Origin of the sequence: Actinoplanes sp. KI2 (assembly GCF_025630775.1) — a bacterium.
In the GTDB taxonomy this organism is placed as follows: Bacteria; Actinomycetota; Actinomycetes; order Mycobacteriales; family Micromonosporaceae; genus Actinoplanes.
In genome coordinates this window covers 57,672-114,344 of record NZ_JAOSZE010000034.1, presented here as the reverse complement: position 1 = coordinate 114,344, position 56,673 = coordinate 57,672, and the positions used below count along the sequence as shown (strand labels likewise).

The following is a 56,673-nucleotide window of genomic DNA, read 5'->3' as shown; positions in this document are numbered from 1 at the left end:
CCGGCGGACGCCGAGTCCCGCGAGCGCCTCGACCTGCTGCGTGTGCTGGGCACCCAAGAGTTCACTGTGGGCTGACCGGCAGCGTTGCCACCGCACCGTTTGACCCGGGCAGCACCGACGCAGAGCATCCATGGGCGTTACGCGTTGCCCGACCAATCATTGTGACGCTGTGATCGATGGCTCGCCGAAAGCTGACTTCGCGGTGATCCTGTGGGTGCCGAAATCCTCATCCGCTCTGGTCACGTCATACTGGGCCGCCGACTCGGGGTGCCGCGGCCCGGAGCGGAATCCGGTGGCCAGCCGTCGATGGTGATCAGCGCCGGGTGCTGCGCGAGGATGACTTTGCTGTTGCTTCGGCTGGCCTACTTCGGCGTGACCAATGCGCTCGCTCTGCTGCGGCTGTTGCCGATGAGCGACCGCGACAAGGCCGCCGAGATCCTCGCCTTACGCCACCACGTCACGGTCCTGCAACGTCAGCTGCACGGCGATCGGGTCCGTTTCGCCTCTGCCGGCCGGGCCTGGCTGGCCGCCCTGCGGCACCCTCTGGGTGCCGAACGTCGACTACGGCTCTGACCTGGCACCTGCGTTACGGGCTCTCGTGCCGCGATGTCGAAGAGCTGCTCGCCGAACGCGGGATCGAGGTCGACCATGTCACGGTCTACCGATGGGTGCAGCGGTTCACCCCGCTGCTGGCCGATGCTGCCCGGCTCGGCCGCCACTCACCCGGTGACCGATGGTTCGGAGAGGGGGGCTTGGCTGCTCAAGCGCCCGGGCATCGAGACCAGGACCGGGCTAGGCTGCATGAGTGGGCGAGCTACCGCCGGGTGGTATGGAGGTCGCCGTTGAGATCGGGCAGATTGCCGCTGGGGCGGGCCGGATCGAACAGCGGGCGGAGTCGCTGCTGGAAACGCTTCGCCGGCTGGTTCCGTTCCGCGCTGCCGGAATCTTCCTGCTCGGTGGGGAACAGGGTCGGCTCACGCCGGTCGCCGATCAGGGCTACGACGACGCGGTGCGCGCGTTCATCACCAGCCGAGCCAACAGCGATGAGATCGAAATGCTGGGTTTCAACCGGGCAAGCGTGCCGCTGCGGGTGCAGGACCTTCCGATCGCCCGCGAACGGGTACGAGGCTGGGCGGAGTACCTGTCGCCGGCCGGGTTCCGGGAAGGCCTTGGCGTCGGCCTGTTAACCCCCCGACGGCCGGCATCTGGGGTTGCTGGGCCTGAACACTGACACCGAGCGCCATCCCACAGCGGCGGCACGCGATTGGATCGGCAGGCTGGCCCCGCTGATCGCGCAGGCCCTCGACCCGATGCGGTCGGCCGTCACCTTCCTCTGCCCGTTCGCCGCCGACGGTCCCCACAGCGTGCGGCGGATCACCGTGCTGGGCTGCGGCGGACACCCGCCGGGCCACCTGCGCGGGATCGTCGTGGTGTCCCCGCCCGGCGACACGCAAGGGCTCGACCAACGCGAACTGGAGATCCTCGGCCTTCTCATCGACGACTGGTCCGACCAGCGCATCGCCGCAGCCCTGGACCTGCCGACCCGCACCGTCGCCGAGAGCGTCGAGCGCATCCTGGCGAAGCTCAATGCCCCCACCCGGATCGTGGCCACGCTGCGGGCACTCCGCCGAGGGCTGTACACGCCGCGGGCACTCATCCCTGACCGCGCATGAAGAACGGCTTCGGGAATGACGTGGATCTCGCCGAACAGTCGGCGGACTTCGTTAACGGTGATCGCGATCAGGTCGTCCGAGGTGGTGATGCTGACGGCTGTCGCGGCGGCGAGGAACACGTCAGCGGCGATGACCGGGATGGTCCAACGGTCCCAGGCACCACCTGGTCGCCTTGAACTGGCGGCCAAGCTGCTGCCCGCCCCACCCGCCACACCCACCCGGCGCCGCAGCAGAAGTCGGCGCGCATCCGAACCCGACGCGGCCGGCCGAGGCCCGGCCCAAAGGCATTCCGGCGGCATTGTGCTATCCCGCTCGGACAGCGACGTCCCGCCCGGTCCGGGCCTGGACAATCGATCGCGGCGAGCCGCACCGCCAGCAGCGCGGTCTCGGCCATGCCGGTCGACCTCCCTGTTCAGCCGCCGGCGAAGCCGACCGCTGCGGTTGTCGGGTAGGTCCGGATCAGCTTCCGGTTGACGAGTTCCCGGATTCCGAGGTCGGACAGTTCACGGCCGTATCCGGAGCGTTTGATGCCGCCGAAGGGAAGTTCGGGACGGCTGGAAGTGGGATGGTTGATCCACACCATGCCGACGTCGAGCCGTTCGGCGAGCCGGCCGGCCCGGTCGAGGTCCCGGCAAAAGATCGCCGCGCCCAGGCCGTACGGGTTGTCGTTGGCCAATTCGACCGCCTCGTCCTCGTTGGCCACCCGATACACCACGGCCACCGGGCCGAACAGTTCCTCGTAGTAGGCGCGCATGCCGGGCCGTACGTCGGTGAGCACGGTGGCCTGGACGAACGCGCCCGGTCGGTCGAGGCGGCCGCCGCCCGAGACGAGCCGGGCGCCCTGCGCCACGGTGTCCCGAACCTGGCTGACGAGGGTCTCGACAGCTTGCTCCGAGGAGAGCGGCGAGAGCGTCGTGGCCGGGTCCATCGGGTCTCCGGGGATGAGCGCGGCGAATCGCTGCCGAACCCCTTCGACGAACCGGTCGAAGAACCCGGTCAGGACGATGAACCGCTTCGGGCTCACGCAGCTTTGGCCCATGTTCGACAGCCGGGCGGTGACCGCGGCGTCAATGGTGCGGTCGAGGTCTTCGGCGTCGAGCACGATGAACGGATCGCTCCCGCCCAGTTCGAGCACGGTCTTGACGATGTTGCGCCCGGCCCGCTCGGCCACGCTGGCGCCGGCGCGGTCGCTGCCTGTGAGCGAGACGCCGCGCACCAACGGGTTTTCGATGATCCGCCGGACGTTCCCGCCTGAGACGTACATGTTGATGTATCCGTCGGGCGGCACGCCCGCGTCGCGGAACAGCCGTTCCAGCGCGAGCGCCGACTGGGGGCAGTTGCTGGCGTGTTTGAGCAGGATGGTGTTGCCGGCCGCCAGGTTCGGCGCGGCGAAGCGGGCCACCTGATAGCACGGGTAGTTCCACGGCATGATCCCGAGGAGCGCGCCGAGCGGCCGACTGGCCACCACCGCCCGCCCCTCGTCCGCGGGCAGCGGCCGGTCGGCCAGGAAGCCGGGGCCCCGCTCGCCGTAGTACCGCATGATCTCGGCGGCGAGCCGCACCTCGTCCCGGCTCTCCGTGATGCGTTTGCCCATCTCCAGCGTCACGAGTCGGGCGAACTCGTCGAGGCGTTGCAGCATCAGCTCACCCGCCCGCCCCACGATCGCGGCGCGATCGGCGGGCGTCATCCGGCGCCAGCCGAGGAACGCCGCATGCGCCGCCTCGACGGCGAAGTCGATAGCCTCGTCCGACATCGCCGCGAACTCGCCCAGCACCTGGTTGTTGTAAGGGTTGACGCTGGCGACCGACGATCGGGTTGCGGTCATCGCGCGGCTCCGTCCCACTGCGAACCGTCGGCCCGCTGCCTTCGGCGAACCGTTGACCAATTGGCCGGAGCGAACCATTTGCACCGTTGATCCGACCACGCATGGCGCGTCGCGGTCTATTGGCAGTACTACCGATCCGGGCGGGGGTCGCGCTCCTCCTTTCACCGACAACGGCGGCGTCTGCCGCACCAGTCACGTCTGCGGTCTCGGCGGCAGCGGGAAACGCAGCAGCGCACCCGCCACGTGCGTGCGCAGTTCGGTGTCGGTGGCCACGTGCTCCACCGAGCCGCTCTCGTCGATCACGGCCTCCACCAGGTCGTTGATGATGTCGCCGCTGGGCCGGGTCGGTTCGCCGCAGAGCGGGCAGGTCTCGCCGGACAACGCCAGCCAACCGGACCGGTCGCAGACCACGCCGGGCATCGATACCCCCTCCTGCACCGCGAGCCGGTCGATCGCCGCCAGGGTGCCGGCCCACAGGCAGTCGTCCAGGCCGAGCGCGGCCCGGCGCCGCTCGGCCGCCGCCTCGACGATCTCCGCCACCAGACGGCGTTCCTCATCGCGTTCGTAGTGGTCCACGATGGACTGCGCCTCGCGGCGCACGTCGGCGGGTGTGGCGGTGCGGGCGTCGATGCTGAAGGTGCCGGCCAGCCGCTCCCGTAGGGGTCGCGGGAGGACCGCGGTGAACGCACTCACCTCGTACGGGTGGCCGCCCACCGCCAGCAGCTCGAAGCCTTCCGCCCGGTATAGATCGTTCAGCACCGTCGCCACCCGTCGGTAGTGCCGCTTGGCGAGCTCCTCGGCCTTGTGGTGGACCTTGTGCTCCTGCTTGCCGTACGCGAAATTGGGCTTGCGCAGTGCCGGGTCGCGCAGCCGCCGCACCTGCCGGATCTCGTTGAGGTACAGCTCCCACACTTCGGCCGACGACTCGTCGACCATTGCTACAAACATGCGGTGGTATTCGTCGAGAATCGCCAGCATTGGGCGTACCCACGGGGTGGTGTCCACGACGACCCGATCCCGGAGGGCGCGTGGCAGCGAGACCTCCTCGAAGAAGCCCCGGCCGCTGCAGGAGAAGACCGCCGTCATCCCCTGCTTCCACCGCTCCTCGGTGGACGCCTCGATGATGCGCTTCAGGTCGCCGCGGATTGACAGCCGCGCGTCGTGTTCCAACGTGTGGTCCTGATCCTTGGCCAACGGCCTGATCTCGTCGAGCAGGCTCTTCACCCGGGTGTGCACCGAGCCGTCAGGAAGGACGGCCACATAGAGTGACACCACCGGCATTCCGTCAGGTTCGAACCGGAGGATCTGGTCGATCGTTTCCTGCGCCGTCATCGTCGGTCCTCTCCGTGTCGCGGCCGGCCGGACGCGACATGGCGACACGGCCCGGACAGCGGCCCCTGGCCGTGCGGCGGTGCTACCGGAGGCGGTGCTGCGGGGTGGCCCTTTTCTTCCCGAGGGCCTTTCCGGGCGGTGACGCCGCACTGACTCCTGGATCGCCACCATCGTCGTGTCGGCCGGGGTGGGCCCGCCTCACCCAAAAAGGGGGACCCGGCGCTCATACGGCGCCGCACAGCGGGCCCAGTACGCGTTCGACTGTCTCTTCCAGGGCCCGCGGCGCGGTGCCCGCGGCTTGCGGACGCCCGCCGCGCCCGCGCGGTCGCGCACGCCGTCAACGTCGGCAGTGACCACGTACGCGCCGAACGTGCACGCCCGGCGCCGCCACTGGTCGTCCGGGTCGTCGCGGTCCGAGCCGAGCATGATGCCGCCGCCCTCCGGCCGGCTCAGCTGGGCATGGTCGACGCGATCCTCAACAGGGAATCAGGGCAGGATGATCGGCTTGGCGAGGGCTCCGAACTCGTCCGGCAATTGGGCCATCACGTCGTCGAACTCGCCGAAGCTGACGGCCTCCTCCACCGTCTGGAACACCGCGCTCACGCCGCTGCGGGCGTCGCCCGGTGCAACCTGGGCGCGCTCGGCGACCCGGCGAATGAACTCGTCGAGGTCGAACTGTTCGGCTTCCTCCGGGGCCGACGCCAGGCCGTCCTGCAGCTCGTGAGGCAGCTGCGCGGCGAGGTCACGCGCCTCGCCGCCGGTGATCCGCTCGCCGAGGGTCCGCAGCGTCGCCCGGGTGATGGCGTCGGCCTCGTCCCGGGGCAGCGCGGTGCGTTCGGCCACCTTCGAGATGAACTCCGGAAACTTCATGGTCATCGCCCCTTACGCGAGAGCTTCCGATACCGGATTCTGGGGCCTACCCACGGAATGGCCGCTCTAACGAGCCGGCCATGCCAGATGCCAATCCGACGCCTTCACGGCCCTGTCCACGGGGCTCTACGGCTGGCCGAGGCGATCCTTCAGCGCGTCACGCCTGGCCTTCAGCGTGGCGAGGATCGCCTCCTGCTCCTCCGCCTCGGTCAGGAGCAGCGACACCTCGGCCGGGTCGGTCGGGTATTCCGCACGTTCGCCCATCCGGCGGCGCAGCTCTGCGGTGCCCCGTTCCAGCTCGGCGATCTCCTCCTCCAGGAGGTCCAGCTCCGCAGCAGGCGTCTCCGGCCCGTCTGCCACCATTGGTTCACGTCCTTCCTCGGTGTCTACCCCTTTTGAAGCGGTTCACGGCATACCCGCTTCCACGTCTCCCTAACGGACGGGAACCTCCGGCGGCGAGCGGGCGCGGGCGGCCGCGGCATCCGAGACATTCGATCGTCTCCGCCGCGACCGCGGGCCGCCCGCCGTCCTTCGTGCAGGGGTCTGTGCGGCATGCCAGGTCACGATGCCAGCGCAGCACCGTGTCCGGCCGTACCAGCAGCCGCAAGCACCGCAGGCGCGGTTGCGGCAGCCGGTGCAGCAGCAGCGCCAGCCACGCCCGGTCAGCCGGGCCGAACCGTACCCGCTGCCCTTCGAGCAGACGCTGCAACACCGCGAGCTGATGACGCAGGGCGGAGGAGCTCAGCGTCCTTGTCGCGGTCGCTTCCCGGCAGGAGCCGCAACAACGCAAACGCGTTCGTGATCCCAGGTACGCCAGTCGCAGCAACACGACCCGGCATCATCGCGTAGTCCCCACCAGCGATGGACAGGCAGGACACGGCGAACCACGCAAGATCATCCTTCGAGGTGGGAGACGGCCTCTGAGTCGGAGAGGGCCTCTGAACAGCACGGACGTGTTTGTCGGCAGGTACAGCGTCGGCAAGGCCACCGACGACGAGCGGTTGGAGGCCGAGGGCAAGGTGGACCAGAAGAGTTCGAAGCTCAAGCGGGCCGGCGAGAACATCAAGGACGTCTTCAAGTCCTGAACCATCCGCGATCCCGGCCGCGCGGTACGGCCGCGGCCGGGATCGACGGTGCGGTCCCCGATGCCGACGAGGGCCCGGCGGTCGTGAACGGCCACGGCGTAGCCAGTGATCGCGGTCAAGGGGCGCGAGTGCGGCTGCTGGTGGGCGGAGCCCGCATGATCTATGCCCTGGCGCGGAAGAGTCGTAAGCTGCGCTGACGCTCCTGCGGGCTACGAGCGTCCGGCGGCGCGCAACATCGCCAGCAGGACGAGGACGCCCACGCCCGCCTCGGCCAGCCACATGATGTACGGCTGGGGCAGAGTGCCGTCGCGGACGGTCCACAGGAGAAATTCCAGGATGGCCGGCGCTGTCAGGGCGATCGCGGCAACCCGGCTACGGCGTAGCCGCCAGGCCCGGCCGGCGTAGCCGTAGAGGGCACCGGCGACGGTGGCGAGCAGGACCCATTTGGCGATCGAGACCAGCACGCCGTCCTGGATCACCTGCCAGTAGAAGCCACTGATGGAGGCTATGCAGGTGAGGGCTCCGGCGGCGGGCGCCAGGACGCGCCGCGGTACCGCGTAACCGGCGAGGAAGGGAAGAACGATCCATGGCGCGGCCAGGTTGCTGACCCAGAACTCGAACCGGTGCTGGGGTGTCGGTATGTGGGCCATGGCCTTGCCGAAGAGGAAGCCTGCCAGGACGAGAAGAACGGTCAGCACGACCGCGTTGACGACGCTCGCCGACCTGGTCGTTGTGGTCTCTGACATGCCGCCCCGATCTGGTGAATGGTGCCCGGCAACCACAACAAACGACGACAGAACAGTACCGGACCGGGTCGAAGCCGACATGAGGTCCGCTCAGGCGCGCAGGACATGGGCGACATCCACTGCATGCGGGCAGCCTGCGCTACGACGGGTGACGCGAGCATCCGGTGTCCTTGCGGCGGAAGGCGCCTTCGCCTACCAGCACGGGTTCGGGTCGAGGCAGCACGGCCGGTTGAAGGGTGGTGGCGGCCCGGTCCGGGGCCGGATCGATCCCGGCTAAGCGAAGGATCTCCCAAACGCTCGGCAGCAGCCGTAGCAGCGCGAACGCGTTGGTGACGCCCAGATACGCCAGTCGCAGGAGCATGAGAGGGCATCCTCGCGTAGTCACCGGCGGCGATGGAAATCAGAACACCGGACCCAGCGTACCGAGATCATCTTCGTGCGGCGGAATGCCCCCTGACCAGCACGGACGTATTTGTCGGCAGGTACAACGTTGTCATGCCGGTATGACGCATGAGCCCCGGAGGGGACTCGTCGGTGACGACTCGCTGCAGGGTGATCATTGCCACCACCCGGAAGTTTCCGGCCAGCTTCAGCGCTGGCTCCCGGCATGACGACGCTTCCTCTGGGACCTGACAGCGCGCTTCTGCAACCGGTGACGGCCGGTGCGCTGCAGGCTCCGAACCGAATCTGGATGGCTCCGCTCACCCGCAACCGGGCGAACCCGGACGGCACCCCGAACGAGCTGCAGGCCGAGTACTACAGCCAGCGTGCCGGCGCCGGCGTGATCATCACCGAGGGCAGCCAGCCCGCCGCCGTCGGTCAGGGCTACCCGAACACCCCGGGCGTGCACACCGACGCACAGCAGGACGGCTGGAAGCGCGTCGCCGATTCCGTGCACGCCGCCGGCGGCCGGATCGTGGTGCAGCTCATGCATGCCGGCCGGATCTCGCACAGCAGCACCATCGGCGGGCAGACGCCGGTCGCGCCGTCGGCAGTACGGGCTGCGGGCGAGGTCTACACAGCGGAGGGTCTGCAGCCGTTCTCCGAGCCGCGCGCCTTGGCGACCGACGAGCTGCCCGCGGTGATCGCCGAGTTCGCCGACGCCGCCCGCCGGGCGGTGGCCGCGGGCCTGGACGGTGTCGAGCTGCACGCCGCGAACGGGTACCTGCTGCACCAGTTCCTCGCCGACGGCGTGAACCAGCGCACGGACACCTTCGGCGGCTCGCCGCAGAACCGCGCCCGTTTCGTCGTCGAGGTCGCGAAGGCGGTCAGCGCCGCGATCGGCGCCGACCGGGTCGGGATCCGGATCTCCCCGGCGCACCCGTTCAACGACATCACCGAGGACGACATCTCCGTCTACGAGGTGTTAACCAGCCAGCTCGCCGAGCTGGGCCTGGCCTATCTGCACGTGCTGGCCGCCCCGGACGACCCGATCGTCGGCAAGCTGCGCGCGACATGGCCGGCGACGTTCGTCCTGAACACCGGTTTCGGCGTGGAGTCGGACCGCGACCAGCTCGAACGGCTCGTCGCCGACGGGGTCGCCGACGCGATCACCGTGGGCCGGCCGTTCCTGGCCAACCCCGACCTGGTCCAGCGCTGGACCCGCGGCACCGAGCTGAATGAGCCCGACCAGGCCACCTTCTACGCCGGCGGCGCGAAAGGCTACACGGACTACGCCCCGCTGTCCTGACGCCAGGTGCTCTCGGCCTCGGCCTCGAACAGGAAGCCGGGGCCGAAGCCCATCGCGGTGAAGTGCCCGGCCAGTTCCAGCGGCGCCACGCTGTGCAGCCAGGTCCACATCGTCAGGCCCGCTGCGGGACCTGCGGTGAGGCGGGACGACCGGGCGCTCACTCACGCTGCCCGTGATGTGCTCGTCGAACGTGCCTATCGCGTTGTTCGCACCGACCCATTCGCCGGCCTGGCGGCGCCGAACTACGCCGTCAGGCCGGCTCGGCCACGATGAGGCCGGAGGGCGGCGGCAGTTCGCGCAGGCCGGCGAACCGCCAACCCGTCGCGCCGAGCCAGTCGGCGACCTCGTCCACCTGGTACAGGTCGCCGCCGCTGATCATCAAGAACTCGCCGGCGCCGAACCGCGCCGACGGGTGCGGTGCCACGTCGGTGCGCCACCAGTCGACCAGCAGCAGGCGCCCGCCGGGGGCGATCGCGGTGCGCGCCCGGCGGAACAGCTCGGCGATCTGCTCGGGCGGAAACAGATGCACCACGTTCGCGACGAGCACGGCGTCGTGCCCGCCGGGCAGCGGCTCGGCGAAGATGTCCTGCCCGACGGCGGTGAGGCGGCCGGCGAGCGGCCCGTCCGCCGCCGCGGCGACCGCCGACGCCACCTCCGGCAGGTCGACCAGGGTCGCGGTGAGATCGGGGTACGCGGTGAGGATCGGCTTGACGAACGTGCCGTAGCCGCCGCCCACGTCGAGCAGCCGCCGGTGCGGGCCGAAGTCGTAGCCGCGGGCCAGGTCGGCGGCGGTCTCGGCGGTGACCAGCGCGACGGCCGACTCGTACGCCTCGGTCTGCCTCTTGTCGAGCTGCGGCCGCAGGCCGCGCCGGGTACGGTACGCCTCGGTGGCGTGCTGCCAGGTCGGGTAGCTCACCAGATCCCAGTAGCGGGCCAGTGGCCGCAGGTCGAACGGGCCCCGCCCGGCGAGGAACGCCTCGGCGTCGGGCGCGTTGCGAAATCGGCCGCCGTCACGCACCAGCAGGCCCGCGTCGGCCAGCAGGTCGGCCATCGCGCGGGCGCTCCGCTCGGGAATAGAGCATCGCTCGGCCAGCTCGGCCGGGGTGTGGCCGTCGGGCACGGCGGCCGCGAACAGTCCCACCTCGATGGCCGCGAACAGGGTCTTCGATACCATGAAGCCGGCGGCCAGGTCGATGATGCGGGCGGGCGCCGGCGGGCCGGCCGCGGCGCCATCGGTCTGCTCGGTCGGCGTGAACATGCGCTGCGGCTCGTCGGACATGGCGTGGTCCCCCTGTCACCCGTCGTTGAGCCCCATCCTAGGGCCGGTCCTTTGTGGTCACGTGACCCAGCGAATCGGCCCGGAGGCGCTCGGCCATGGCCCGGGTCTCGTACCCCTACCTGGCGAGGCACACACTGGTAGATCAAGAACGAATCGAACGCCCGCTGATAGGCATCCAGATCATTGGCCTCCGGCGCGGCCCCGACGGCTGCACAACCGCAGAGCCTGCGCCGCGTACCAGCAGCCCGAAGCCGGCGTCAGCACGAGTCCCGGCCTCGCCGAGGGTCACCCGAGTTGGTAGAGGATCGTGCCGTCGATCTCCTCACGGGAGATGCCGAGGCCGTCGATCGGGCGACCGGGCACGCCCTCCCACGGGGTTCCGCTCAGCCACGTCGGCAGGACGACGACCGACCTGATGCCCGCCGCTCGCAACGCGGCGATGCTCGCCGGGTCCGGGAATGTCATGCTGACCGAGCGGATCCTCTCCTGGCCGGTCGGGACGAAGGTCACCAGGCCGTTCGGGACGCGCGGGAACCCGTTCGTGGACCACAGCATGATGGACATCTCAAGGCTGCCGCCGCTGGGCAGCACCAGGGTCGGCTCCTGCGCGGCTTTCATCGCGGCCGGATACCGCAGCAGCTCGGGGTGCGGGGTGCGGTTGATCCCTTCGACGACGACCAGCACGAGCGGGATCAGCAGGGCGAGCTGCAGCGCAACGAACTTTCCGCGGGCCACGAGCCCCGACCGCCCGGCGCCGGCCGCGGGCCGCGGCGCCGTGGCCCGCGCACCGGCGACGAACTCAGTGACCGCGCCGGCCGCCAGAATGGCCAGCAACAACGTGGTCCACACCGTCATCCGCCCGGGTGTGCGCAGTGCCGCCCAGCCTGGCAAGTGTTTGGAGAGTGTCAGATAGCCCGGGTCGCCGTGCCAGGGCAGGGTCGCACCGAGCGTTAGCAGCACGGCCCCGAGGGTGCCGAGGGCCAGCAGGATACGGTGGCGGACTCGGAAGATCGAAAAGAACATCCCGATCACGGCCAGGACGATCAAGGCGATGCCGGGCAGCAGCGTCATCTCCGGCGGCCAGGGCAGATGTGAACGTGCCGCGGCGTGCCGGGCACCCCACAGCCAGGAAGTCCCAGGCGCGATGACCAGGCCTCGCCAGGCCGGTGAATACATCTCGGTCCAACCCAGCCCTCGGTCGGCCTGCGGGTAGAGCTGCAGGACGCGGGCGAAGGCGAGCCCCATGAAGGCCGTGGCGGCTGCGAAGCACAACCCGCCGGCCAGATCGGCGGCAAGCAGCCGCCGGCCGAAGTGCGGCCGGCCGCGCCGCCACCAGGACCAGCCGAAACAGGCAGCGGTTACGAGGCAGAGAGCCATCATCACGTACGCGAAAACGAGTCCGATGGCAAGCCCGAGGGTGACCTGCCAAGCACCGACCAGCCAGCCGGCCAGCGCCCACCACGGCCTGTGCCGTTCCGGGCGGTGGCCGGTGCGCAACGACCAGCCGTGGCCTCGAGCGATCATGGCGAGGCTCAGCGCGATGCCGCCGGTGGACAGGACATTCAGGTGGCCGTCATGCGCGAGCCGCCACGGAGCGTACGCCCAGGCAACGCCGGCCACCGTCGCACCGAGCGGATGGGCGCCCAACTGGCGGGTCAGGGCGTACGCCCCGATGAAGGCGAGCGCGTGCAGAAGGACGTACAAAATGTTGTATCGCAGGACGGCCGCGTCCATGCCGGACCCGATCGCGCCGAACGGCGCATAGCCGACCACGGCATCGGTGAAGGCCAGCGAATGCGGATCGGGGTAGAACGTGTTCGAATCCCACAGGTGCAGGGGATGGTGCAACAGCGCGTGTCCGCCCCAGGCGATCTGCCAGGCAAACAATGCCGGATCGCCGATGTCCCCGGGCACGGTGTGCCGCGGGTCGCGCAGCGTCGGCCAGGTCAGCACCACGGCGAGCACCAGCCCACCCAGGACGATCAAAATCCACTCACGTCGAGACCACAGCCACCTGAGCACACCCCGCGCTGCCACCGACCCCGCCGTGGTCCCGCCCGCTGGGTGCTCGCCGCGTGACACGGTGGCAAGCTCCGGGGACTGACCTTCGATCTCGATCATCCAAGCCCCCGGTTTTCCTGATTTGATGGCAAGCGCCCCGACGCGGGAAATTGTCACACGTCGATGCGATAACCCGGAACTGGGCGCGAAGCGCGAACCTACCGGACGGATGGGGAAGCGGCCCGGTGCCGGCGGCGCCGGCCGGCACCACGCAGGGCGGAACCAGTTCGATGCGGTCAAAGTGGGCGGCGAACTCGGGCCTCAGCTGGCGCCCGGCAGGCCGAGGAACAGGCCGGCGCGTACGGCGCCTCGCCGACCATTACGGCGTCACCACGATCTTGCCCGCCGGCATTCCCTTCGCCAGGTACCGGTGCGCCTCGATGATGTCGTCCAACGTGAACACCCGATCCACCGCCGGCTGCAGCACGCCGGTGCGGACACCGGCGGCCAGGAACGCGGCGACGCGCCGGGTGGTCACCGGGTCGACCATGTCCGCGAAAGCCATGTAGCGAAAGATGGTCAGCGACGGATTCGCCGGGAACGACGCCGGCCGCGGGTCCAGCCAGCCCACCGTGGCCAAGGTTCCACCGAGCTTCGCGGCCAGCGACAGCTCGGCCAGGCCCGGACCCATGACGGCGTCCAGGATGATGTCGGCGCCCACCCCACCGGTGTGCCGCCGGGTAGCCTCTCCGATGTCCTCTCGGTCGGTGGCGATCACCGCGGCGGCTCCGGCGACCAGCAGGCTCTCCACCTTGGCGCTCTGCCGGGTGACCGCGATCGGCACAGCGCCGATCTGGTTGGCGATCTGGATCGCGGCACGCCCGACACTGCCCGACGCCGCGGTGATCAGGACCTGGTCCCCAGGCCGCATCCCGGCCCGCTCAACCAGCGCGCCGTAGGCGGTGAAGTACGACACCCATAGCGCCGCCGCGTTGACGGGCTCCAGCCCGGCGGGCCGTGGCACCACCCGGTCGGCCGGCAGCGTCGTGTACTCGGCGTACGCGCCCCTGGTCTCGAAGTCGGGTATCGCACCGAGGATGACCGGGTCGCCGACGGCCAGCCCGGTCACCCCGGATCCGAGCGCGTCGATGACACCGGTCCCCTCGACGCCGAGCCGCGCGTGCGGCAACTGCACGGGTCGCGGGGACTGTCCGGCCCGGACCATCTGGTCGAGCGGGTTGACGGCGAAGGCCTCGATCCGTACGCGTAGCTCGCCGGCTACGGGCTCGACGACCGGCTCATCGACGACGCGCAGAACTTCCGGACCGCCGGTTTCGTCGAACACGACTACTCGTGGCATGGATGGCTCCTTGTGCTCCTGGTGGGCTTCACCGTGCGACGCTACGGAGCCGATAGGAACCCGCTGGTACCTTTTGACATTGTGCACAACGCCCCGGGCCAGGCCTTCCTCGCTGACTGTCCCACCCGCCTCGCCGTGGAGATCATCGCCGAGAAGTGGGCGGTAATCGTGCTGTTCGCGCTCAGCCTGCAACCCCGGCGCCCCGGCGACCTCGCCCAACTTATCGGCGGCATCTCCCACAAGGTCCTCACCCAGACCCTGCGCCGCCTGCAGGCATACGGCCTGGTCGAACGTCACGCCTTCGCCGAGGCACCCCCGCGCGTCGAGTACAGCCTCACCCAGCTCGGGCAGACCCTGGTCGAGCCGATCAAGGTCCTGACCGACTGGGCTCGAGACAACGGCGAAGCCGTCGTCGACTTCCAGGAACAGAACGAGCTCTGAACTGACCAGCCCCATCGAAGAGGTAGAGGCGACGCTGCCAGTATCAGTGTCGGCCTGTACGCCGGCTAGGCCCGGTCCGCGCAATGTATCTGCGTAGTGGTCATGGTCCTGCGCGGCGTCTCTTCCGGGGCGAAGGGGGATCGGCGATCCGTGGCTGGCCCGGTCACCCGGCCGGTAGGAAGGAGGCAGAACCGAGACAGGGAGCGGGCATGACGATCGATCGGGCCGGCCTGGCCGAGTTCCTCCGGCGACGCCGGGAGTCGCTGCAGCCGGAGGATGTCGGCCTGCCCCGCGGACCACGCCGCCGGACCAGCGGCCTGCGGCGGGAGGACCACTGCTTCCTGTCCCGGATGTTCACCTCGGGCGCCCGCGAGATCGCGACACTGCGCGGCCGCGGCTCCCGAGCGGCTCAGCTCGCCGAGCTGCTCCTGGAGCGCAGTGAGGAGTTCCGCACGCTGTGGGAGCAGCACGAGGTCGGCCTGCGCCCGGACGACGGCAAGAACCTGGTGCATCCCGAGCTCGGCCGGCTGGAGCTGAACTGTCAGACGCTCGTCGACTCGGGCCAGTCCCACTACCTGCACATCTTCACCGCGATCCCGGGCAGCGAGAGCTATCAGAAGCTGCAGTTGCTGGCCGCGGTCGGTGACGAGGCTTAGCGGGGGATCGCCGATCCGTGGCTCCGCAGGCCCTGAATCGGCCGGCGGCGGTGACCGAAGATCGGGGCACACGCCGACACGAGGAGACCGACCATGGCCCGCCACATCGACATCGCCATCCCCGACCTGTCCGGAAAGCTCGCCGTCGTCACCGGCGCAAGCGACGGGATCGGCTTCGTCATCGCCGGCCGCCTCGCCCGGGCCGGCGCAGAGGTGATCATGCCGGTCCGCAACCTGGCGAAGGGCGAGCAGGCCGCCGACCGCATTCGCAGCCTCGCCCCCGGCGCCACGGTCGGCACACGCTCGCTCGACCTTTCCTCGCTGGACTCGATCGCCGCTCTGACCAGCCGGCTCGTCGGCGAGGACCGCCCGGTCGACATCCTGATCAACAACGCCGGCGTAATGAACCCGCCCAGCCGCCAGCTCACCAGGGACGGCTTCGAGTTGCAGTTCGGCACCAACCACCTCGGCCACTTCGCGTTCACCCTGGGCCTGCTGCCGCTGCTGAGGCAGGGCCGGGCCCGGGTCACCCACCAAACGAGCATTGCCGCTCGCAGCGGGGTGATCAACTGGGACGACCTCAACGGGGAGCGCGGCTACGAAACAATGAAGGCGTACGCCCAGTCCAAGATCGCCGTCGGCCTGTTCGCCCGAGAGCTGCAGAACCGCAGCGCGGCGGCCGGATGGGGCATCACCAGCAACCTCTCCCATCCGGGGGTGTCGCCGACGAACCTGCTCGCCGCGCAACCCGGCATGGGCCGCGCGAAGGACACCACCTCCGTCCGCCTGATCCGTCTGATGTCCCGCCTAGGCGTCGTCGGCACAGTGTCCTCGGCCGCGCTGCCGGCCCTGCTTGCCGCGACCGGTCCCGACTCCCACGGCGGACAGTTCTTCGGCCCCAAGGGTTTCGGTGACGTCGGCGGCGCGCCCGCACAGCGCGAGCTGTGGGCTCCGCTGCGTCGGGACGACGACGCCCGCCGGCTCTGGGAGGTCTCCGAGCGGCTCGTCGGCGCGCGATTCCCCGCCTGACAGAGAGCCGAAAGCGGATCGCCGGCGACGTGCCTTTCGCCCGATGTGGGTTTGGAATCTTTCCGACCCGGGCGGGACGGTTGCCGACTCCTTGGATTGCGGTACGAGGGGTGCACAGGATCGTCATCTCGGTGTCCAGGGCGCGGCCCATGGACTTGAGGGTGGCCAGGCGTGTCACGGTCCGTGCGGCGGTCAACGGGCGTGCTAGGCAAACGCTTTCCTGCACAGTCCGCGTGCGCGCCGGCGTAAATAATCTTTAAAGTGTCTATCTGTTAGACAACTTCACGATTAAGCTCATCGATCGATCGCATCCCGCGGTGGCATCCCCGGCCATCGCGTCCGCGTCGACGGAGGGACCCACAGTGAAGTACCGCAAAGCACTCATCGGCGGTCTGGTGACCGCCGTCGCCGCCGGTGGCGTCTGGGCCGGCATGGCGGTCAGCGAGGCGGCCACCACCGGCCTCGCCGTCCGCGGCGGCGCGCCGTACATCTACACCAGCGTGAGCGGGTCGAAGGACCCGGTGAAGGTCATGCAGTCCACCGGCGTCCGCGCGTTCACCCTGGCGTTCATCCTGAACAAGGGCACCTGCTCGCCGGTCTGGGACTCGGGCACGCTGAACGACTCCGGCAAGCAGAAGATGATCACCGCGATCCGCGGGGCCGGCGGCGACGTGGTCGTGTCGTTCGGCGGCTACTCCGGCAACAAGCTCGCCAACTCGTGTTCGAAAGAGACGAAGCTGGCCGCGGCGTACCAGAAGGTCATCGATCTTTATGATCTCAAGGCGATCGACATCGACCTGGAGGCGGGCGAGGTCAGCCAGTCGAACAAGGTCCTGAAGGCGCTGAAGATCGTCAAGCAGAAGAACGCCGGCATCTCGACCATCCTCACGCTCGGCACCGGCAAGAACGGGCTCGAAGGCGACGAGAAGGGCATCCCGGCGCAGGCAGCCGCGATCGGCTCGCCGGTCGACAACTGGACGATCATGCCGTTCGACTTCTCCGACAACGACTCCGGCCTCGACCACGGCAAGGCCACCGTCTCGGCCAGCGAGGGCCTGCACAAGCAGCTCAAGTCGGCGCTCGGCGGCTCCGACGCGAGCATCTACGCCAAGCAGGGCATCTCGTCGATGAACGGCAAGACCGACTCGAACGGCAACGTCACCGTTGCCAACTTCAACACCATGCTTTCGTACGTGCAGCAGCACGGCCTGACCCGCTTCACCTACTGGGAACTCAGTCGCGACACCAGCAACCTCGACTACACCAAAGTGATCGGCAAGTTCAAGGGCTAGGCGGCCGCCGCGTCGACCACGACGTCTCGCTGAGGACGGATACCTGATGGACAACCTCACCGGATTGGTGAGGCTGTCCGCCTGGGTACGTGGCTGGTCGGCCGGGTTGCAGAGGTGGTGGCGCTCGACGAACTGCCCGCCGCCCCCGAGCGTGGCTCGGGCGCGAGGGGGGGCGCCCGCCTCCTGGCCCTGGTTGCGCCTGCTCGACTCCGATGTGGACGGACCGGCGCCGTCGGGCACTGTTGCATTGAGCCTTCGGCATCCGCAAGTCTCGACGACGCCGTCGCACGCTACGAGGCAGCAATGTTCCCGCGATCCGCGGAACTCGCCGTGAGCTCCAACATCGCGTTCACGCGGTTCTTCGCCCCGACGTCCCCGGACGCGCCCCACCTTCCCCCGGACCATGCGCGCGAACACCAGAATTGCCGGACCAGGGCGGCGGAATACCGACGCCGTCAAGCCCAAGAAGAGCCGTAGAAGACATACGCTGCATGCCACCGCCATGCCCCGGCGAGGAACCCGGGTTCGGCCGCATGCCACGGACCAACCAACGAACCGCTCGCCGACCAGGTCGGGGTCGACTCCACGATGCGCGTTGTCGTCCACATCGTCGCCTCGAGCTGAACGCCGGCTAGCCCGTACCTGACCGAGACGTTCCCGCCAGCAGGCTGGCCAGCTCAGTGCGTCCGGAGTCGTCAGCGTGTTGCGTGGCCCCGTTTTCTCGTCGGACCAGCCAATGCGGTCCGCGCCAGATCGCGTAACCAGACGTGTGCGGGGTCGGTGTCGTAGCGCTGATGCCATGACAGGTATACCGGTGCCGGCGGCAGTTCGAGCGGCAGGGGCAGCAGGGTCAGATCGAGATCCGCGGCCGCTGAGCGGGTGGTGGATTCAGGGGCCGTGATGATGAGGTCAGAGCTGCGCACAAACTCGAACGCGGCCGCTTCGGTAGGCGCAGTCGCCACCACGCGCCGGGTGAGGCCGAGCTGTGCGAGAGCGTCGTCGAGGGCATTGCCGAGATTGCCGCGCCGCGAGACGGTGATGTGCTCGGCCATTGCGTACCGCGCGGTGGTGACGGTCTTGACACGGGTGAGCGGGTGTCCCCGCCGCACGACGATGACGTGGTGGGTCTCGGTGACCCGCTCGGCGCGAATATCCGGTGCGGTCGGGTGGTTCGCGTTCGCCTCGAGGTCGACCTGGCCGCGACGCAGCTCGGGGGTGTCGATGCTCGACTCCGCGGTGAAGCGCAGTCGCACGCCCGGCGCCTGCTCGCGCACGGCCGCGAGAAGCGCTGGGCCGCTGAGGGCGACGAGTGAATCGTGCCAGCGGAGTGTGAAGGTGCGCTCGAGCGTGCCGAGGTCGAGTTCGCGGCTCGGCGCCAGCACGCTGTGGACCTGCTGGAGCAGTTGGTGCACCTGTTCGCGAACGGCTACCGCGTACGGCGTCGCAGTCATCGTGCGTCCCGTGCGCACCAGAATCTGATCCCCCGTCGTGCGCCGGATCCGGCCGAGGCTTCGACTCATCGCGGGGGCGGTGACGTGCAGGCGCTCGGCCGCTGCGGCCACGCTGCCTTCCTCGAGGAGCGCATCGAGCGCGGCGAGCAGGTTCAAGTCCAATTGCATGAGAGTCATGCTAGCCGTGCTTTACATGCACTTGTGGTTAATGAATGGTGCGCATAGCTTCGAAATGCGGGCGCAAGAGACGCAGCTTCCTCGCCCGATCGACCGCATCCACCCCCTGCACCGATGGGAGTACCGCCGTGCCCGAGACGGTTCAGAACACTGATGCCGCGGCCGCCGGGACCGCGTCCGACGCCGACCTGCTCGCGCAGACCGCGATCGCCGTGTGTGCGGCGGGTTCGGCGCTGCGCGAGCGCTTCGGCGACATGGTCCGCTACCAGACCCGCGAAGAGTTGATGCGCGCGCTCGCCGCCAACGACGACGTGGCCCTCGACATCCTGCGCCCCCGCCTTGGGCTGCTGCGCCCGGACGCCCGCTGGGTGCAGGACGAGCTCGCGGGCGGGGCCCTGCCTCCCGGCGAATGGTGGGTCGTCGACCCGGCCGAAGGCAACGTCAACCACCTGCACGTTCTGCCGGAATGGGCGGTGACCGCCACCCTCGTGCGCGAGAACCAGCCGGTGCTCACCGCGGTCCACTTGCCGTTGACCGGCCAGACCTATACCGCGCTCGCGGGCGCCGGTGCTCACCTTGACGGCCGGCCGCTGCGCGTGTCCGAAACCACCAGCCTCGGTCTGAGCATCGTGGCCACGAGCCAGGCCAGACCGGACGAGGACGAGGCGATCGTGCGGCGCATCGGCTCCTCGATCACCGCGATGCTCCTCGACGCGCTCGTGGTGCGGACATCTGTGCCCGCGACTCTGCACCTGCTGAACGTGGCCGCCGGCCGGATCGACGCCTTCTGGCAATTCGCCGGGGCCCGCGCGGACCTGCTTCCCGGGGCGCTGCTCGCCGCCGAGGCCGGCGCACGGATCTCTGACGCTGAGGGGCGCCCCTGGACCCCGCAGAGCGAAAGCTTCCTGGCCACCGCGCCCGGCGTGCACGCCCAAGCCGTGGCGACCCTCTCCCGCCGACCCCGGGATCACAAGCAGAGGATCACGAGCACCGGAAGGACCAGATGAGCATGACCACGATCGCCGTTCTCGGAAACGGCCGCGTCGGCGGCAACCTTGCCGCGGCCCTCAATCGGGCCGGACACCAGGTGGCCACGGCGGACCGCTCGCCAGGCTCCGCCGCCGACGCCGCCCGGACAGCGCAGATCATCATCAACGCCACGCCGGGCGCCGGCGCGCTGGAGCGGCTCGTCGGGCTGCGCGAGCAGATCCACGGCAAGATCCTGGTGGACGTCTCCAACGCCACCGTCGACGGACCGGACGGGCTGCCCGCCGGACTGCTCTACCCCGGCTCAAGCCTCGCGGAGCAACTCCAAGAAGCGCTCCCCGGCACGCGCGTCGTCAAAACGCTCAACACGATGCTCTACACGGTGATGACCGCGCCCGGCGCGCTCACCCAGCCGCCAACCGCCTTCCTCTCCGGCCAGGACCCGCAGGCCAAGCAGATCGTCCGCGGACTGCTCGCGGACCTCGGCTGGCACCAGGAGTGGATCACGGACCTCGGTGGAATCGAGACCGCGCAGGCTGCAGAGGCCGCAGTCCTGTTCGTACCGCACGTGATCCGATCCAACGGATTCGCGCCCTTCGCCATCTCGATCGCTCGCTGACAAGCCGAACGCTCTTCATGACGCACGACCGTAAGACGTGTTCCGGTTCGACGCTGCCGTTGCGATGCAGCGTGATGTTCTCCGGCGTCTGTCCGGCGACCAGGTCGAAGTGTGCCGTGATGGTGGGCTTGGTGATTGGCGCCAAGGCCGCCCGGCGGGGTCCGACGATCAGGACGCCGGCCGCGGCGGCGACGGCTACGGCGGTGCGCCGCGAAAGGAAATGGACATGAGGGTCCTCACTTCAGGAAGCGGGGGTCTCGGCGGTGGCGACGATGGTGGCGCGGCCGAGGGTGTGGCTGGCAATGGTGAAGTTCAGGTAGGCCGGAGTGCCATCGGCGGCCAGATCGAGGTCGGCGATGTCGAGGGCGTGCACGGTGATGAAGTAGCGGTGCTCGCCGTGCCCGGCCGGCGGGGCGGCGCCGATGTACTGCGGCAGCCGGGCGTCGTTGGGCAGCTGGACCGCGCCCTGCGGCAGCCCAGCGCCATCAGCGGCGCCGGCACCGGCGGGCAGGGCGGTCACGGTGGCGGGGATGTTGAACACGGCCCAGTGCCAGAAGCCTGACATCGTCGGCGCGTCGGCGTCGAAGACGGTCACGGCGTAGCTCTTGGTGCCCTTCGGTGCCCCCGACCAGGTCAGGTCCGGGGAGATGTCCTGGCCGCCAGGGATGCCGAAGGCGCCGGAGTGCTGAGCCGGCGGCAGGGCCATGCCGTCGACGGCCGCGGTGCTCTTCAGTTCGAAGCCGGGCACCTGCGGAAGGCGGGCGAACGGGTTCATGGGGTGCTCCTTCTCAGTGACGGGTTGTGCTGAGAGAAGCTTGCGGAACGGCGACAACGGGCAGGGAGATCCTCGGCATGCTGGCACCCGGCGTACCACCCTCACCCGATGACGCACCGCCGCCCGGTGGCGCAGACTGGGATCATGCCAGCGCCCCGAGCCACGAACCGGCCTGAATTGTCGGCGTTCCTGCGGGCGATGCGATCACGCGTACGCCCGGCTGACGTGGGCCTGCCGCAGCTGGGTCAGCGCCGCACACCCGGCCTGCGCCGCCAGGAGGTCGCCCAGCTCGCCGCCGCGAGCATCGACTGGTACATCCGCCTCGAACAGGGCCGGGTGGGGGTACCCGGCACCGCCGTCCTCGACGCGGTGGCCGAGGCGCTGAATTTGTCCGAGGCCGAACGCCACCACCTCCACCTGATCGCTCGCGGCGAGGCCCCACTCCCCCGGCACGTGCCCGCCCCGGCGAGCGAGTCGCTGCGGACGCTGCTGCAGAGCATGCCGTCAACGCCCGCCTGGATCCTGGACTTCCGCTTCGACGTGCTCGCGCACAACACGGCCGCGGTGGCCCTGTTCGGCCCGGGCTTCGCGGTCGGGACGAATACGGCGGAGCCGCTGTTCTGCGACCCCGGCGCCCGCGACTTCCAGCTCGACTGGAACCGGATCGCCCGCGAGCACGTCGGCAACCTGCGCGCCAACCTGGCCCGGCACCCTGACGATCCCCGGCTCAAGGCACTGGTCACCGGCCTACGCCAGGAGAGCAGGGACTTCGCAGTCTGGTGGGACGACCAGACCGTGCAGGAACGCACGAACGGCACCAAGCGCGTCATGCACCCGATCGGCGGGGTCATGACCTTGTGCTACGACGTGCTGGCCGTGCAGGACGGCTCCGAGCAGCGCCTCTCGGTCATCACCCCTGCCGACGCGGACGCCGACAACGCGCTGCGTTCGCTGATCTTCCGGCAGACCAAGCTGCGCGCCGTGAACTGAATCGCGGTCGAGACGGGTTCCACCAATACCTCGGCATTCGCTGCCATGGATCCAGCGGGTCGGCCGCAGCCGCGTCGCCACCGAGGGCCTGATCGGCGTGGACGTTCCAAGACGTCCGCTGAGATCGACCGGAGCCGGCCTTTCCGGCGAGCGACCCACACAGGCCGTTCGTCATCACTCTCACGCGGCTTCCGTGCCCCCAAGGTCCGGCCGGCCTGTTCCGCGAACGCCTTCGCCGGGAAGGTGTTGTAGCGCCAGATCCGGCTCACCGTTACTCCTTGATCCCGATGCTCTCGACCGGCGCGAGGCGCAGCAGGCGGCCGACGGGCAGCACCGTCGTGAACAGTGCCAGCAGCGTCGTCCCGCCGAGCACCACCGCCCAGCCCAGCGGTGGCACGTACGGCGCGGGGTGGCCGATCACCGCGTTGACGACGGCGGTCAAGGTCAGCGCCGCGGTCGCCGCGCCGATCGTCAGCCCGACGCTCAGCAGGCCTGTCTGCTCGGCGTGGACCATGCGTTTGATTTGCCGAGGGGTGGCGCCGACCAGGCGCAGCACGGACAATTCACGACGGCGGGCCAGGGCCGCGATGACCATCGTGTTCGCGGCCGCCAGCGCGGCGTAGCCGACCATCACGCCGATCAGCAGCTTGTTCAGCCAGGCGCTGACCGCCAGGTCCTCGGCGAGGGTGCCGGTCAACTGGGTGGCGGGCACGACCGTGCTCCCCGGGTATTGCCGGGCGAGCGCTGCCAGGGCTTCGTCGGCGCCGGGCGCAGTGCGGATCAGCACCTGATCGTCGAGGTTTGTGGCGGTGTGTCCGGCGACCAGGTCGCGGGTCAGGGTGACGTCGCCGAAGCCGAGTCCTCGGTCATAGATCGCGACGACCCGGACCTGGACCGGGGTGCCGTCGCCGAGCCAGAGTTCGACCTGCTCGCCGACCTTCCAGCCGGACGTCGACGCTTGCAGGCCGGAGACCGCGATGGCGGCGCCGTGCAGGCCCGCGAGGCTGCCCTCGCGGACTTCCAGGTCCATTGTGGAGGTGACTCCGTCCGGGTCGACCGCCTGGGCCGTGACCGCTTGGAGGTCGCCCCCGAAGATCTTCACCAGCACCGACGTGCGGCGCACGCCGGTCGCGGCCCGCACGCCTGGGATCTTCCGGGCCTTCTCGACCGCGCTGTCCGAAAGGCCCACCGGGGAGATCAGCGCGCGCTCGGCCAGCATGCCGTCGCGGCTCTGCCCGACCGTCTGCCGCTGCAGGTTGTCCTGCAGGAACCACACCGAGCCGCCGAGCCCGACGGAGAGCACCAGCGCGGTGAGCACCGCGGCCATGCCTCGAGCGTTGGCCCGCAGGTTGGCGGTGGCGAGATAGCCGCTCGCGCCCCAGATGGTGCGCAGTGCCGGGGCCAGCAGCCACGCCCCGAACAGGTTGATCCACGGGGCGAGCTGAGCGACCGCGAGGACGTAGAGGAACAGCATGCCTTGCGCCGATGCCAGCGCCGCAAGTCCGCCGGTGCCGGCAGTGAAGAACGAGGCGCCGACGGCCACGGCGAGTGTCACGAGGCCGCCGATGAAGCGGCCCTTGCCGGCGCGGGCCGGTTCGACGGCGGCCTCGCCGAGAGCCTCGGTCGGTCGGATGCGAGCGATCCGCCGGGCGGCGATCAGGGCGGCGCCGACCGCGACGAGCAGAGTGAGCACGGAGGCGACCAATGCGGCGAGCGCCACCTCGGCGATGGGGAAAGTGGCGGGAAGGAAGCCGTGAGTGACCAACTGGTCGTGCACCCAGCCGGTGGCCGGCACGCCGGCCGGTACGCCGAGCACTATCGCGGCGACGCCCAGCAGACCCGCCTCGATCGCGATCAGGCGGCGGACCTGGCCGGGGGTGGCGGCGATGGCGCGCAGCAGCGCGAGCTCCCGGCGGCGGTGCCGGACGGCGAGGCCGATGGTCCCGCCGGCCACGAAGACGATCAGGAGGACGACGTAGCCGCCGAAGGCGCCGCCGGCCTGGATCAGCAGATCACGAGCGGCCCTGTCGCCGGACCGTTCGGCCAGCCCCAAATCGCTACCGGCGTACGCCTTGGCTCCAGCGGCAGCCGCCAGCCGATCGAGGGACGAGACGATTGCGGCACGGTCCGCGCCCGGCGCCATGACGACGCCGACGGCGTCCACGCGACCGGGGTGCACGCTGAGCGCGGCAGCGCGGACATCGGTGAAGAAGACCGCGGGCGGCAGCTGAGCGGTATGGATCTGCTCGGCGACGCCGCTGATCCGAAACCGGCGGGTGACGCCGCCGACCGTGAATTCCGCCTGCTTGCCGGGGCGCAGCGCGTCGCCCGCGAGGGCCGCGTCGACGACGATCTCGTCGTCCGCGACCGGCCGCACGCCGGCGACCAGGCGGTACGGCGTGAGGGCTGCGCTGCTCCAGCCGTGCCCGGCTGCCGCGGCCTTCCCGGTGGCGAACACCGGGATCGAGTCGTCGGCGATCGAGGCTGCCACGCCCGGGATCTGGCGGATCCGCTCCGCCAGCTCGGCGGGGACGGTACCGGTCTCTGGCAGGGTCAGGGTGGACGACGTGGTCTCGCCGCCGATGTCCCTCGTCTCGAGCGTGATGTCCGGGCGGGCCACGACGGCGTCGGCCGCCGCGTATCGCTGGGTTGTGGGTTTGTAGACGAGCCCGGACTGGACCAGCACCCCCATCGCGGTGAGGATCATGACGCCGGTGGTGAGCGCGACGAGGGTAGCGGCGGAGACGCCCAGGCGGCGGCGCAGCAGGTGGACGGCAAGTTTCAGCACGGTTCAGCCCGCCACGGTCACGGGGGTGCGGCGGAGCGACGCCAGTTGCTCGGCAATCCGCGCGACGCCGGGCTGCGGCATGTCCCGAACGATCCGGCCGTCGGCGAGGACGATCACCCGGTCGGCGTAGGAGGCGGCAGCCGGGTCGTGGGTGACCATGACGACGGTTTGTCCGTGCTCGTCGACCATCGAGCGCAGCAGGGCCAGCACCTCCGCCGCGGTCTGGGTGTCGAGGGCGCCGGTCGGCTCGTCGCAGAAGATTACGTCGGGTCGCATGGCGACCGCCCGGGCGATCGCCACTCGCTGCTGCTGGCCGCCGGAGAGCTGGGCCGGCCGGTGCGCCAGCCGGGGGCCGAGGCCGACCCGCCGGACCACCTCGGCCAGCCACGCCCGGTCCGGCCGCGCCCCGGACAGGCGCAGCGGCAGCACGATGTTCTCCTCGACGGTGAGAGCGCCGATCAGGTTGAATGCCTGGAAGACGAAGCCGATCCGGTCGCGGCGCAGCTTGGTCAGCCGGGTTTCGGAGAGCCTGGCCAGCTCGGTGTCGCCGATCCACACCTCGCCCGACGTGGGTCGGTCCAGCCCCGCGGCCGTCTGCAGCAGGGTGCTCTTGCCGGAGCCCGACGGGCCCATCACGGCGGTGAAGGTGCCGCGGGCGAAGCCGGCGTCGACGCCGGCCAGGGCGGTGACGGCTTGCCCGTCGGTGCGGTAGGTCCGCGTGAGTTGCTCGACGCGGACGGCAAGATCATTGTGGACGGACATCTCGTCGCCTTCCGATTTCCGCTGCCAGGTGAGGACACCAGGACGCTATGCGGATCCGTGACGACGATCTATGTAGCCTACGGGCCAGTCCTTGGTAGTGCAGGCACTACCGGCGACCGGTGTCCTCCAGGTAGCGCAGGACCGCGGTGACCCGCCGGTCCGCGCGATCGTCGGGCGACAGGTCAAGCTTGGCGAAGATGCTGCGGATGTGCTTGTGTACCGCGCCCTCGGTGACGAACATCCGCTCTGAGATGGCGGTGTTGCCCAGTCCCTCGGCCATCAGCGCGAGCACGTCGCGCTCCCGCGGGCTGAGCCGGCCCAGCGCGGCATCGGGGCGGCCGAGCGACAGCAATTGGGCGACCACCTCCGGGTCGATCGCCGTGCCACCGCCGACGACTCGATGCAGCGCACCGAGGAACTCCTCGACCCGGCCCACCCGTTCCTTGAGCAGATAGCCGAGCCGCCCGGCGCCGGCGGCCAACAGGTCGGTGGCGAACGCCTGCTCGACGTACGCGGAGAGCACCAGCACCGCCAGCTCGGGCCGGCGGCGCCGGGCCTCGACGGCCGCGACGATCCCCTCGTCGGTGTGCGTCGGCGGCATCCGGACGTCGACGATGGCCACGTCGGGCTGATGCTCGTCGACCGCGGCCAGGAACGCGTCCGGCGAATCGGTGGTCGCCACCACGTCGAGCGACTCGGCGCGCAACAACAGTGCCAGGCCCTCGCGCAGCAAGGGCTCATCCTCGGCAATCACGATCCGCATGGCAACTCCACCTCCATCGTCGTCGGCCCGCCGGCCGGGCTGCTCAGGTCGAGGCGCCCGTCGTGCGCCTCGACGCGCTGCCGGATCCCGGTGAGGCCGGAGCCGTGGCCCTCGTCCGCCCCGCCGTGCCCGTCGTCGTCGACCCGCAGCACCAGCCGGTCCCCGCGCCGGCGGACAGTGACGGCGACACTCGTGGCGCCGCTGTGTTTGGTCACGTTCGTCAGGGCTTCGGCCACCACGAAATAGGCGGTCGCCTCGACCGAGGCGGCACACCGCACCGCCACGTCCACGTCGATGCGGCAGGGCACCGTGCAGCCACCGGCGAGGCCGCCGAGCGCGCCGGCGAGACCGCGGTCGTCCAGGACCGGCGGAAGGATACCGCGGACGACCGTACGCAGGTCGGCCAGCGCACTCTCGGCGGCGTCCTGCGCGCGGCCGAGGATCTCCTCGGCGGTGGCCGGGTCCCGGGCCAGCGCGCGACGGGCCGCGCCGAGCAGGACACTCACCGTCACCAGGCGGTTCTGCGCGCCCTCGTGCAGCGACCGCTCGATGCGGCGCAATTCGGCGGCGTGCGCGTCGAGCGCCGCGGCCCGGGTCGAGGTCAGCTGCACCACCCGCAGCGCGAGGTCGGCGCCGGCGGCGGGCGCCAGCAGACGCCGGCCGGGCCACGCCTGCCACCGCGCCAGGCCAGGCCCGAGGACGACTGCCACCGCCAGCCAGCCCACGCCGAGCAGCCCGACGGCGAGCGCCTGGCCGAAGGTGTGCACCGGCCACAACGGCAGGCCCGGCCCGCCGGTGGCGAACGTCTCCGGCGGCGCCGCCCACCACCAGAGCGGAAATGTCGCGTCCTCCACCGCATAGATCGGCAGGGTGATGCCCAGCGCCCCCACGAGGACGCCGAACATCCCGTGCGTGGCCACCCAGCCGAGCTCGCGGCGGACGCCCGCGTCGCGGAGCGCGGCACGCCGGCCCTCCGGCAGAGGTTCCGGACCGATGATTTCGGGACCCCAGCGAGACAGGCGCGCCCGTTCCCGGTCGGCGATCGCACGTACCATGCGCAGCGCGGTCGGCATCAGCACCAGGCCCACGCCGACCAGGCAAGCCACTGACAGAGCGAGCAGCCAGATCAGGGCGGCCAGGGACAGCAGCGCCGTGCCGAGGCCGCCGACGAGATGGCCAAGAGTGTCCACCGAGGTGCGCACGCGGTCTGCCACATAGCGGCGGAAGCCGCCCGCGGTCTCGTCGCCTGCCATCCCGCCCGCCCGTCGCCTCCGGCCGTCATTTCCGTCCCGTGACGATAGAGCACAGCGAGGCCGGCGGCCGGGTCCCGGGCCGAAAGGTACAGCCTGCTGCGCCCCGATGTTCGTCGCGCCCTACCTCACGGCCCAGCACCATCTTCCGGGACGCCGGCCGGCCTCGGTACGGTTCACCACACCCGGATCGGTACGGCCAGCTGTACCTGCGGCCGGCAGCTACCGGGATGGGCCTTGGCAGCCGCCGAAAATAGCCTGCTCTCCATGACCATGACGAAGAAGTACCGCCATCTGGCTATCGGCCTGACCACCGCAGCCGTTCTCGCCGCGGGCGTCGGGGCCGCCAACGCCGGCGTCGCCACCAGCGCCTCCTCCCCCGGCTCCACGACTCTCGCGGCCGCCGGACAGGACGGCTGGGAGGGCATCACCCGAGAGCAGGTGCAGATCGACTTCGGCAAGGGCTGGGTGACCAAGGCCGAACTGACCTATCCGAGTGGCGCCACAGGTCATCTACCGCTGGTCGTCTTCCTGCATGGCAGCGGCCACAACGACATGAACCAGACGCTGCCGGACGGCAAGGGCTCGACCTTCGTTCCGCTCGCTCAGGCCGCCAGCCGGGAAGGCTTCGCGACCCTGCGTTTCAACAAGCGCGGAGTGACCGATATCGGTCCGGTGGAGAGCACCGACCCGGCCCAGCTGATGCCGAAGAACCCGTACCGCCAGATCCAGCTGGATGCCGCTTCGGTGGTCCGATTCGCCGCCAGATCGCCGAAGGTCGACCCGGCGAAGATCTTCCTGCTCGGGCACAGCGAAGGCACCAACGTGGCCGCCAACCTCGCCGCCGGCCCGAACCGGTTCGGCATTCCCAAGCCGGCCGGCGTGATCGAGATGGGCGTCGTCGGAATGCCGATCAAGGATCTGCTGACCTTCCAGATCTACGGCCGGCTCCTGACGCAGATGCACGACGAGTTCGACATCGACGGCAACGGTCAGCTGACCGCCACCGAAGCGACCAACGGGCTGATCGGCCAGCCGAAAGAGACCGCCGACCTGTTCCGCCCCGTCCTGCTGGACGGAAGGAAGGTGTCGGCCAGCACGGACCGGAACCACGACGGACAGATCGCGATCGACGCAGAGGCCGGCCCGGTGCTGCGCGAGGCCACCCACATCGACGAGTACCCGAACATCCCGGGCTTTGACCCCTACACCGTCGCGTACGCGAAAGACATCGCCCGCTACCCGACCGTGACGGAGGCGCTGCCCGAGTTCTCCGGCCCGACGCTGATGCTGAACGGCGAGAACGACCTGCAGACACCAGCTCGTGCCGCGATCGTGGCCGACGCCGCAGTAGGCGCGGCCGGCAACAAGAACCACCGGCTCGTCATCTACCCGGGCATGGCGCACACGATGAACATCACTCCGAAGTTCCAGCCGGAATATGGCGAACCCGACAAGCAGGTGATCGGCGAGATCCAGCGTTGGCTGAGGTCCCACCGCTGAAAACAGGGTGACCCCCGGACGACTACCGCACCCGGCTCCGCTGGCTCCGGTCAACTCTGGAGCAATTGCATCGTTCGGCCGTGGCCACCGCTTGTGGCGGATAGGGCGCGGCCGTGTTTGGCGTCGCCGAGAAGTGTTACGTGCGTTGGTCCGTCCAGCCCGCTCGGACGAGGATCTCTGTCGCGACGGCGATCGCGGTGCGGTCATTGGTGACCGTGAAGTGCTCAACGGGGGTCTTCGGTGTGCGCCTGTGCTCCTGCAACGCTCTGAGGTGCCGCTCGAGCTTCGCCCCCGTGTCTCGCTGACGCAGGCGGCTGCGCACGGTGTCATCGTCTGCGGTCAGCCCGACCAGCCGGACCTCACAGCCCGCGAGACTATCCGCATACAGCTTATGCAGGGACAAGCTGTCGATGGTCCCGGCGACCACAATGAACCGGGCGCCGGCGGCTCGGAAGTTCTCCCACAGCGCTGCCAGGTTCGCGCACTTGAGCTCGTCATAGAACCGAGCCCGTCCAGGTGGCGGTCCGAACTGAGCAAGCGCGTCGGCGTCGACCACGGCGTTGACGCAGCCGGCAGTCGTCAGGACGCTCCCGGCCGCTGCAGCCACGGTCGACTTCCCGACGCCGGCGACCCCGGTGAGAAGCAGAGCTCGATACACACATACTCCTAACCTCGTTCGCCACGGGCATGACGGGCCGTTGCCGCTCTTACGGATTCAACAGAAACCAGTAGCTGACCGTGGGACCCTGCTCGGCCAAACCGCCGCCCATCGAGTCGTACAGTGCCCGGGCAGCAGCGTTCGTCTCGCCGGTCGTCAGGAACATCTTGGTCGCACCGGATCGCGCGCCGGCTCGTATGAACGCGTCCAGAAGCGCCCGGCCAATACCCTGCCTGCGGTAAGCCTCCGCCACCTCCAGTTGATGAAGGTAGAGCATCGACGAGTCGTCCGGCCGGATCAGGTGGTAGCCCCAGCACCACCCGGAAATGTCTTGACCGCGGGAAGCGACGAACGCGATAGCACCGGGACTGCCCAGGTACGCTCCATCACCCGTCACCCCGCGGAAGGTGTACACAGCTCGTTCGAACAGCTCAACATCGGCCGGTAACAATCGAGTGATCACAGCTTATTTTGCCCGGGCAGACAAGATCCCCTGGCCTCCCACGCGCAGCACATCTGCCGTCCATCGCGCGTAACCCCAGCCCGGTCGTCAGGCTCCGTACGGCCCGCTTGAAGCTGCGTACGCACTTCGGTCGATGAGTGCGCACGTGATCATGATTGAGGTCGTTCGTACGATCGAGGCGTGGAACCGCAAGACGGCACTACGGAGACCCTGGCGCGGGTGCTTCGCGACATCGCCGCACGACCGGGTTGCCATGTGCTGCCCCCTCGCGGACCCGTCGCCGTGCCGGACACCGCCTTAATACCCGACGACCTGCGGCAGCTGTACCAACTGTGCGGCGGTGCCCTGTTATTCGAAGACAGCCCTTTTCCTCGTCGCGTGTGCGGCCCGGGCACCTTCGTGCCGGCAAGTCCACGGCTGCTGGGCGAGCAGGCCGCCCACCAGGTCGCGCGAGAGGAGCCCGGCGACCTCACCAACGGCTGCTACGTCATTGTCGATGGGGGCCGGGGAAGTTCCACCGAACCGCACGTGGTCATCGACCTGGCACCAGAGCGGGCGGGACGCTGCTATGCCGCTGCCTGGGACACCTATGGGCTCGTCGGTGAGATGCCAGTCGTCGCCACCAACGTCGCTGACCTGCTTCTGCTCCTTCTACGTGAGGGCGGCAGTGAAGCGATGCCCTCCACGACACACGACCGCGACGCCTACGACCTATAGGTCCCTGAATCCGGACAACTTCCCGCCCACCCTGATCTGCCGTGGTCAGGTCGGCAGGTACCGCTCGGCTCGACTCCAGCCTGCGAGGCTGGCTTCCTGTTGCCGGGCCGTGTCTCCGGCACCACTTCCGGCTGTGCCGCGACATGGACGACGATGCGATCCGACGGGTTCAAGCAGCACTCTTGGAGATCCTGCAATGCGCGCGTCGTGGCTGGCGCGCCCTTGGCCGCATCACCGGCCGAGGTGCACATTTGCCGCCGAGATCGCATGCTCCGCCCACGTCGTGCTCGTCGGCCAGCAATCGCGGTAGTAACTCAGTGGCTGAGCTCAGCGAGCTGGCTTGCGGCCAGGCGGAGCGGAAGCCCGAGCGTCAACAACGAGCTCAGTCGTGTGGCACCAGCATGTCGTTCTTCTCTGGGCCGGCCGAGAACCCGCCGTACACGCGGTTGGGGCCAGTGACGAGAGGACCCACACTGGCCTTGGTCAATGTGCGAACGGTCGTACCTTCGTCGAAGCCGTTCTGAACGCAACCGGCGTAGCGCATCGTGACCTCCGCGGTACCGGTCGCGGACCGCACCAGAAGCACGATGATCTGGTCGCCGTGCGCCACCTCCGGTGCGCAGTCCGCGGGGTTGTCCGGGCCTCCACCAACCGGTGCCGCGGCGATCTGTCGGATCTCGTCCGCGGCCGGCACGCCGTCCAAGCGCAGACTGGACAGCAGACGCGGCGAGGACGCCCAGGCGGAGGTGCCCCTCCGGCAGGGGGACTTGCAGACCGACGTCGGGATATTGCGAATAGTCGAGCCCGTTCACTTCCGGCATCGTCCCATAATGGCGCGGACCGCCGTCAAAGCCAGCAAGCCAACCAGAGGCTCGCCGTTCGGGCCACACCTACCCCTGTCATCGCGCACCGGTCGGCATGGCAGTGACCGTCCGTACACCTTGGCCGACAAGCGAGTGCGCGACTTTAGCCCAGATGAGTGCATCCCTGTTCCGTTCGGTCAGCGTCGTTGACGCCGCTGTTTGCGAATCTGCTCCAGTCGGGCCGCCGCCGTCTTGGCAGGCACACGGGCGAAGTCGAACGCCACACGCCCGTGCTGGAAGCAGGAAGCACGCACTTCACGGCCGTCGTCTCGTCGCACCCAAAGACCATCGGTGTCGAACCCGCACCGAGCCACCTGCGCCCAGGGCAGATGCACCGTATGGAACCAGTTGACCAGTACCAGTTCCTCCGGGCGGGCCTCGATGCGCAGTGCCAAGCTCCGCCCCACGCCCACTAAGCCAACGGTCGCCAATGCGAAGCTCACAGGCCACAGCCAGCCACCTCGGTCGGCACCTGCCCCGGCCGATATCAGGGATAACGCGAGCAGCGCCACCGTCGGCATCACGCGTTGCCAGAGCGGCGGGCGAAGGATGAACACCCCAACATGGTGCCTGGGCCGCAGGGCGAGGAGAGCTGCAACGCCGAGCACCGTTACGACGCGAACCTATGCCGACAGGGCCAGCTGTCCGGACTCTCCGCGATGTCGGCGCGTCGCAAGGGGCAGCTGCTTGCGTCCGCAGCATCGGAGATCTCAGGTCGTCGGCCGAAAATGCGCGACGTCGTACGGCCGGTGACCGACTGAGCAGGGGTTTCGGCAGCTGCGCTCCGAACTGAAGATGATCCCGGCACTGCCGGTGCCGACCTGCGACGCCAGGCGGACGACCTCGCCCGGCAGCTACGTGAGGTCGACACGCTGATCCAGCGAACCAACTGGGAGACCGACCTGTTCGATTGAAAGGCGCGGAGCAGGTAGCCGACGTGGAGGCGTGCACAGCCCCGAGAGCCGGCGGGTAAATCGGCTCCTTCCTTGGCGCGCCGAGGGGCAGGCGCAGGGGTTCGACTCCCTGGCATACATCGCATGCCCAGCACGGAGCACAAGTGACGGCGCACCGGGCACGGCACACTACCGGGTGCAGATCCACGACGGTGAGGGCGGGAATGGGGAACTCCGCAGCCCGTTGAAGCGAACAATCAGCAACACAGCGTTTACTTATCTGCCGAAGAGTGCGCCAGTGCTTCGGAGGAAGTCGTTCCGGCGCCACGACTATGCGTCGTGGAATGGGGCTGGTTCCGCAGGGATCCGTTTCGACATCAGGCAGAATTCGTTGCCTTCCGGATCCGCCAGGACCACCCACGAGCCGCCGCCGATGATGCTCGACCGTTTGGCGCCGAGATCAAGCAGCCGAGTGAGCTCCTCGCCCTGGTCGCGGTCCGTGGGGCAGACATCGAAGTGCAGACGGTTCTTCGTCGCCTTCGGCTCGCCGACGCGGATGAAGAGGATGTCCGGGCTTACCGTCGCCCCACGGATTGCCACACCGGTCTCGTCTCGCGCGAAAACGCGGTAGTTCAGAACCTCGCACCAAAAGGTGGCGAGGAGTTCCGGATCGATGCAGTCGATGATGATGTCGCCCACTCGGCTTGCCACGGGGCGTGAGCCTATCGGGATCACCAACCCAACCAGAACGAGATCACGGGCATGAACTGCCGCGATCCGCTCGGCATGCAGTGTGATAGCACGCAGGCCTTGGCGGGCGCGCGGATCTGCCGGTGACGTGAATGCCCCTCGACACGTCACGCGCTGGGTCGCTGGGGGCGCCTGGTGCTGCGGTGTTCCGCATGATCTGATCATGCGTCATGAGCATCCCGCAGTCGGTCGAAGCGTTGTGTGACGAGCTACGCCAAAGCGCAAAGGCGGCGGGCAGTCGCGTAGACCTGTGGGTACCCGACGAACTGTCGCTTGGCGGTGCCGCATTGCCTATGGACCCGGCCGGTGTTGCCATGGCCATCATCGGCGACACCGCGCTGTCGCTTGACCTCTGGCCGGACGGCTTCACCCAGGGAACGGGCGGGCGAACCTACCACTTCAACGTCGGCGACTCCTGACCATCCGGGACTGGTCCGCAGAGGCGGGCAGCGAGTTACCGCTTCTGCGACCGGTAGCGGCGGAGCAGCGCTGTGATCCTCGGGTAGTCACCGGCGCCGTTGAGTTCCTCGAGCAGCTCGTCCGGACACAGTTCGTACAGGTCGCCCCACCATCGGCGCGCCTTGTTGTCCCAGATCCGGTAGCCACCGGGAACGCCCCTGGCCACGTACCGTCGCCTACTCATCGCCGCGCAATGTAGCAAGGCTGTCGGCACGTGACGCGGCCACGACAAGTCCGCGGTCGGGCGGGGCTGAGATCACGATCTGCACGCCGCCGACCTTAACCTCCTGACGATCTTGTGCCTATGGGTTTGCCGACCGCATTTGGCTCACCATCGCTCATGTGGTTGTGCCCCGCTTCAGGGCGGCCGGGACGAGTGCCGGGCGGGGCAGCACGATGAAGCCGGCCATCGAGGCGAAGTCGCGTTCCGCCGCGCTCTCCCCGACGAACACGACGCGCTCGCACGGCCCGGCGAGCCCAGCCGCGGTGCGGAAGATCTCCGTGCTGTCCTTGCGGCCGAAGACCAGCAGCTCCGGCTCCAGGAAGATCAGCAGACCGGCGTCGTCAAGCGCGCGGCGCACCTCCGGCTCCGGGACCGGGCCGCGGTCGGAGAGGACCCCCATCCGCACGCCGAGGTCGCGCAATGCCGTCAGCGAGGCGATCACCTCGGGAAGCACGGCGAGCTCCAGGCGCGCGCCGCCGTCGAGCAGGCGCGCCCGAGCCAGGGTGTCGCCGATGTCGAAGAACACGATCGCGTCTGCCATGCCGCTCCTCCTCGCCTCACCGAGGAGCAGACCGCGCCCAGGCCATGACCGGTACGCCCGCGTCGGGCAGCAGACACCAGAACCACCCGATCATCGCCACGGCACTGCCCGTCCAAACGACAGCAGTGGCGGCGCCCGCCGGCAACGACCATGTCCTGTTTGACGTCGCGGTCCACGACCCGCAAGCCGTCACCAGCGTCGCCGTCCGACAGCTCCGCGAGGCCGATACCGACCTGCCCTCGGAGGTTGTCACCAAAGTTCCATCAGGGGATCCTTGCCTACGCGAACGGGAACATCGCGGCGGTCTGCGTCCGCGACACCCCGCTTCTGGCAGTAGCTGTTCCCCGCGTCATCGCGTTCACGCCGGCACCTGAAATCGAGTCCACTGACTTTCCTCGAGCATCCCGTGCCGGCGGCCGCATTGGCACAGGCGCCGGGATTCCTCGTGCTGACCGCCGAAGCCTTGAACGGTCCGATCGACATGGCAAGCTGGCCACACGTCAGCCCACCTGATCTGCGCTACCGGCGACCCCAGACGTGGCCGACATTGCGCTCGGCCGCCGGAGTTGTCGTACCCGCGAGGCATACTCGCCCGGAGTGTCAGTTCCGCGTCGAGCCGTGAGGATGGGTCGTGTCTCGAGGCAAAAAGGTCAGCCGGCAAACCCTCATCGGTGAGGCCGGCGTGGCGCTGATCCATACCCGGGTCACCGCGATGGGCTTCCTCTTCGAACCACACCGGCTCGATCATGGAATTGACGGGCGCATCGAGCTCGTCGATCCCGTCACCCAGGAGGCTCTCAACCTGACGCTGCTCGTGCAGAGCAAGGCCAGCACGCTGCCGTTCCCGGGCGAGACCGACACGTCCTTCCGCTACACCTGCCGCGAACGCGACCTCCACTACTGGCTGGGCGGCAACGCCACCGTCATCCTGGTCTTGTCGCACCCGGACGACGACGAGGCCTGGTGGGTCGACATCCAGGCCGCCTTCGCGGATCCGGCGCGACGGGCTTCCCGCACGGTCACGGTCGACAAGCGCCGTCAGGTGTTCGATGCCTCCGCTGCTGCCGAGCTCCTGCGCCGCGCGATGAAACCCCGCTATTGGTACGGCGCGGACGAAGGCCCCGGCCGTCCGATATCCGAGGCGGGGAGCCCGTTCGCCCTCGAGGTCCACAAGGCGATCACCCCGTTCGGCGACACCACCGGCCTACCCGAGCTGCCGCCGTACGTTCCCCGCCAGCACGACGCTGATCTCGAGAAAACAGTGCAGCAGGCGGCCGCCGGCGCCAGCGGAATCGCACTGCTGCTCGGCAACTCCTCGACGGGAAAGACCCGCTCGGCCTGGGAACAGGTCCACCGCCTGCCGAGCCATTGGCGGCTGTGGCACCCGGCGTCGCCCGACGAATTGGTCGAGCGATTACCGTCGGTCGGGGCGCATACCGTGCTGTGGCTGAACGAATTGCCCCGATACCTGTACACCGACGACATTCGCCGGGATGAAACGATCGCGGCCGGGTTGTCGGAAACACTCCGTAACCCCGATTGCGCACCCGTACTGATCCTGGGGACGCTCTGGCACGAGTACCGGTTGCGCCTGGCCCCGGCCGAGGTCGAGATCGGCAGCGACATCCGGCCGAACGCGCGGATCCTCATCACGGGCAAGCTGGTTCCCGTTCCGGAACCTTCGGTGTCGTCGAGTCGGGCCGGCTCGCCGAGGCCGCGGTCACCGACGCCCGCCTCGCCGAGGCCCTGGCCCGGGCCGAGGAAGGGCACATCACCCAGTACCTCGCCGGCGGCCCCGCGCAGATCCAGCGGTATCGAACGGCCGACCCGGTGGCCCGAGCCGTGCTGCACGCCGCGATGGACGCCCGCCGTCTCGGTTGGGGTGAAGTCTTGCCGGCGGGTTTCTTGGCCGCCGCGGCCCAGTCCTACCTGACCGACCTGCAACGCGCCACCCTGCCGATCGACTGGTTCGACCGTGCCCTCAAGGACTATCTACTTCCGCTGTGTCAGGGCGCCCGGGGACCGTTGTCGCGGGCCGGCGACGACTTCCGGCTCGCCGACTACTTGGAGCAGCACGGCAAGCGCACTCGCCAAGGCGAGCGCCCACCGGACGGATTTTGGGCGGCCGCATTGCACGACGACGTCGCCGGCTGGGATGCGGCGGCCATGGCCAGGGCGGCGTACCGGCGCGATCGGCGGGAGATCGCCCAGCGGTTGGCGTTGGAGGCGGCGGTCCGTGGTGACCGAGCGGGGGTGGCCACCTTCGCGGCGATGGTGGAAGAGGACGAGGGCCGCGACGAGGCATCGCCTTACCTCGAACTCGCGGCGGAGAACGGTGATACCCGGTCGCAGCTGGTTCTCGGTCACCGATGCGAGGACTCGGGCGACTACGACGCCGCCAAAGCCTGGTACTCCCTGGCGGATGACGGCACCAACCTGCACGCCCTCGTCGGCCTGGCGTCGGTGCACGCACGCCAAGGGCGGCACGAGCTCGCCGACGAGCTCTACCAGGCCGCCCTGGCCAACGGCGGGGCGCGAGAGGTGGAGTACCAGGCCCGCGACCTCGCCGAACGCGACGAACACGACGAAGCCCTCCAGCTCGCCGAGGAGTCGTTCCGGCACGGCAACCGGGAGGCGCTCACCGGCCTGGCGTGGCGGTACACCGGCCCCGACCTGCCACGCGCCTTCGCCGTGATGCGGCGCGCGATGGCACTCGGCTTCGACGATGCGATCACCGAGATGGTCATTCTCGCCACGACGGCCAACGACCCCGCGCTCGTCTCGAGGTACTGCGACCTCGCGGCCAAGTCGAGCCATCCCAATGCCCAGCGCGTGGCCGGGCATGTCCTCGCGCGATCCGGTCACGAGCGTCGAGGTGCAGCTTTGCTCTGGCGTGCCTTCAACGGCGGCCTGCACTGGTCACTGTTCGAGCTGGCAGAGCTCCGCGAGCGGCAGGGCCGCGTCCGCGCCTCTCGCCGACTCTACCGGCGGCTCACCGGCGTCGGGCAAGTCTTCGCACTGGTCAAGCTGGCCGCCTCGTACGAGCGGGCGGGTGACCAGACCACCGCCGAGCATCTGGCCGCAACTTACGCACGTCTGGAACACTTGGGCTGGAAGGACAGTGGATGGCACTGGGTCGCCGAGGCGCGATACCAACGTGGCGACCATGCTGGTGCGAAGAGACTGCTGGAACGGATCGCGTCCGCCGGCGACACCCACGCTCTGGTCACGATGGCCAAATGGGCCATCGAGACCGCCGATCGGCCGGAGGCCGAGGCGGCGGTGAATCGAGCCATCGACAGCGGGGCGCCCGGAGCGAAGAAGCTCCTGCTGCAACTGAGGCAATCTGGGTCAGAATAGGTCGAGCTGACCCTGTACCTGCCGACAAGTACGTCCGTGCTGGTCAGAGGGCATTCCGACACGCGAAGACGATCTCGGTGCGCTGGGGTCCGGTGTTCTGATTTCCATCGCCGCCGGTAACTCCGCGAGGATGGGTGGCCGGAAAACCACCGGCGAGGACGGCGGAGAGCAGGACGGCGAGCGTGGAGCGCATCAGACCTCCTCGATGCTTTGCGCGAGCAGGACCTCGCCGACGGCCGTGAGCAGTGCGGCCTCCAAGTCGAAAGCCTGCAGATGGGAGAGGCGGACGGAAAGGGGACGGTCCGCGGTGGCGATGTCCAGCACCTCGGTCTTGGTGCGGTATTCGATCCGGGCGCGGTCGAGCAGGCGGAACAGCAGCCCGTCCACGTCGTTGCGGCGCAGGCGAGGACGGGCGCCGACGCCGACCCGTAACGTCGCCGCGGCCGGCACGTCCGGGACGGTGACCGACGTCCGGGTGGCCGAGCGGAAGATCTCGGCCGGAACCACCTCGCCATCCACGAAGGCGACCGGATCGACGTCGGTGAGCGCCGGGAAGGTGACCGTCCACGTCCGGGCAGTCGGGGAGGAAGCCACGAATTCCCCGCGCTCCTGGTGGAAGCTCAACGACGCGGAGACCATGTCGAACGACCCGTCAGCCCCGGCGACGACCAACACCTCCAGATGTACGGGGTCGACCGGGTCGTTGCCGGGCACCGCCGCGCCGTCCAGTGGCACGATCGCCCCGGCGGCCGCGAGCACCGGGATGGTGGTCAGGTCACGGTGCAGGTAGAGGGTGCGCCCGCCGTCGTACACCAGGTCGGTGAGGATGTCGACCCAGACGCCGTCCGGCAGCCACGCCCGCACCCGGCCGAGACCGGTCGTCGCCGAGGCCGGCGAGGTGATCGCGGCGACCACCAGCTCAGTGCCGAACTGATACTGGCCGGGCACCTGGTAGGCCTGATCCTCGCCGGGCGCGCGGTAGTACATCGGCAGGATCAGCGGAAGGTCCCGCTGGCGATTCATGGCGTCCAGGTACGGCACGAGCCGGTGCCGCAGCCGCAGGAACGCCGTCATCACCTCGCGCACCGGGCCGGGGAAGGACGCCGGGTCCTTGTCGATGAACCGGTTGTTGCCTGCGTGCAGCCGCATGATCGGCGAGAAGACGCCGAACTGCACCCACCGGGTGGCCAGCTCGTCATCGCGTACGCCGAAGAAGTGCCCGCCGATGTCGTGGCTCCACCAGCCGTACCCGATGTTGGCGGCGGTCGCCGTGAAGAAGGGCTGGAACGCCAGCGACGCCCAGCTGATGACCGAGTCGCCGGAGAAGCCCACCGGATAGCGGTGACTGCCCGGACCGGCGTACCGGGAGAAGGTGATCTCACCGTTGTCGAGAAAGTGGAAGTGGTTGAGCATCCACAACGGGTCGATGCCGGTGATCCGCGAGTGCGGGCCGGACTGCCAGTCGAGCCACCAGAAATCGACGCCGTCCGCCTCCAGGCCGCGATGCAGCACCTCGAAGTAGGCGGTGAGGAAGGCCCGGTCGGTGACGTCGAAGGCGATCGGCTCGCCGGTCGACAGGTCGCGCCCGAGCGCGGCCGCCATCGCCGGGTAGGCGTCCTCGAACGGGCGCACACCGTCCGCCGGGTGCACGTTCAGCGTCACCCGCAGCCCTCGCTCGTGCACCTGTTTCAGAAAGGCGGCGGGCGCCGGGAAGAGGTCGCGATTCCAGGTGTAGCCGGTCCATCCGCTGCCGTGCGCGGGATCGACGTCGACCAGATGCCAGTCGATGTCCAGGACGCCGACCGAGAACGGGAGGCCGTCCGCGCGGAATCGGTCCAGCAGGGCGAGGTAGGAATCCGCGGTGTACCGGTGATAGCGGCTCCACCAGTTGCCGAGCGCCCAGCGCGGCACCACCGGCTGCGGGCCGGAGATCGCGTAGAGCGCCCGGAGCGCCTCGGTGTAGTCGTGACCGTAGGCGAACACGTACAGGTCGGTGCGGTGAATGTGGTCCGCGCTGACCCAGCCGTCGCCGTCGAACAGGAACGATCGCGAATCGTCGATCACGGCGAAGCCCGTACGGGAGACGACGCCCGGTTCGAGCGGGACCGGGCCGTCGGCGCCGTCGAGCGTGCGGGCGGTGCCGCCGAGGTCTTCCGGCTTCTCCCCGTAGCGCCACACCGAGTGGTAGTTGCTGATCCCGCCGCGCACCGCGATGCTCAGGCCGCTGGTGGTGAACGGGCCGCGGTCGTACGTGAGCCGGAAGCGCGACGTCACCACCTCGAGATGGCCGTCGGTCTCCAGCACCCGGAAGTCGGGCACCGGCAGATGACGGTTGACCGCGAAAGTGGACGCGCGGTCCTCGAACAGGCCGTACTCCAGACGCACCAGGCCGTCGGTGAGCACGGTGATCCGGTAGCGGTCGCCCTGGATCACGGCCGCGGGGTCGGCAGCGGGCCGCATCAGTCCTTCACCGAGCCCGCCGTGAGCCCGCCGACGATGTACCGCTGCAGATACAGGAAGAGCAGCACCACCGGCAGGGCCGTCATCAGCGCGCCGGCCGCGAACACGCCGAGGTTGTTCGACCGGTCCGACTCGATGATCCCGTACAGGCCGACGGCGAGGGTCTTCACCCGGGTGTCGGTGAGGAAGATCGAGGCGATCAGGAACTCGCCGACCACGCTGACGAAGGCGAGCAGGCCGGTGACGGCCAGGATCGGCCGGGCCAGCGGCAGGATGATCCGGAAGAAGACGGTGGCGTGGCCGGCGCCGTCCACGATGGCCGCCTCGTCGAGCTGCCGCGGCACGGTGTCGAGGTAACCCTTGATCAGCCAGACCTGGGCGAGCGCGCCGCCCATCAGCACCAGGCTGTAGCCGGCGAGGGTGTTCAGCCCCAGTCCCGGCACCGCCTCGCCGAGGTCGGTGAACATGGTGAACAGCGCCACCACCGCGAGAAACTGCGGGAACATCTGGACCAGCAGCAGGGAGAGCAGGCCGCCGCGGCGGCCACGAAAACGAAACCGGGAGAAAGCGTACGCGGCGAGCGCGCTGCAGAACACCTGAACCCCGGTCACCACGACGCAGACCACCATGGTGTTGAACAGCCAGCGCGGGAACGGGCGGCCGGGGTCGGCGAAGAGCGACCGGAAATGCACCAGGCTGAACTGGGTCGGGATGACGTCCGTCGATACCACGGTGCCCAGCGGATTGACCGCCGCCGAGACGACGTAGAGCACCGGGACGACCGCGAAGACGACGGCGAGCGCGCCGCCGGCGTGCCGCCAGCCGACCTCCCGCCACCAACGGAGATTCACGTCAGTACACCTCCTCGAGACCGCGGGTGGCCCGGAACTGCGCCGCCGCCAGCACGCCGGTGATGAGGAACAGCAGGGTGGCGATGGCGGAGGCGAACCCGAACTGCGCGCCGCCCGCCCCGAACGCGAGCCGCACGGTGTAGCTGATCAGGATGTCGGTCGCGCCGGCGTCGGGATTGTCCGGCGTGAACGGGCCGCCGTGGGTGAGCAGTTCGATCACGTTGTAGTTGTTGAAGTTGAACGCGAAGGACGCCACCAGAATGGGCGCGACGGCCACCAGCAGCAAGGGAAAGGTGATTTTCCGGAAGGCGGTGAACCCGCCGGCGCCGTCGATGGTCGCCGCCTCCCTGAGGTCGCCGGGAATCGCCTGCAGGGCGCCCGTGGCGACCAGGAACATGTACGGGAAACCGAGCCAGAGATTGAGCAGCAGCAGCGCCGCCTTCGCCCCGAACGGGTCGCCGAGCCAGTTCACGTTCAGGCCGGTCAGGTGGTTGATCAGGCCGAACTCCTGGTTGAAGAACCCGGACCAGACCAGAATGCTGATGAAACCCGGGATCGCGTAGGGCAGCAGCAGCACCGACCGGTAGAGCTTCTGCCCGCGTACTCGGGAATCGTTGAGCATGACGGCCAGGGCCAGCCCGACGGCGAAGGTCAGCACGACCGAGCCGGCCGCGAAGACCACCGTCCAGCCGAAGATCCGCAGGAAGCCGCCGAGGATCCGCGGATCGGTGAACGCCCGCCGGTAGTTCTCCAGTCCGACGTCCGCCCGCCACGATTGGTCGGAGAGGTGGGTCCCGTCGGCGTCGACGAAGAACTCCCGGTCGCCCTCTCGCCGCGGGGTGTAGCGCGTGCCGGTGCTCGTGTCGGAGATGGTGTCGGTGGCCTTGTCGTAGCGCAGCACCGCGCGCCCCTCGAACGCCTCGCGCAGGCCGCGCTGCCGGATGGCGCCACCGGCGGTCGGCACGGCGAATTCCCGCAGCCGCGGTGCCGCGGCGTTGACCTGGGACGGGGTCAGGATGGTGTAGCCGGGCACCGCGGTGACGAACCCGTCGGTGAGCGTCGCGTGCTCCAGCGGCTGCAGCCCTTCCGCGGTTCCCGACCAGGTGGCCGAGGTGGCCCGGTCGACCAGGAAGAAGGTGAACGGCCCGGCGGCCACGTCGCCCGTGGTGCCGATGGTCAGGCGGTACGTCGGTGAGTTCGGCGCCTGGACGACCGAGTTGCTCAGGATCCGCGCGACGGTCTCCGGTTTGGTGGTGCGGGTGCCGTCGCCGTAGTTGGTGGTGGACAGCCGCAGCGTGGCGAGCACCGGCGTGACGATGAACAGCAGGAGCAGCAGCGTGCCGGGCACCAGATACTTCGCCAGCACCGCGCGACCGGTGGCATAGGTGACCAGCAGGACCGCGACGACGACCCAGGCGACGGTCAGCACCACGTAATGCCCGCCGGCGACCAGGCCCGGGGTGAGCGCCGCGGCGGTGCCCACCCCCGTACCCAGGCAGAGTACCCGGACGACGAGCGCGATCACTGCGCCTTGACCGCGCTCTCGATGGTCTTCTGGGTCTGCTGCATGGTGGACGCCGGATCGGCCCCGCCGACGATCGCGGCGTATGCCTGCCCGAGTGGCGGCCACACGCCCTTCATGAACGGGAAGTCGGGCAGCAGGGTCGCGTTCTTGGCGCCGGCGGCGAGCTTGGCCATGTCGGCGTCCTTGGCGGACACCGCGGTCAGCGCGTCGGTGCGTACCGGTGGCCGGGGATCCTGCTCGTACATGGCGGTCATCGCGTCCGGGGTGTTCATCGTCTTGGTGACGAACTCCTCGGCGTACGCCGGGTTCTTCGCGTTCGACAGCAGCCAGAACGCCTGCACGCCGAGGAACGGCGCGGCCGGCTTGCCGCCCTGGAACGGCGGGACCGGCGTGATGTCGTACGGCACCCCGGACTTGCGGATGTCGGCGAGGGCCCACGGGCCCGAGATCAGATAGGCGGCGTTGCCCTCGGTGAACTGCGCGATCGCGTTCGAGCCGTCGATCGACCGGGACAGCACCTTCGCGCCCTTCTCGCCGAGCGCCCCGATCTTGCGGGCGGCCGCGACCGACTCCGGCGAGCCGACGCCGACCTTCGACGGGTCGTACTGGCCGTCGGGTTTGATGGCGAACAGCCAGCCGCCGGCCGAGGTGAAGAACGGGTGCATGTGGTACGCATCGCCGTCCTGCCCGACCGGCAGCGAGAGCGCCCGCTTCACGGTTCCCTTCTTGACCGCGGCCTGACCGGTGCTGACCAGTTCCTCGACCGTCGCCGGCGCCTTGGCCACGGCCTTGGTGTTGCGATAAAGGACCAAATTCTCCATCCCGTACGGCAGGGCCCAGACCTGCCCGTTGCGGCTCACCGAGTCGACCGCGCTCTTCTGGTACGCGGCGAGGTCGGCGGCGCCCAGCGGCAGGGGCTTGATCGTGCCGTTCTGCAGCGCCCCGCCGAGGAAGTCGTTGGGCAGCGTGAGGATGTCGGGGCCGTTGCCCGCGGCGTTCGCCGTGATCGCATTGGCGGCCAGGTCGGCGGCGATCACCTGCACGGCAACGGTGATGCCGTTGTCCCGCCCGAACTTCTCGGCGATCGGCCGGACGGCGCGGCTCGCCGCCTCGGACGTCCAGATGACCAGGTCGGCGTTCTGCCGGGCGGGCGCTCCGGACGCCGCGGCGGCGGGGGCCGCGGTCGTGCTCTGCGCGTTGGGAGCGTCGGGCCCGCCGCCGGAGCAGGCGGCGGCGGTGGCGAGGAGGGTTATCGCGGCCAGCGCGTGAGTCAGCTTCATGAGGACTCCTAGGTAGGCACGTAAGCGCTTACGCAAAGAGGGTGAGACACGGGCCCCTTGATGTCAATGGCTGGCGTCTATGCTTGGGAGCTGATGACGTAACCGCTTACTTGCCTTAGAGTGGGGCCCGTGGCGAAGCGATCGGTGGCGTTGAACATGGCGGACCTTGCCGAGCGCGCCGGCGTCTCGATCGCCACCGTGTCCCGGGCGCTGAGCGGCGCGCCCGGCGTCTCCGAGGACACCCGGCGCAAGATCAGAAGCTTGGCCGACGATCTCTCGTACGCGGTCTCCCCCGACGCCGCCCGGCTGGCCCGCGGCTCCAGCGGTCGCGTCGCGGTGGTGACGCCGGACGTGTCGCACTGGTTCTACGCGTCCATGCTGGACGGCATCGTGACCGGGCTGCGCGGCACCGACCTCGACGTGCTGCTCTACGAGGTCAAGCAGGAGCGGGAACGGCGGCGGTTCTTCGTCGAGCTGCCGGCCCGGCGGCAGGTGGACGCCCTGATCCTGGTGGCCCTGCCGATCAGCGACGAGGAGCGGCGGCGCCTCGACCTGATGGGCGTCACCGTCGTCATGGCCGGCGGGACGCTCGGCGACCACCCGCACGTCCGCATCGACGACGTCGATGCGGGCCGCCAGGCCACCGCCCAGTTGGTCCGAGCGGGCCACCACCGCATCGCGATGATCAACTCATCGGGCACCTGGAGCCTCGAGTACGCGGCGCCCAGCGCCCGGCTGCGCGGTTTCACGACCGTGCTCGAAGAGGCTGGCCTCGAGGTCCGCCCGGAGTACGTGGTGCACCGCCACTGGGGCAGCCACGGCGGCGTGGAGGGCATGAGCGAGCTGCTCAGCCTGGCTGAACCGCCGACCGCGGTGGTGGCGTTCTCCGACGAGGTGGCGTTCGGCGCACTGCGCACCCTGCGCCGCGCCGGGGTGGCGGTGCCGCACACGATCTCGATCGTCGGCATCGACGACCACGACCTGGCCGACATGTTCGACCTGACCACCGTCCGCCAGCCGGTCACGCAGCAGGGCCTGGTCGCCGGCCAGCTGGTCCGGCAGATCCTGCAGCAGGGCGAGCTCTCGTCGTCGCACGTGACCCTGCCGACCGAGGTCGTCGTCCGCGGCACGATCGGCCCCCCGGCCTGATACTGCAATCGGGTCGCGCCCACCACCGTCTACGGGAAGTAAGAGTCGAAAGCCAGTGCGACCACTCGGGTTGGTGTGGGCGTTGGAGCAGCTCCGGGCCCGGGACGCAGGGCGAGCCAGGTTGGCTGGGACGTCGGGGGAAACCTTGGGGCTTGCATTCGAAGCCTTGATCTATGCTGTGGATCATTTCGCGGGGGTAGATAGGCAGGTCATCGATGGTGCGGACGGATCTCGTCGTTCCTGCTCACTTGGTATCGGGTTTGCAGATGCCGTCGCTGTCAGTCACCACCGCCGGAACGGATGTGCAGTGGGTTGATCTTCCGGTGGGGCGATGGCCGTTCCTTCGGCGGTCGCGGCTGCGGCTCCCGCTGGATCCGCCTAGCGCACGGCTCGCCCGGCGCTACCTGCGCGTAGAACCCTGGATCTCGTTGACTCGGCTGGCCGCGCTCGTCGCCCTGACGACCGTCGACATCGTCGACAGTTCGGCGCCGACCTTCTGGAGTTGGATCGTTGTCTGGCTCGTTGTCATCGTGTCGTCGATCCCACGCGTCAATGGCGTACTGCCGCGACAGTCGCCGTACCGCACGGTGGCCGGTGATCTGCGTATACCGGGCATTCCGATCGAGGTCGCCAAGCAGTGGGTTGAGCAGAACCCTGGCGTAGTTCCCACCATTGCGCCGGATCCGCGACCGCGGTCCCGACGCTGGTACGCCACCTGGTCGGCGGTTCTGCTCATCTCGGCGATCGTGCTGTTCACGGTATTCGCCAACAACGGCCGGGAAGACTCCCTCCTGATTTGGGTCGGGGTGCTGTCGTTGTTCCTCCTCGGCGTCGCTATGGCGTTGAAGATGCTGCCGCGTGGCTACATCCGCATCGAAAACGGCGATTCCTGAAGCCGCCGGCGCTAGCCCAAATGGGCAATCACCACGCCGAGCGGAGCGACTGTGCAGTCGGCGAGCGTCGCGACTGGCGCAGAGCCCGCTTCGCAGTGCGAGCCGGCCGACGCCCGCTCCTACCTCAAACGCTGGCGCACCGCCGCGAAACGCAGCCGGATACCCGCCTTCCGCAACCTCATCCGCCGGATCGAGAAACACACCGACGCCATCGTCGCCGCGGTCGAACTCGGCCTCTCCAACTCCCGCCTCGAAGGCATCAACGCCAAGATCCGACTGATCCAGCGCCGCGGCTACGGCAATCTCGACGCCCTCACCGTGGCACCTGCACCTTCCCAGACCAAGGTGAGCAACGCGGTGGCGGGCCGGTGGGACTTCAACGGCCGCTCCGACTACGGCCCGTTCATCGCGGTGGGCATCCCGGCCGGCGGGCTTTCCGCGGCGCCGAGGGCAAGGAGACCGAGGCGCAGACCACAGTGTACGGCGGCACCGCGGGCGCGGCGTACGACGCGTGTTACCACCAGGCGTGCGACACAACGAACAACCTGAATCCCGCGGCCCTGGCCGAACTGTCCGACACCGCGGCCCACGCGGTCTACACCCCGGCCATGACCAGGACCGGCTTCTTCCCCGACGGCTCGCTGCGAGCGGCCGCCCGCCGGTCGGCGGCGAAGGCACCGCGCGCCACACCCCCGAACCGTTGAGGGGATCGGTACGCACGCGCGGAGCCCTGCTGGCCGCGATCGCCACCGCCGCCGCGCTGATCCTGACTCCGTCGCCGGCCCACGCCGACCCCGGGCGGGACGGTTCGGCGTGCCCGGAGGTACGCCTCACGGCCGACCTGCCCGCCCCACCCCTCGGCGCGACGGTCCGGCAGAGCGTCACGATCGGCGACGACTGCGCCGCCCACCTCGGCCCGGTCGAGGTGGTCCCGGCGGCCCGGACCGCCGCGCGCAGCCTCGCCGCCGGGGCGGCGCCGCGCACGTTCCACTCGTTCTCGCAGATGTACGACTGCTGCAACATCCTGATGACGGCGCTGTACTCGGACCACACCTGGAGCACCGGCGACGGTCTGGTCCAGGCGGCGGACTCCCGGGTGAGCACACACGTGAACCGGGAACCGTGGGACGCGGGCTGGACCGTGCGCGAGTCCACCGGGTCGGGGGGCTGCACCGGCGCCTGCCCCGCGGCCACGTTCACGGCGCACGCCGACTTCACCTACCGCGGCATCTTCGACGTCACGGGCACCTGGTACGCCAACACCCACGACTCCTCGGTCGTGCTCGCCGGGGACGGCACGGCGACCTGCCGGCACACCGTCGACCTGCGGCACACGTTCATCGGCTGGCACTGGGAGCACGGCTGCTCCTGAACCCCGTCCGGTCAGGGCCGACAGCGCCGTCGGCCCTGACCGGGCGCCGGTTTCGAATACGCTGCCCGGGCTCGGCGAGCCGTTCGGCTCACTGATCCTCGCCGTCGCCGGTCGTCGTCCGGGTACGCGGCTGGTCTGCCCGACGGTCCGGTGCCGGCGGACGTTCCGTGAGCGGGTTGCGGGGGGAAAGCCGAATCTTGAAGCGCGGGCGTCAGGAGCGGACGGGAAGGCTTCGATCTTGCGGTGATCCGCGCTGGAGAAGGGCCCCCGCGGCGGTGATCCGCCCGGACGGCCGGCGTGGTGTCGAGTGCCGGTCGGGCCCGGCGTGGCGGCGAGTGCGCGTCCGCGTGTCGGTCAGCGGTCGTGCCAGGCGAGCGCTTTCCTGCGCAGTCTGCGCGCGCGACAGCGTAAAAATCTTTAAAGCATCTATCTGTTAGACAACTTCACGATTAAGCTCATCGATCGCATCCCGCGGTGGCATCCCCGGCCATCGCGGCCTCGGCCACGGCAAGGCCACCGTCTCGGCCAGCGAGGGCCTGCACAAGCAGCTCAAGTCGGTCGCATCGGCACACCCTGTGGAAGCCGGCCGCGCGACGGGCCGCTCAGTCGTCGCAGCAGGCGTGCCGGCTTTCCTCGACGTAGTGCGGGTCGTGCCACCAGTACCCGTCGTTCGCCGGATGCGCGTCCGGCGACGGCAGGATCGGGCTCGCCGCGACGGCCGGCGTGGCGGTGCGGAACGGTTCGAGGAGCTGTTCCACGGTGTGCAGCACGCCACCGGCCATCACCCGCCGCACGTTGGCCGCCTGTTTGATGTCCGTCAGCGGATCGCCGCCCAGCACCACCAGGTCCGCGTAGTGGCCGGGGGCGATCCGGCCGAGCGGTTCGCCGAGGAATTCGCCGGGGACGCGGGTCGCGGTGCTCAGCGCGTCGTACGGTGTCATCCCGTACGCGACCATGGCGCGCAGGTTCAGATGCGTGCTGACCGCGTTGGGGGAGATCGGCGAGTCGGTGCCGTTGATCACCCGGGCGCCGCCGCGGATCAGCCGGATCAGGTGCGCCACCTGCCGGGCCAGGTTCTGCCGGTTGACGGTCTGGTCGGTGTTGCGCGCGGTGGCCGCCGCCGCCTGCAAGTTCGCGTACTCCCAGGCGGGGTAAAGGGTGCGCACGCGCACGTCGGTCAGCAGGCTGTCGTCCTCGGCCAGCAGCGTGACCGCCAGGAACAACGTGGGCGTCCGCGACGCGCCGGTGGCCGTGAAGATCTCGGCCACGTCGGAGTAGACGGCGCCGAGCGCGGTGACCGTACGGGAGTAGCCGAACCGGCTGGTCGCGCCGACGTGTTCCTGGCCGTCGCCGCCGAACGCCAGGGCCGGATAGTGGTAGTGCGAGGTGGCGTGGACGCCGTGCCGGTGCGCCCACGCGATGACCTGCCGCTGCCGTTCGGGCGCCAACCGGACGTACGCCTTCATCAGGTCGTAGTCGAGCGCCCCGGCGCGTTCCAGCTCGAGCGCGAGCTGCCCCGGCTCGTACGTGGGTCGCATGAAGTTGTAGAAGATCCGCGAGCCGTCGATCGCCTCGCCGGTGGCGAAGTACCGGGGCCCGACGCGGGCGCCGGACTGGACCGATTCCCGCTCCTCGACCATGTGGTACGCCGGGCTGCCGGGTGACCGCGTGGTGGTGACACCCAGCGACAACCACAGCGGACCCTGCCGGGCGCCGTACGCGTATCCCTGCATCTCCCGGTGATGGTGCATGTCGATCAGTCCCGGCGCGACCACCGCGTCCCGCGCATCCACCGGCCGGCCGTCGCGTCCGGGCCGGTGCGGCGCGACCTCGGTGATGCGGCGGCCCTCGACCACGATGTCCACGTCTTGGGCCAGGTCCCGGCGCACGCCGTCCCAGATCCGGCCGGCGTGGATGACGATGCGGCCGCGCGGCGCGGTGTTGGCCCAGGTCAACGGCATCGGAACGGCCTGCGGCGGGCCGCCGTCCGCGGAGACCATCCGCAACACACCGTCGTGCAGGTAGAGCAGCCGGGTGGAGTCACCGCTCCAACTCGGCGCGTCGGTCACCTCATGGGTGATCTGCCGGGGCGTGCCGAGGTACTGGCCATCGGGTCGGACGTCCACCACCCACAGAACGCTGGCCAGCACGAACGCCAGCCTCCGGCCGTCCGGTGACCAGACCGGGCCGTCGTCGCCCCGGGTCTGGATCGACCGGTGCGGCAGCGGGTCGGCGTAGCGGCCGGCGCCGGTGGCCGTGTCGACCAGAAGGATCTTGCTGAGCCCTTCCCGGAAGCGGGCCGAATAGGGCACCACCGCGGCGAGCGCGATGGTCCGGCCGTCTGCCGACCAGCTCGGCCGGCCGGGTTCGAAGGTGGCCGTGAACAACTGCCGGACCGCGCCGGTGGCGACCTCGACCGTGTACAGCGCGCCGGTCTGGTCCAGGAACGCCAGGCGAGCGCCGTCCGCGGACCAGCTACCGGACAGCGCCGCGTTGGGCACCGCGGTCAGTTGCCGGTCGGCGCCGGTGGTCAGGTCGCGCACCCAGATGTCCAGCTTGCCGCCGCGGTCGGTCGAGTACGACAGGTAGCGGCCGTCCGGCGACCACGCCGGGTCGGACTTCCACCATTGGTCGCGGGTGAGCGGCCGGGGCGGTTGACCGATGCGCATGGTCCAGATGTCGTTGAGCGCCCGGAACGCGACCGACCGGCCGTCCGGCGACAGCACCGGGCTGCCGATTCCTAGTACCGGCCGGGGCGTGCGCGATTCGAAGTCGCGGCGACGCTTGCGGTACCGCGGGGTCGTGAGCGCCAGTGCCGCGAAGAAGCCGATCTTGGTGGGCGGCGCGCCGATCCGTCGCCGACGGATGTCGCCGTCGGCCGCGTAGACGATCTCCCCCGCGGGAGTCCAGGAGACCCGGAACGGGAACACCTCCTCCCCGGTCACCGCGGGTTTGCCGTCGAGCCACAGCTCGCTGCGCCCCTCGACGGTGAGCTGGTAGACCAGCCCGGACCCGTCCGGCGTCCACTCCGGACCGTGGATGACCTGGCCGGCCGGCACGGTGACCGCGGTGCTGCGGCCGCCGGTGGCCAGGTCGACGACGTCGATCCGGGTGTTGGCGACCACGAACGCGATCCGCCGGCCGTCCGGCGACCAGGCCGGCTCGTACTCCTGCTCGGCGGTGTCGGCGACGGCGGTGACCTGCCCGGAGGCCAGGTCCAGCAGGTGGATGCCGTACGTGCCGGAGTGGTCCGCCGAGAAGGCCAGCCGGTCACCCGCGGGCGCGAAGCGCGGCTCGCGGTGATCGTACGGGCCCGAGGTGAGCCGCCGCAGGCCCGAACCGTCCGGGCGGATCAGCCACAGGTCGAAGGAGCCGGTCCGGTACGACTGGAAGGCGATCGTGCGGCCGTCCGGCGACCAGTCCGGCTGCGCGATGTCGAACAGATCGCCGGTCAGCCGCCGCGCCGCCCCGCCCGAGGCCGGCAGCACCCACAGCACGCCGACCAGGTCCATGGCGATCCGGCGTGCATCCGGCGACAGGCGTACCGCAAGGTTGGTGCCCTGGTTGGCGCCAGTCCGGCGGATGCCGGCGGCCGCGGCGCGCGACGCCCGCGGGCCGAGCACGGTGGTGCCGGCAACGCCGGCGAGGAATTCACGTCTGCTGACGGCCATCCAACTAATAGACACCCATGCATGGAAGTCCGCAATTCCCCACGGCTGGTCGGCTCGGCCGCGGCGTCGCGGGAGTGTCCGGCAACCATCAGTGGCAAATCCGTGCACCGGAGGCCTTCCTGTCGGTGCGAGGCCACCAGCGCCAAGTTCGATCAGCCTGGTCGCGGCCGGGTACGACACCGACCACTCCTGCGCTTCACACGAACTGGTCAGGGTTTCCGGACCGGTGCACTCGGGTTGCGCTGCCGCAGGGTGCTTGGTCCCGGCCGGCCAATGCCGACGACAACAACATGACTATCGGCGGCGATGCACAGAGCGGTCTGTTGCTCGACCTGGCCACCGTGCTCGCCGGCGAACATCTTCCGATTCAGCGCGTTCTCGAGGTGGTCGGCCGGCAACTGCGCGAAGATTGTGGGCTCGTGGCCGCCACGCTCTACGTCGCGGACGGGGACGGGGATGCCGTACCACTCGCGACCTGGGGTGCCGCCTCCGACCGGCAAGACATCGCCGCCGCGCAGCTGTCCCCCACGCCGTCGCCGTCGCCGGCACCGGGCGCGCTAGCGCTGCGGCGTCGCGGGCGGACCCTGGGCGCGCTGATTCTCACCGGGTCCCGCCTGGAGCGCCTGCGATCCGACGTCGCGGTGGCGCTCGCGCTTTACCTCGCGGACGAACTGTACGCGCTGGAGCAGGACCGCGAACGCGAGTTCCTGACCAACGCGGGGGCGGCCATGCGGCGCCTGTTCGAGGAAGGCTCGGTCGCCACCAGCGTCGAAGAAGCCGGTACGATTCTGGCCCAGGTCACTGCGGACCTGTTCGGCACCGAGCGGGCCGGCGTGCACCTCGTCGATGAGAACGGACGTATCCGCTACACCGTCGGCGTCGGCGTCACCGCGCAGATGAGCCAGGCGCTGTCGCGATCGCTCGTGGGCAAGTTCGCCCGGGACTCGCCGGTGTGGCGCAGCGCGGAGGAGACCGGCGGCCCGGTGCTCGTCCAGGACGTGAAAGAGTCCGCGGTACGCGCCGGCGGCTTCGCGCAAACGCTCGAGATCCGCTCGTACCTGGCGATGCCGTTGCTGTCGGCCTCCGGCATCGTGGGTATGGCGATGTGTGGCGATCACACCGAGATACGGAAGTGGTCGGCCGCGGATCGTGAGATGGCCCGGCACCTGGCCCTGCAGGGCGCACTGGTCGTGGACGGCGCGCGGCTGCGCCAGGCCGAGCGGAGCCACCTGGCCGAGATGACCCACCACGCCTTCCATGACGGGCTGACGGGCCTGCCCAACCGGACCATGCTCATGGACCAGCTGGACCGGCTCGTCGCCGGGGACGGCCGAGGGTCCGGGGCGTTGCTGCTGCTCGATCTGAACGGATTCAAGGGCGTCAACGATCGACTGGGCCATGAAGCGGGCGACCTGCTCCTCGATCAGGTGGCTCGGCGGCTACGCGGCCTGATCGGCGACGCCGACACGGTGGCTCGCCTGGGCGGCGACGAGTTCGCGATTCTGGTCGCGGGCACCCCAGCCGTGGCCGAGGCGGTCGCGGCACGCGTCTACGAGCTTCTCGGTCGGCCCTTCTCCCTCGACGGCGAGCCAGTGCGGATCGGCGCGAGCGTGGGCATCGCTCTCTACCCGGAGCACGCCAAGAACGCACGCGACCTGCTGCGGTGCGCCGACTCGGCGATGTACCACGCCAAACGCCACCACACCGGCCCCCAAGTGTACGAATCCCGGCGCCTCAGCCGGTCGATCTGACGCCGAGGCTTGATGCGCTGCGCAGCATGGCGGTGCGTTGCCGCCAGGACGACGGCGAAGCGTTTTTCGTCGACGACTGGGCGCAGTCACTCAACGTGACGCCGGTGGGCCGATGCCGCCCGGTGGTAACCGCAACACCGCGAACGCGTTCGTGAATCCTGGGCTGCCGGGAATCCCGGCTGACTGGAGGCGGTGCGAGGCGAGTGCACGCCCTCTGCGCACCGGGTACCGACGGGGCCGGTCGGGTCAGCGGAATCCGCCGGCCAGAAGCATCAGGTAGCCGACAGCGGTCAGGGGCAGCGCGTAGGCCAGGGCCAGCCCGCGCGTCCGCCAGCTCGGGGCCACCACCAGCGTGACCGCCACGGCCAGGATCAGCAGCACGGCCGCGTAGCCGAGGCTTGCGGTGGACTTGCCCGGACGGCTCAGCTGGAGCACGGCCTCGGCCGCCAGAACCGCGGCCGGTAGCGCGAACGCCGGGGCCTGCCAGCGCGTCGGGGTCCGCGCGAGCACACCCCCGGCGCCGAAGACGACGCCCGCGAGCACGCCGAAGCCCATCCATAGCAGCGCCGGCCCCGAGTAGATGATCGACCAATCGTCGTGCTGGATCAGTGCGGCCGCCACGTAGTAGCTCGGCACCGCCACGACCAGGAACACCGCCGCCGCGACCGCGGCACGCGGCAAATCCCACCGGGAGCTCAGCGTCAGCAGGAACGCCGCCACGGCCCAGACCGCGATGGAGTTCCCGAGCCCGCCGAACGGCGATGGCACATATGCGATCCAGACGAAATCGAGGACGCCGAGAACGATCCCGGCACCAGGAGCGATCAGCGCCACGCTGTTGTTGACCTTCACCCGCCGATGCTACGAAGGTGGCCGGCCCACGGGGATCCACCACGAGACCGGTACCAGGAGGGCGTCACCCGGCCAAACGACGGAGACCGGAACGGACCTCGACCGCCACGGCAACAGGGCGGGCGGGAGATCGACCCGGGGCACGCTTGCCGAGGACGGTACAGACCACGGAACTTGGGCGACCACGTTGGGGCCTTCAGTCACGACCACAACGCTCCCGGGTCGCACGTCGGAGCGTGCCTCGTCTTTGGTCAACTAGCCACGCGGCTTCGGCGACCGCTACCCAGGCACTCCGGTCGGCGACCCGCAGCACGAAGGAGGCGAGTCCGGGCCCGACCGTACTCGGCGGCACGAACGCCGCAGCGGCATAGTAGCCACTCCCAGCGGATGCCGGTGTAGAGAACGAACACGACCAGCCCGAACTCAGGCCATACTGGCTTACCTGATCGAGTTCGGAGCTCTTATTAGGGTGCAGCCCATGAGGTTGTTCGTTGCCGCCTACCCGCCGCCCGAGGTCTGCGACGACCTGGGACTACGGCTGGAACAGCTCAAGGTCACCGCGGCGGCGAGCAACGGCGTCAACACCCGGCTGGCGCGCCGGGAGACCTGGCACGTCACCCTGGCGTTCCTGGGCGAGGTCCCCGATGACCGCGCCGGGGACGTCCCCGGAACGCTCCAGCGGGTAGCCGACGGCTGGCGCACCGCGGGCTCCGCCGCGCCGCAACTACGCCTTGCCGGCGGCGGCAGGTTCGGACGCGGCCGGTACACCGTGCTGTGGGTGGGTGTGGACGGCGACCGGGACGCCCTGACGTCGCTGTCCCGGCGGGTGCGCCGGGAACTGAAGCGGGACCGGCTCCCGTTCGACGACAGAAGGTTCAACCCGCACCTGACCGTGGCCCGCCCCGGCGACCGCCTGGCCCCCGCCGAGGTGGAGGCGGACCGGGCCGAACTGGCCGGGTACCGGGGGCCGGCGTGGCGGGTCAAGACCATGGTCCTGGTCCGCAGCCATCTCGGCCCGACACCACGGTACGAGCACCTCGGCGCCTGGCCGCTGGACTGAAGTCCAGAGCCCTTCCGGCACCTGGCGAACCAGCACTTGGAAGCCGTGCACCCCAGCCCACTGCACCAGAGTCAGCCGGGCTGCAGCGCGCGAACCCAACGCACCCACCGCCCGGCAGATACTTGCTGACCGACGACAGTGGCCCGGCGGGTGCCCGCGATGTCTCGGTCGCCGGACGGCGACATACTTTTCCTCGGCTGGCGACTGTCCGACGAGGGCACTGCGCGCCGTCGCCTTTCCGGATGGGTGAGGACGGCCACCACGGTCGATGACGGGATCGAGCGATTGGTCGTCATATGGTTGCTTGATCCCATCGGATAGGTTGACTCCCGCCAATGTTCGCGCTGCTGACGGGGGAGTCACATGTCCATGCAGTTTTCACGCCGTACCGCACTCGGGCTGGGCGCCGCCACGGCTGCGCTCGCGATCGGCCGGCCGGCCGAGGCCGCGATGAGCGGACCGGCCTGCATCGAGGCAACGTACCAGCGGGAGAAGACCAAAGCGGGCGGCACCTGGCATACGCACATCGCCGGGGTGGACGCGACCGGCGTGCCGATGCCGATCGTCGAGGACGACATCGACCACGTGACGCAGGGCTACAGCGTCCAGAAGCTCGCGGTGGCGACCGCGGTGATGGACAAGATCGATCGTGGCGAGCTGCAGCTCGGCCAGAAGCTCGACCTGCCCGCCGACATCATCCTCGGCGGCAGCGGCATCTACTTCCTGCACACCGTGTGGGGCGACGAGATCACCATCGCGAACTTCCTGACCGCGATGCTCCTGGTCTCCGACAACACAGCGGTCCGCATGTGCGGCCGGGTCGTTCCGGCCGCCGAGATCAACGAGATCCTGGCCGCGAAGGGCTTCACCTACACTCGCGTCCAGCCGGTGGCCAACCCGAACCGGTTCTACCTGGGCACCACGACGCCGCGGGAGATGCATGACCTGCTGTGGCGGCTGGCGACCAAGACACTGCTGTCGCCGGCGTCGTGCACGTTCCTGCTGAGCATCACCCGGTGGATCAACGGCTACATGGACGGCGTCCGCCGCGTGATGTCCTCCGAGGAGCGTAGCCGGGTAGCGACCAAGTACGGTGCCGACTTCAACACGCTGGGCGCGTCCCGTCACGAGGCAGGCATCATGTTCGGCCCGGACGGCCTGCCCAAGCTCACTTACGCGATGTTCGCCGAGGCGCTGGGTGATCAGGACAACTACGGCTCCACCCACCCGGCCGTCCAGGCGCACGCGAAACTGGGCCGCGCCATGATGGACAACCTCCCGGCCGGCGCCCCGTCGGCGACCGCGATCCAGGCCGCCCGCGCCGAACGGCTGCGGCCCTTCGTCCCCGTCAACGGCGGCTGACCCCGGTCCGACGCTCACCCGCCCGCCTCCGCTGACGCGTCGACCGCCAGCGAGGAGATCAGCGCCACCATCGCGGACGTCGCGGCCGCGGCGAACTCCACCGCCGAGGGGTCAACCGCTCCCAGGGCGCGGCCACCGACCTGGCCACGATGGCCGGGGAACTGCGGACGCTGGTG

General features: G+C 69.6%; 55 protein-coding genes and 3 pseudogenes (1 of these 58 cut by a window edge). 28 read left to right on the top strand and 30 right to left on the bottom strand.

The features are described 5' to 3' along the window. From ODJ79_RS32250 to ODJ79_RS32235, 5 genes and pseudogenes are all read left to right on the top strand, one after another. On the top strand, positions 1-75 hold the 3' portion of the coding sequence (locus tag ODJ79_RS32250) for a helix-turn-helix transcriptional regulator (protein WP_263027400.1). It extends 765 nt beyond the left edge of the window; the window shows 75 of its 840 coding nt (coding positions 766-840); the start codon falls outside the window, past its left edge; it ends in the stop codon at positions 73-75. Positions 76-336: 261 nt separating this feature from the next. Next, complete coding sequence (locus ODJ79_RS32245) at positions 337-573, top strand: hypothetical protein (protein WP_263027399.1); 237 nt, start codon at positions 337-339, stop codon at positions 571-573. After that, positions 519-740 (top strand): annotated as a pseudogene (locus tag ODJ79_RS47260) (hypothetical protein); the annotation flags it as partial. The gene ODJ79_RS32245 and the pseudogene ODJ79_RS47260, both read left to right, overlap by 55 nt. A 65-nt stretch (positions 741-805) precedes the next feature. After that, a complete protein-coding gene (locus ODJ79_RS32240; protein WP_263027398.1) occupies positions 806-1,231 on the top strand; it encodes a hypothetical protein in 426 nt (141 codons plus the stop codon). Then, positions 1,212-1,673 (top strand): helix-turn-helix transcriptional regulator, encoded by a 462-nt coding sequence (locus tag ODJ79_RS32235; RefSeq protein WP_263027397.1) that lies wholly within the window; start codon positions 1,212-1,214, stop codon positions 1,671-1,673. The genes ODJ79_RS32240 and ODJ79_RS32235 overlap by 20 nt, the downstream gene beginning before the upstream one ends. A 412-nt stretch (positions 1,674-2,085) precedes the next feature. Here the strand turns inward: ODJ79_RS32235 and ODJ79_RS32230 are convergent, their stop codons facing one another. From ODJ79_RS32230 to ODJ79_RS32215, 4 genes are all read right to left on the bottom strand, one after another. Then, entirely contained in the window at positions 2,086-3,498 is a 1,413-nt protein-coding gene (locus tag ODJ79_RS32230; RefSeq protein WP_263027396.1) for an NAD-dependent succinate-semialdehyde dehydrogenase, read from the bottom strand. A 192-nt stretch (positions 3,499-3,690) separates the two neighbouring features. After that, positions 3,691-4,830 carry a hypothetical protein gene (locus ODJ79_RS32225; protein WP_263027395.1) on the bottom strand — a complete coding sequence of 380 codons (1,140 nt, stop codon included), beginning with the start codon at positions 4,828-4,830 and terminating at the stop codon, positions 3,691-3,693. Between the two features lie 486 nt (positions 4,831-5,316). Continuing rightward, positions 5,317-5,700 (bottom strand): DUF2267 domain-containing protein, encoded by a 384-nt coding sequence (locus ODJ79_RS32220; RefSeq protein WP_263027394.1) that lies wholly within the window; start codon positions 5,698-5,700, stop codon positions 5,317-5,319. Between the two features lie 126 nt (positions 5,701-5,826). Further along, positions 5,827-6,063 (bottom strand): hypothetical protein, encoded by a 237-nt coding sequence (locus ODJ79_RS32215; RefSeq protein ID WP_263027393.1) that lies wholly within the window; start codon positions 6,061-6,063, stop codon positions 5,827-5,829. A 590-nt stretch (positions 6,064-6,653) separates the two neighbouring features. Here ODJ79_RS32215 and ODJ79_RS32210 point away from each other — a divergent pair. Beyond that, positions 6,654-6,785: a CsbD family protein gene (locus tag ODJ79_RS32210; protein ID WP_263027392.1), complete on the top strand. Its 132-nt coding sequence runs from the start codon at positions 6,654-6,656 to the stop codon at positions 6,783-6,785. 209 nt (positions 6,786-6,994) lie between these two features. Here ODJ79_RS32210 and ODJ79_RS32205 read toward each other — a convergent pair whose 3' ends face one another. Beyond that, positions 6,995-7,531: a DUF6518 family protein gene (locus ODJ79_RS32205; RefSeq protein ID WP_263027391.1), complete on the bottom strand. Its 537-nt coding sequence runs from the start codon at positions 7,529-7,531 to the stop codon at positions 6,995-6,997. A 139-nt stretch (positions 7,532-7,670) separates the two neighbouring features. Then, complete coding sequence (locus ODJ79_RS32200) at positions 7,671-7,892, bottom strand: hypothetical protein (protein WP_263027390.1); 222 nt, start codon at positions 7,890-7,892, stop codon at positions 7,671-7,673. A 246-nt stretch (positions 7,893-8,138) separates the two neighbouring features. On the opposite strand from ODJ79_RS32200, the gene ODJ79_RS32195 reads away from it, so the two are divergent. After that, a complete protein-coding gene (locus ODJ79_RS32195; protein WP_263027389.1) occupies positions 8,139-9,221 on the top strand; it encodes an alkene reductase in 1,083 nt (360 codons plus the stop codon). On the opposite strand, the gene ODJ79_RS32190 is transcribed toward ODJ79_RS32195, so the two are convergent. From ODJ79_RS32190 to ODJ79_RS32175, 4 genes are all read right to left on the bottom strand, one after another. Then, the gene (locus ODJ79_RS32190) at positions 9,203-9,382 is read right to left on the bottom strand and encodes a hypothetical protein (protein WP_263027388.1); all 180 of its coding nucleotides are present in this window, start codon (positions 9,380-9,382) and stop codon (positions 9,203-9,205) included. The genes ODJ79_RS32195 and ODJ79_RS32190 overlap by 19 nt on opposite strands. Positions 9,383-9,471: 89 nt before the next feature. After that, positions 9,472-10,500: an acetylserotonin O-methyltransferase gene (locus ODJ79_RS32185; RefSeq protein WP_263027387.1), complete on the bottom strand. Its 1,029-nt coding sequence runs from the start codon at positions 10,498-10,500 to the stop codon at positions 9,472-9,474. A 285-nt stretch (positions 10,501-10,785) separates the two neighbouring features. After that, positions 10,786-12,621 carry a hypothetical protein gene (locus tag ODJ79_RS32180; RefSeq protein ID WP_263027386.1) on the bottom strand — a complete coding sequence of 612 codons (1,836 nt, stop codon included), beginning with the start codon at positions 12,619-12,621 and terminating at the stop codon, positions 10,786-10,788. Between the two features lie 259 nt (positions 12,622-12,880). Beyond that, a complete protein-coding gene (locus tag ODJ79_RS32175; RefSeq protein ID WP_263027385.1) occupies positions 12,881-13,861 on the bottom strand; it encodes a zinc-dependent alcohol dehydrogenase family protein in 981 nt (326 codons plus the stop codon). Between the two features lie 81 nt (positions 13,862-13,942). Between ODJ79_RS32175 and ODJ79_RS32170 the strand changes: the two genes are divergently transcribed. The 4 genes from ODJ79_RS32170 to ODJ79_RS32155 all read left to right on the top strand — a co-directional run bounded on the left by ODJ79_RS32170 (position 13,943) and on the right by ODJ79_RS32155 (position 17,279). Then, a complete protein-coding gene (locus tag ODJ79_RS32170; RefSeq protein WP_263027384.1) occupies positions 13,943-14,302 on the top strand; it encodes a winged helix-turn-helix transcriptional regulator in 360 nt (119 codons plus the stop codon). 209 nt (positions 14,303-14,511) lie between these two features. Further along, a complete protein-coding gene (locus ODJ79_RS32165) occupies positions 14,512-14,958 on the top strand; it encodes a hypothetical protein (RefSeq protein WP_263027383.1) in 447 nt (148 codons plus the stop codon). Positions 14,959-15,051: 93 nt separating this feature from the next. Then, positions 15,052-15,987: an SDR family oxidoreductase gene (locus ODJ79_RS32160; protein ID WP_263027382.1), complete on the top strand. Its 936-nt coding sequence runs from the start codon at positions 15,052-15,054 to the stop codon at positions 15,985-15,987. 362 nt (positions 15,988-16,349) lie between these two features. After that, positions 16,350-17,279 (top strand): hypothetical protein, encoded by a 930-nt coding sequence (locus ODJ79_RS32155; RefSeq protein WP_263027381.1) that lies wholly within the window; start codon positions 16,350-16,352, stop codon positions 17,277-17,279. Between the two features lie 695 nt (positions 17,280-17,974). Here the strand turns inward: ODJ79_RS32155 and ODJ79_RS32150 are convergent. Then, on the bottom strand, positions 17,975-18,898 hold the full coding sequence (locus ODJ79_RS32150; RefSeq protein ID WP_263027380.1) for a LysR family transcriptional regulator: 924 nt from the start codon (positions 18,896-18,898) through the stop codon (positions 17,975-17,977). Between the two features lie 137 nt (positions 18,899-19,035). On the opposite strand from ODJ79_RS32150, the gene ODJ79_RS32145 reads away from it, so the two are divergent. Then, positions 19,036-19,914 (top strand): inositol monophosphatase family protein, encoded by an 879-nt coding sequence (locus ODJ79_RS32145; RefSeq protein ID WP_263027379.1) that lies wholly within the window; start codon positions 19,036-19,038, stop codon positions 19,912-19,914. A 2-nt stretch (positions 19,915-19,916) separates the two neighbouring features. Then, positions 19,917-20,513: an NADPH-dependent F420 reductase gene (locus ODJ79_RS32140; RefSeq protein WP_263027378.1), complete on the top strand. Its 597-nt coding sequence runs from the start codon at positions 19,917-19,919 to the stop codon at positions 20,511-20,513. Positions 20,514-20,754: 241 nt separating this feature from the next. Here the strand turns inward: ODJ79_RS32140 and ODJ79_RS32135 are convergent, their stop codons facing one another. Next, a complete protein-coding gene (locus ODJ79_RS32135; RefSeq protein ID WP_263027377.1) occupies positions 20,755-21,288 on the bottom strand; it encodes a YbhB/YbcL family Raf kinase inhibitor-like protein in 534 nt (177 codons plus the stop codon). A 144-nt stretch (positions 21,289-21,432) separates the two neighbouring features. Between ODJ79_RS32135 and ODJ79_RS32130 the strand changes: the two genes are divergently transcribed. After that, a complete protein-coding gene (locus ODJ79_RS32130) occupies positions 21,433-22,278 on the top strand; it encodes a helix-turn-helix transcriptional regulator (RefSeq protein WP_263027376.1) in 846 nt (281 codons plus the stop codon). A 271-nt stretch (positions 22,279-22,549) separates the two neighbouring features. Here ODJ79_RS32130 and ODJ79_RS32125 read toward each other — a convergent pair whose 3' ends face one another. From ODJ79_RS32125 to ODJ79_RS32110, 4 genes are all read right to left on the bottom strand, one after another. Next, on the bottom strand, positions 22,550-25,066 hold the full coding sequence (locus tag ODJ79_RS32125; protein WP_263027375.1) for an FtsX-like permease family protein: 2,517 nt from the start codon (positions 25,064-25,066) through the stop codon (positions 22,550-22,552). 3 nt (positions 25,067-25,069) lie between these two features. Further along, entirely contained in the window at positions 25,070-25,828 is a 759-nt protein-coding gene (locus ODJ79_RS32120) for an ABC transporter ATP-binding protein (RefSeq protein ID WP_263027374.1), read from the bottom strand. A gap of 106 nt (positions 25,829-25,934) precedes the next feature. Further along, positions 25,935-26,591 (bottom strand): response regulator, encoded by a 657-nt coding sequence (locus ODJ79_RS32115; RefSeq protein WP_263027373.1) that lies wholly within the window; start codon positions 26,589-26,591, stop codon positions 25,935-25,937. Then, positions 26,579-27,844: a sensor histidine kinase gene (locus tag ODJ79_RS32110; protein WP_263027372.1), complete on the bottom strand. Its 1,266-nt coding sequence runs from the start codon at positions 27,842-27,844 to the stop codon at positions 26,579-26,581. The genes ODJ79_RS32115 and ODJ79_RS32110 overlap by 13 nt, the downstream gene beginning before the upstream one ends. Before the next feature lie 264 nt (positions 27,845-28,108). Between ODJ79_RS32110 and ODJ79_RS32105 the strand changes: the two genes are divergently transcribed. Continuing rightward, entirely contained in the window at positions 28,109-29,344 is a 1,236-nt protein-coding gene (locus ODJ79_RS32105; protein WP_263027371.1) for an alpha/beta hydrolase family protein, read from the top strand. 136 nt (positions 29,345-29,480) lie between these two features. Here the strand turns inward: ODJ79_RS32105 and ODJ79_RS32100 are convergent, their stop codons facing one another. Both ODJ79_RS32100 and ODJ79_RS32095 read right to left on the bottom strand, forming a co-directional pair. Then, entirely contained in the window at positions 29,481-30,002 is a 522-nt protein-coding gene (locus ODJ79_RS32100; protein WP_263027370.1) for an AAA family ATPase, read from the bottom strand. A gap of 49 nt (positions 30,003-30,051) precedes the next feature. Continuing rightward, positions 30,052-30,465, bottom strand: coding sequence for a GNAT family N-acetyltransferase (locus ODJ79_RS32095; RefSeq protein ID WP_263027369.1), 414 nt, complete (start codon positions 30,463-30,465; stop codon positions 30,052-30,054). A gap of 180 nt (positions 30,466-30,645) precedes the next feature. Here ODJ79_RS32095 and ODJ79_RS32090 point away from each other — a divergent pair, with 180 nt between their 5' ends. Beyond that, the gene (locus tag ODJ79_RS32090) at positions 30,646-31,182 is read left to right on the top strand and encodes a hypothetical protein (RefSeq protein ID WP_263027368.1); all 537 of its coding nucleotides are present in this window, start codon (positions 30,646-30,648) and stop codon (positions 31,180-31,182) included. Positions 31,183-31,564: 382 nt separating this feature from the next. On the opposite strand, the gene ODJ79_RS32085 is transcribed toward ODJ79_RS32090, so the two are convergent. Together ODJ79_RS32085 and ODJ79_RS32080 are read right to left on the bottom strand one after the other, a co-directional pair. Further along, positions 31,565-31,885, bottom strand: a complete 321-nt coding sequence (locus ODJ79_RS32085; protein WP_263027367.1) for a hypothetical protein — start codon at positions 31,883-31,885, stop codon at positions 31,565-31,567. Between the two features lie 297 nt (positions 31,886-32,182). Further along, positions 32,183-32,602, bottom strand: coding sequence for a PH domain-containing protein (locus ODJ79_RS32080; protein ID WP_263027366.1), 420 nt, complete (start codon positions 32,600-32,602; stop codon positions 32,183-32,185). Between the two features lie 264 nt (positions 32,603-32,866). Between ODJ79_RS32080 and ODJ79_RS47255 the strand changes: the two genes are divergently transcribed. Continuing rightward, a complete protein-coding gene (locus ODJ79_RS47255) occupies positions 32,867-32,959 on the top strand; it encodes a hypothetical protein (protein WP_411267390.1) in 93 nt (30 codons plus the stop codon). A gap of 309 nt (positions 32,960-33,268) precedes the next feature. Here ODJ79_RS47255 and ODJ79_RS32075 read toward each other — a convergent pair whose 3' ends face one another. Further along, positions 33,269-33,649, bottom strand: a complete 381-nt coding sequence (locus ODJ79_RS32075; protein ID WP_263027365.1) for a VOC family protein — start codon at positions 33,647-33,649, stop codon at positions 33,269-33,271. A 209-nt stretch (positions 33,650-33,858) separates the two neighbouring features. Here ODJ79_RS32075 and ODJ79_RS32070 point away from each other — a divergent pair, with 209 nt between their 5' ends. Continuing rightward, a complete protein-coding gene (locus ODJ79_RS32070; protein ID WP_263027364.1) occupies positions 33,859-34,107 on the top strand; it encodes a hypothetical protein in 249 nt (82 codons plus the stop codon). Between the two features lie 35 nt (positions 34,108-34,142). Here ODJ79_RS32070 and ODJ79_RS32065 read toward each other — a convergent pair whose 3' ends face one another. Together ODJ79_RS32065 and ODJ79_RS32060 are read right to left on the bottom strand one after the other, a co-directional pair. Further along, entirely contained in the window at positions 34,143-34,331 is a 189-nt protein-coding gene (locus tag ODJ79_RS32065; RefSeq protein ID WP_263027363.1) for a hypothetical protein, read from the bottom strand. Positions 34,332-34,485: 154 nt separating this feature from the next. Next, positions 34,486-34,911 (bottom strand): hypothetical protein, encoded by a 426-nt coding sequence (locus tag ODJ79_RS32060; RefSeq protein ID WP_263027362.1) that lies wholly within the window; start codon positions 34,909-34,911, stop codon positions 34,486-34,488. Positions 34,912-35,593: 682 nt separating this feature from the next. Here ODJ79_RS32060 and ODJ79_RS32055 point away from each other — a divergent pair. Continuing rightward, on the top strand, positions 35,594-36,844 hold the full coding sequence (locus tag ODJ79_RS32055; protein WP_263027361.1) for a DUF4365 domain-containing protein: 1,251 nt from the start codon (positions 35,594-35,596) through the stop codon (positions 36,842-36,844). Next, positions 36,802-38,271: a hypothetical protein gene (locus ODJ79_RS32050; RefSeq protein WP_263027360.1), complete on the top strand. Its 1,470-nt coding sequence runs from the start codon at positions 36,802-36,804 to the stop codon at positions 38,269-38,271. The genes ODJ79_RS32055 and ODJ79_RS32050 overlap by 43 nt, the downstream gene beginning before the upstream one ends. A gap of 43 nt (positions 38,272-38,314) precedes the next feature. On the opposite strand, the gene ODJ79_RS32045 is transcribed toward ODJ79_RS32050, so the two are convergent. Genes ODJ79_RS32045 through ODJ79_RS32025 form a run of 5 tightly spaced genes read right to left on the bottom strand, consistent with a single transcriptional unit; the run spans position 38,315 to position 44,387 of the window. After that, on the bottom strand, positions 38,315-38,464 hold the full coding sequence (locus ODJ79_RS32045) for a hypothetical protein (protein ID WP_263027359.1): 150 nt from the start codon (positions 38,462-38,464) through the stop codon (positions 38,315-38,317). Then, on the bottom strand, positions 38,464-40,731 hold the full coding sequence (locus ODJ79_RS32040) for a glycoside hydrolase family 31 protein (protein WP_263027358.1): 2,268 nt from the start codon (positions 40,729-40,731) through the stop codon (positions 38,464-38,466). Before ODJ79_RS32040 ends, ODJ79_RS32045 begins: the two co-directional genes overlap by 1 nt. After that, on the bottom strand, positions 40,731-41,582 hold the full coding sequence (locus tag ODJ79_RS32035; protein WP_263027357.1) for a sugar ABC transporter permease: 852 nt from the start codon (positions 41,580-41,582) through the stop codon (positions 40,731-40,733). Before ODJ79_RS32035 ends, ODJ79_RS32040 begins: the two co-directional genes overlap by 1 nt. A gap of 1 nt (position 41,583) precedes the next feature. Next, positions 41,584-43,107 carry an ABC transporter permease subunit gene (locus tag ODJ79_RS32030; RefSeq protein WP_263027356.1) on the bottom strand — a complete coding sequence of 508 codons (1,524 nt, stop codon included), beginning with the start codon at positions 43,105-43,107 and terminating at the stop codon, positions 41,584-41,586. Next, positions 43,104-44,387: an extracellular solute-binding protein gene (locus tag ODJ79_RS32025; RefSeq protein WP_263027355.1), complete on the bottom strand. Its 1,284-nt coding sequence runs from the start codon at positions 44,385-44,387 to the stop codon at positions 43,104-43,106. The genes ODJ79_RS32030 and ODJ79_RS32025 overlap by 4 nt, the downstream gene beginning before the upstream one ends. A 129-nt stretch (positions 44,388-44,516) precedes the next feature. Here ODJ79_RS32025 and ODJ79_RS32020 point away from each other — a divergent pair, with 129 nt between their 5' ends. From ODJ79_RS32020 to ODJ79_RS32000, 5 genes and pseudogenes are all read left to right on the top strand, one after another. After that, positions 44,517-45,536 carry a LacI family DNA-binding transcriptional regulator gene (locus ODJ79_RS32020; protein WP_263027354.1) on the top strand — a complete coding sequence of 340 codons (1,020 nt, stop codon included), beginning with the start codon at positions 44,517-44,519 and terminating at the stop codon, positions 45,534-45,536. A gap of 215 nt (positions 45,537-45,751) precedes the next feature. Further along, a complete protein-coding gene (locus ODJ79_RS32015) occupies positions 45,752-46,429 on the top strand; it encodes a hypothetical protein (RefSeq protein WP_263027353.1) in 678 nt (225 codons plus the stop codon). Positions 46,430-46,480: 51 nt separating this feature from the next. Then, positions 46,481-46,717: pseudogene (locus ODJ79_RS32010) on the top strand (transposase); the annotation flags it as partial. An 84-nt stretch (positions 46,718-46,801) separates the two neighbouring features. Further along, positions 46,802-47,133 (top strand): annotated as a pseudogene (locus ODJ79_RS32005) (M28 family peptidase); the annotation flags it as partial. Further along, positions 47,130-47,801 (top strand): hypothetical protein, encoded by a 672-nt coding sequence (locus ODJ79_RS32000; RefSeq protein ID WP_263027352.1) that lies wholly within the window; start codon positions 47,130-47,132, stop codon positions 47,799-47,801. The pseudogene ODJ79_RS32005 and the gene ODJ79_RS32000, both read left to right, overlap by 4 nt. A gap of 602 nt (positions 47,802-48,403) precedes the next feature. Here the strand turns inward: ODJ79_RS32000 and ODJ79_RS31995 are convergent. Further along, positions 48,404-51,472, bottom strand: coding sequence for an amidohydrolase family protein (locus ODJ79_RS31995; RefSeq protein WP_263027351.1), 3,069 nt, complete (start codon positions 51,470-51,472; stop codon positions 48,404-48,406). A 74-nt stretch (positions 51,473-51,546) separates the two neighbouring features. On the opposite strand from ODJ79_RS31995, the gene ODJ79_RS31990 reads away from it, so the two are divergent. After that, positions 51,547-53,223 (top strand): sensor domain-containing diguanylate cyclase, encoded by a 1,677-nt coding sequence (locus ODJ79_RS31990; protein ID WP_263027350.1) that lies wholly within the window; start codon positions 51,547-51,549, stop codon positions 53,221-53,223. Between the two features lie 246 nt (positions 53,224-53,469). Here ODJ79_RS31990 and ODJ79_RS31985 read toward each other — a convergent pair whose 3' ends face one another. Next, positions 53,470-54,075: a DUF6518 family protein gene (locus tag ODJ79_RS31985; protein ID WP_263027349.1), complete on the bottom strand. Its 606-nt coding sequence runs from the start codon at positions 54,073-54,075 to the stop codon at positions 53,470-53,472. Between the two features lie 478 nt (positions 54,076-54,553). On the opposite strand from ODJ79_RS31985, the gene thpR reads away from it, so the two are divergent. Both thpR and ODJ79_RS31975 read left to right on the top strand, forming a co-directional pair. Beyond that, positions 54,554-55,135: an RNA 2',3'-cyclic phosphodiesterase gene (gene thpR / locus ODJ79_RS31980; protein ID WP_263027348.1), complete on the top strand. Its 582-nt coding sequence runs from the start codon at positions 54,554-54,556 to the stop codon at positions 55,133-55,135. A 369-nt stretch (positions 55,136-55,504) separates the two neighbouring features. Beyond that, complete coding sequence (locus ODJ79_RS31975; RefSeq protein WP_263027347.1) at positions 55,505-56,497, top strand: serine hydrolase; 993 nt, start codon at positions 55,505-55,507, stop codon at positions 56,495-56,497. Positions 56,498-56,673 lie beyond the last annotated feature (176 nt).

Coding starts and splice junctions, on each gene's coding strand:
- ODJ79_RS32065 (WP_263027363.1), bottom strand. CDS start 34,331: ATGAGTAGGCGACGGTACGTGGCCAGGGGCGTTCCCGGTGGCTACCGG.
- ODJ79_RS32115 (WP_263027373.1), bottom strand. CDS start 26,591: ATGCGGATCGTGATTGCCGAGGATGAGCCCTTGCTGCGCGAGGGCCTG.
- ODJ79_RS32185 (WP_263027387.1), bottom strand. CDS start 10,500: ATGTCCGACGAGCCGCAGCGCATGTTCACGCCGACCGAGCAGACCGAT.
- thpR (WP_263027348.1), top strand. CDS start 54,554: ATGAGGTTGTTCGTTGCCGCCTACCCGCCGCCCGAGGTCTGCGACGAC.
- ODJ79_RS32205 (WP_263027391.1), bottom strand. CDS start 7,531: ATGTCAGAGACCACAACGACCAGGTCGGCGAGCGTCGTCAACGCGGTC.
- ODJ79_RS32230 (WP_263027396.1), bottom strand. CDS start 3,498: ATGACCGCAACCCGATCGTCGGTCGCCAGCGTCAACCCTTACAACAAC.
- ODJ79_RS32220 (WP_263027394.1), bottom strand. CDS start 5,700: ATGAAGTTTCCGGAGTTCATCTCGAAGGTGGCCGAACGCACCGCGCTG.
- ODJ79_RS32040 (WP_263027358.1), bottom strand. CDS start 40,731: ATGCGGCCCGCTGCCGACCCCGCGGCCGTGATCCAGGGCGACCGCTAC.
- ODJ79_RS32200 (WP_263027390.1), bottom strand. CDS start 7,892: ATGCTCCTGCGACTGGCGTATCTGGGCGTCACCAACGCGTTCGCGCTG.
- ODJ79_RS32245 (WP_263027399.1), top strand. CDS start 337: ATGACTTTGCTGTTGCTTCGGCTGGCCTACTTCGGCGTGACCAATGCG.
- ODJ79_RS32180 (WP_263027386.1), bottom strand. CDS start 12,621: ATGATCGAGATCGAAGGTCAGTCCCCGGAGCTTGCCACCGTGTCACGC.
- ODJ79_RS31995 (WP_263027351.1), bottom strand. CDS start 51,472: ATGGCCGTCAGCAGACGTGAATTCCTCGCCGGCGTTGCCGGCACCACC.
- ODJ79_RS32120 (WP_263027374.1), bottom strand. CDS start 25,828: ATGTCCGTCCACAATGATCTTGCCGTCCGCGTCGAGCAACTCACGCGG.
- ODJ79_RS32150 (WP_263027380.1), bottom strand. CDS start 18,898: ATGCAATTGGACTTGAACCTGCTCGCCGCGCTCGATGCGCTCCTCGAG.
- ODJ79_RS32110 (WP_263027372.1), bottom strand. CDS start 27,844: ATGGCAGGCGACGAGACCGCGGGCGGCTTCCGCCGCTATGTGGCAGAC.
- ODJ79_RS31975 (WP_263027347.1), top strand. CDS start 55,505: ATGCAGTTTTCACGCCGTACCGCACTCGGGCTGGGCGCCGCCACGGCT.
- ODJ79_RS32135 (WP_263027377.1), bottom strand. CDS start 21,288: ATGAACCCGTTCGCCCGCCTTCCGCAGGTGCCCGGCTTCGAACTGAAG.
- ODJ79_RS32215 (WP_263027393.1), bottom strand. CDS start 6,063: ATGGTGGCAGACGGGCCGGAGACGCCTGCTGCGGAGCTGGACCTCCTG.
- ODJ79_RS32105 (WP_263027371.1), top strand. CDS start 28,109: ATGACCATGACGAAGAAGTACCGCCATCTGGCTATCGGCCTGACCACC.
- ODJ79_RS32175 (WP_263027385.1), bottom strand. CDS start 13,861: ATGCCACGAGTAGTCGTGTTCGACGAAACCGGCGGTCCGGAAGTTCTG.
- ODJ79_RS32130 (WP_263027376.1), top strand. CDS start 21,433: ATGCCAGCGCCCCGAGCCACGAACCGGCCTGAATTGTCGGCGTTCCTG.
- ODJ79_RS32015 (WP_263027353.1), top strand. CDS start 45,752: ATGGTGCGGACGGATCTCGTCGTTCCTGCTCACTTGGTATCGGGTTTG.
- ODJ79_RS32070 (WP_263027364.1), top strand. CDS start 33,859: ATGAGCATCCCGCAGTCGGTCGAAGCGTTGTGTGACGAGCTACGCCAA.
- ODJ79_RS32025 (WP_263027355.1), bottom strand. CDS start 44,387: ATGAAGCTGACTCACGCGCTGGCCGCGATAACCCTCCTCGCCACCGCC.
- ODJ79_RS32045 (WP_263027359.1), bottom strand. CDS start 38,464: ATGCGCTCCACGCTCGCCGTCCTGCTCTCCGCCGTCCTCGCCGGTGGT.
- ODJ79_RS32160 (WP_263027382.1), top strand. CDS start 15,052: ATGGCCCGCCACATCGACATCGCCATCCCCGACCTGTCCGGAAAGCTC.
- ODJ79_RS32225 (WP_263027395.1), bottom strand. CDS start 4,830: ATGACGGCGCAGGAAACGATCGACCAGATCCTCCGGTTCGAACCTGAC.
- ODJ79_RS32060 (WP_263027362.1), bottom strand. CDS start 34,911: ATGGCAGACGCGATCGTGTTCTTCGACATCGGCGACACCCTGGCTCGG.
- ODJ79_RS32195 (WP_263027389.1), top strand. CDS start 8,139: ATGACGACGCTTCCTCTGGGACCTGACAGCGCGCTTCTGCAACCGGTG.
- ODJ79_RS32165 (WP_263027383.1), top strand. CDS start 14,512: ATGACGATCGATCGGGCCGGCCTGGCCGAGTTCCTCCGGCGACGCCGG.
- ODJ79_RS32140 (WP_263027378.1), top strand. CDS start 19,917: ATGACCACGATCGCCGTTCTCGGAAACGGCCGCGTCGGCGGCAACCTT.